This is a genomic window from Lelliottia sp. CFBP8978 (genome assembly GCF_034046055.2).
Lineage (GTDB): Bacteria > Pseudomonadota > Gammaproteobacteria > Enterobacterales > Enterobacteriaceae > Enterobacter.
This window is the reverse complement of the sequence record NZ_CM188253.1, coordinates 2,989,043-3,046,134: the sequence shown is the minus strand read 5'-3', so window position 1 is coordinate 3,046,134 and position 57,092 is coordinate 2,989,043. Positions and strand designations below refer to the sequence as shown.

Genomic DNA, 57,092 nt, shown 5'->3' with positions numbered 1-57,092 from the left:
GGATGGTTATCCCGAGTTTGCCAACTTCTGAAGCGGTGTTTCTTGCGGCTGGCGTATTAGGTGCGACGATTATGCCGCACGTGATTTATCTTCATTCATCGCTCACGCAACATGCCCATGACGGATCCCGACAGGAGCGTTATTCCGCAACGAAATGGGATGTCGGGATTGCAATGACTATCGCCGGGTTTGTCAATCTGGCCATGATGGCAACAGCGGCAGCGGCTTTCCATTTTAATGGTCACACCGGAATTGCCGATCTCGACCAGGCCTATCTGACGCTGGAACCCCTGCTGAGTCACGCGGCGGCGACCATCTTCGGATTAAGTCTGGTGGCGGCTGGGTTATCCTCGACGGTCGTCGGGACGCTGGCCGGTCAAGTGGTGATGCAAGGGTTTGTCCGTTTCCACATTCCGCTGTGGGTACGCCGGTCTGTCACCATGCTGCCTTCCTTTATCGTTATTTTGATGGGGCTGGATCCCACCCGCATCCTGGTGATGAGCCAGGTCCTGTTAAGCTTTGGTATCGCGCTGGCGCTGGTGCCGCTGCTGATCTTTACCAGCAATAAGACGCTGATGGGCGATCTGGTGAATACGACGCTGGTTAAACGAATTGGCTGGATTATCGTCGTGCTGGTAGTGGCGTTGAACCTGTGGTTATTAATTGGAACGGCGCTGGGTCTTTAAGACGGCCAGATTTCAGCCATTAAAAAAGGAGCCATCAGGCTCCTTTTTGTATTTAGTGGCGATGACCACCGCCGTGACCATGCCCGTGTCCGTGTCCCCGAGGCCCACGGCGATCGTCGCGATCGCTCCAGCCTTCACGGTAGCCGCGTTCATACGCTTTGCGATTATCCCAACCACGATGACGACCATTGTCATGTCTCCACCAGCGGTCTTTTCGCCATTCGTAGTTACGGTGCCAGTAATTGCGGTCGCGCCAGCCACCGCCATCCCAGTAGTTACCATAATTATCACGATCGCCAATTTGTAATTTTACGGATGGCAACAGGGTGATTTCGCCAGCATTGGCAACCAGCGGCGCTGAAGCCAGTAATACAGCAGCAAGAATCAGTGACCTGAACATGGTTATTCTCCTTCACGATCGGGGCCGAAGACGGCCTGTTAACGCAATATTACGGGGCCGTAAAGCCCCGTTTAATCGCCTCAACTCCTAATTCATGAAGGGGAGCACGTTTTGCTAAAAATGGTGTTAATTTGCGCTATTCAGGATCGATTCGATGGTCTGGAGTTCCTCAGCGCTAAAATGCAGATTATCCAGCATCCCGACGGCATCCTCAATTTGCGAGGTCTTACTGGCGCCAATCAGAACGGTGGTGACCGCATCGTGGCGCAGTACCCAGGCCAGCGCCATTTGTGAGAGTTTTTGGCCTCTGCTCTCGGCCAGCGCATTTAGCTTACGTACCTGGCTGATTTTCTCATCGGTGATCTGCTCAGGGTTCAGGAAGCGGCTGCCGCTGGCGGCGCGTGAATCAGGCGGAATGCCGTTCAGATAACGATCCGTCAGTTGACCACCCGCCAGCGGGGAAAAGGGAATACATCCGACGCCTTTCTCCTTCAGCACGGACAACAGTCCTTGCTCCGGCGCACGTTCAAACATGGAGTATTTTGGCTGATGGATAAGACAAGGCGTGCCCAGATCGTCGAGGATTTCAATTGCCTGTCGTGCCAGTTCTACCGGATAATTCGACAGCCCGACATACAGCGCTTTGCCCTGGCGAACAACGTGATCAAGCGCTTTCATGGTCTCGCGCAACGGCGTTTCCGGGTCCGGACGGTGATGATAAAAGATATCCACATACTCAAGTCCCATACGTTTGAGACTCTGGTCGAGGCTGGCAATCAGATACTTACGCGATCCCCAGTCGCCGTAAGGCCCGTCCCACATGGTATAGCCCGCTTTGGTGGAGATGATTAACTCGTCGCGGTATGGCTGAAAATCTTCCTGAAAAATGCGACCAAAGTTGCACTCAGCCGACCCGGGAGGCGGACCGTAATTATTGGCAAGATCAAAGTGAGTAATGCCAAGCTCGAATGCGCGCTGTAAAAGTTGGCGACTGTTGTTAATCAGAGTGGTGTCGCCAAAATTGTGCCACAACCCCAGTGAAACGGCGGGAAGCCTAAGTCCGCTCTGGCCGCAACGACGATACTGCATTGACTGATAACGCGTTTTATCCGCCTGAAAAACCATGCTTTTGCCCTCTGACCGGAAAGATACACCTCAGTGTATACGCTTACATTGATGCTCAGGAAATCAGATTACTACGCCATTATTCGTAAAGCATTCTTTCCATATCCTTCTTGCCGCCATTCCTGGACAGCCATCACGCTTCTTTAATACTCAAAGTGAGGTCAACGTCAGAAGGACAACTGTTATGCGAACCCCGTATTGCGTCGCCGATTATCTGCTGGACCGTCTTACTCAGTGTGGAGTTGAACATCTGTTTGGCGTGCCTGGCGACTATAACCTGCAGTTCCTCGATCATGTTATCGACAACCCGGATATTCGCTGGGTAGGCTGCGCAAACGAGTTGAACGCCTCTTACGCTGCGGATGGGTATGCGCGCTGTCAGGGTTTTGCCGCGCTGCTCACCACGTTTGGTGTGGGCGAGCTGAGCGCCATGAACGGCATCGCAGGCAGTTTTGCTGAGTATGTTCCGGTGCTGCATATTGTGGGCGCACCGGGGAGTGCGGCTCAACAAAAAGGAGAACTCCTTCACCACACGCTCGGCGACGGAGAGTTCAGACATTTTTATCATATGAGTGAGCCCATCACTGCCGCGCAGGCGATTCTCACTGAGCAGAATGCCTGTCACGAAATCGATCGCGTACTGTCGATCATGCAGCGTGAACGCCGTCCAGGTTATCTGATGTTGCCAGCCGATGTGGCAAAAAAACCTGCCACACCGCCTGTAAGCGCTTTCACACAGACAACTCCGCAGCCGGATAGCGCGTGTCTGAAAGCGTTTCACGATGCGGCAGAAAAGAGTCTTTCGTCCAGCACCCGTACGGCCTTACTGGCTGACTTTCTGGTGCTGCGCTATGGCCTAAAAAATCAGCTTCAGAAGTGGGTCACCGAGACCCCCATGGCGCATGCGACCCTGCTGATGGGCAAAGGGATTTTTGACGAGCGCCAGCCCGGCTTCTATGGCACCTATAACGGTGCGGCGAGCGCCGAGGCAGTGCGGGAGGCGATTGAAGAGGCTGACCGGGTTATCTGTGTGGGCACACGTTTTACCGATACGCTCACGGCTGGTTTTACCCATAAGCTTCGCCCTGAACAGACGATTGAAGTTCAGCCTCATGCGACGCGTATTGGTGAACGCTGGTTTACCGATATACCGATGGCCCGGGCGGTTGAGATTTTATCCGGGCTGTGCCGACAATACGCGGGGAGTTCCGTTGCGCCTGCTCGCGTCGCCGCGCTGACAGATGAGTATCACCAGGGAAGCCTCACCCAGGCTAATTTCTGGCAAACGTTGCAAACCTTTATTCGCCCTGGCGATATTATTCTCGCCGATCAGGGCACAGCAGCATTTGGTGCCAGCGCGTTGCGCCTGCCGGCCGATGTTAACTTTATCGTACAACCGTTGTGGGGATCGATTGGCTTCACTCTGGCGGCAGCCTTCGGCGCGCAGACGGCTTGCCCGGAGCGACGTGTCATTATTCTTACCGGTGATGGCGCAGCCCAGCTAACCATTCAGGAAATGGGCTCCATGCTGCGTGATCATCAGCGCCCGATAATGCTGGTGCTCAATAACGAAGGGTACACCGTCGAACGAGCGATTCATGGCGCGACCCAGCGCTATAACGATATTGCTCTGTGGAACTGGACACAGCTCCCGCAAGCACTCAGCCAGAATGGTCAGGCCCAGTGCTGGCGAGTGAGTGAAACGGCGGAGCTGGCAGATGTTCTTGAGAAAGTCGCCCACAGCGAAACATTTTCGCTGATAGAGGTGATATTGCCCAAAGAGGATGTTCCTCCGCTCCTGGGCGCCATCACCAAAGCGCTGGAAGCCCGTAACAACGCCTGACTATTTATTTTGCCGCCAGGCCATCATCATCGGTTTGCCCGCCAGCAGGAGCCAGGCGGGCAGCATCACAATACACAGCAATGGCAGCAGATTGATATCCGGCACCACGACCGCAGCCATAAACAGGCTCAACCACGCGTCACGCGTGACGACCAGCACCAGGCCCAGAATTGAACAAGAGATCGTGATGGCTGCCGGCACCGCTTCGACGTGCTGATGCAGCATTAATCCTAATGCCACGCCAATGAAGACGGCCGGGAAGATGCGCCCACCGCGGAAACCACACGCGGCAGCCACAACCACTGCTGCCAGCTTAATCAGCGCAAACAGCAGGTAATCCGACACGCTAAACACCTGGCTAAATGCCATCTGCTGCATCTCGTCCACGCCTTTAAATAAGGTTATCGTGCCCCCAATAGCGCCCAAAATACCGAGCATAAAGCCGCCCGCTCCCAGGATGAGAACCGGGTGTTTAAGCCTGTGCATCAGCTGGTGCAGACGCGGCAGACACCACACGGCCACCATCCCGAGCGCGATGGCGATAGCGGCGACAATGGCTCCGCTGAAAATGTCCGCCACCTGTATCTGACCGTACTGCGGAATCGGCAGCGAAAAGTGAGGGTGGAAAAACAGGCTGGTGGTCAGCGCTCCTGCGGCGGCGGCCATCAGCGGTGCGAACAGACGATCCCATAGCGGTACATCGTTATCACCACTTAGGGTCTGAGAAAAGATCAGTGCAGCGGCGACAGGCGTACCGAACAGCGCGCCGATGGTGCCCGCCGAGGCAAGAATGGTCCAGTCCAGCGCACCGACTCGCGGAAATACCCGCGCTCCCAGATACACCGCCAGGGCGATATTGACCGCCATAATCGGGTGTTCCGGACCGAGACTCACGCCGCCTGCCAGACCGAGGATCAGCGCAATCAGCAACCCAGGCAGTGCGGAAGGATTCACCGGCGCGCCAATCAGAGGCTCCAGCGCCGGGTCGGGGCCTGCATGCCCGGGACTGAAGCGAATCACCAGACCAACGGCGACGCCGGTTAATGTCAACATCAGGATTATCCACGTCGGCGAGGCATAATTAATGCCAAGCTGGCCCGGCAGCGAAGTCCATAACAGTGTCTGTAACACCGAGGCGACTTTCATTACAACAATTAATACCAGGCTTGATGCAATCCCAATAATCAGCGCGGGGGGGGCCAACAGGAGCATGGTTCTGGCTCGCGGATGGAGCATGATGATTTCCTTGTACACAAGTGTTTAGCGTAAATTTGCACATTCAGTGTGACGGCAATAGTGCAAAAGGTGCTGAAACGGTAAAGTTATTCTGTGACGAAGATCGATAATCCTGGGCCACCCGCATTCAGGTCGTTGTTGTTATCCCGCCTTGAATTTACAGTGTGCCAAAGATTTATTCTGACTTTAGCGGAGCAGTAGAAGAATGACAAAGTATGCTTTAGTAGGCGACGTAGGGGGCACCAATGCCCGGCTGGCGCTCTGTGATATCAATACCGGTGAAATCTCTCAGGCTAAAACCTATTCCGGGCTGGATTATCCTAGCCTGGAAGCGGTAGTGCGCGTCTATCTGGACGAGCATAAAGAAGTCAGCGTAGAAGACGGTTGTATCGCGATTGCCTGCCCGATTACCGGTGATTGGGTGGCGATGACCAACCACACCTGGGCATTTTCGATTGCCGAGATGAAAAAGAATCTGGGTTTCGCGCATCTGGAAATTATTAACGACTTTACGGCGGTCTCAATGGCTATCCCGATGCTCAAGCCGGAACATTTGATCCAGTTTGGCGGAGCGGAGCCGGTCGAAGGCAAGCCGATTGCCGTCTATGGCGCTGGCACCGGGCTTGGGGTTTCGCACCTGGTCCACGTCGATAAACGTTGGGTAAGCCTGCCCGGTGAAGGTGGACACGTTGATTTTGCGCCAAACAGCGAAGAAGAGGGCATTATTCTGCACGAGCTTCGCGCCGAGCTAGGCCATGTGTCGGCTGAGCGCGTGTTGTCGGGTCCTGGGCTGGTGTATCTGTATCGCGCGATTGTGAAATCAGACGGTCGCCTGCCAGAAAATCTGCAGCCGAAGGATGTCACCGAACGTGCGCTGGCGGATAGCTGTACTGACTGCCGCCGCGCGCTGTCGCTATTCTGCGTGATTATGGGACGTTTTGGCGGCAATCTGGCGCTGAATCTGGGAACGTTTGGCGGGGTGTATATCGCAGGCGGAATTGTGCCGCGTTTTCTGGAGTTCTTTAAAGCTTCTGGATTCCGCGGCGGTTTTGAAGACAAAGGTCGTTTCAAGGCCTATGTGCAGGATATCCCGGTTTATCTGATCGTCCACGATAATCCGGGCCTGCTGGGTTCAGGCGCACATCTGCGTCAGACTCTGGGATACTATCTCTGATTGACGTTGCCCTCTCTGCACGGGGAGGGCATTAAAAATGCATTAACAGCCGAAATTCCTTCACCTTGCTGCGGCTCACAGGCACCTGAAAATCCAAATCCTTCAGGCGTAAAATATAGGTGTTGTTAAACCACGGCTCGATCTCGCGGATTTTATTGAGATTGACGCAAAACGAGCGGTGGCAGCGGAAAAAGTGCGAGGCCGGTAATTTGCTGCAAAACTCGGTGATATTCATCGGCATCACGAATGACTCCCGGCGGGTATAAACGAACGTCATCTTTTCGTGGGCTTCGGCGTAGTAAATATCATCCATCGGCGTGACGATAATCCGCTCATCCTTGATCAGATTCAGGGTGTCGTTTTCGCGTGTGGTCACGGGGGCAGGGGTGACGCTTCCCTGGCTCTGCTGCTGCCATGCCAGCTCAAGTTTTTGCAACATGCTGACGATGCGGGACTCCTGATAGGGCTTCAGGATGTAGTCAAATGCTTCCAGTTCGAACGCCTCCACCGCATGCTCTTTCCAGGCGGTGACAAACACAATAAACGGTTTATGGGCGAACTGGTTGATATTTTGCGCCAGCAGAACTCCGTCGAGGGACGGAATATTAATATCCAGAAAAATGGCGTCGACCCGGTTGTGCTGTAAAAACTTCAGCACATCCAGACCGTCTTCAAAGGTGCCCACAATCTCCATCTGGCTGTGTTCTTTAATCAACCAGCTCAGCTCCTGTTGGGCCAGGATCTCATCTTCCACAATGATGACTTTCATGCGTAACTCCGGCCTCAGGGTAACAACAGCGTTTGTGTATGAACGGGCAAGTGTTCATTGGGGACATAAAAAGCGATTTCAGTGCCGGGCTCCAGGCGACGAATATGCAGCCCTTCGCCGTACAGCAACTTCACGCGGTGATGCACATTCAGCAGGCCAATTTTATTGCCCGGCATTTCGTTAGACTCGACGCGAGCGATCACGCCAGGATCGATGCCGTGGCCAGTATCCCGCACCGCCACGCGCACGCGGTTACCGCATTCCGCTACGCTGATAGTAACCACGCCCTTGCCCTTGCAGGGCTGGATGCCGTGGACAATCGCATTCTCAACCAGTGGCTGAATCAGCAGGCTGGGGATCACGCAATGCACCTCTTCATCAATATCGTAGATAACCGTCAGCTTATCGCCAAATCGCGCCTGCTCAATCGCGATATAGTCTTTTATCTGGTACAGCTCTTTTTTGATGTCGATCTGCTCATCGTCCTTCAGTTCGATGTTATAGCGCAGATAGCGCGACAGATTAAAAATCAGCTGGCGGGCGGTATCCGGATTCATGCGAATGGAGGATGAAATGGCATTCAGGGCGTTAAACAGGAAATGGGGATTAATCTTGCTTTGCAGCGCGCGCAGCTCTGCCTTATTTGCCATTTCCCGTAACTGCTCGGCGCGAGAGACCTCCAGCTGGGTGGAGATAATCTGCGATAAACCAATGGCCATCTCCTGAAGCGTGGAGGTGATCTGGTGCGCGTGGCAGTAATAGATTTTCAGCGTGCCGGTCACAATGCCTTTCTCCCACAGCGGGATCACCAGCATGGAGTGTATTTCCGGCGTGCGATGGGCTTCATCATTGTTTTTAATGATGATTTTACCGTAGTTAATTGCTTTACGCGTGGTGGGGCTCACGGTGTCGTCGTTGTCGCGATAGTTGTCTTCGCCCACGCCAACGTAGGCCAGCACATGGTCGATATTGGTGATGGCCACCGCATCGGCATGAATATCACGGCGAATAATATCGCAGACCTGGCGAAGCGACTCGGCATTGACGTGGCGGAACAGCGGCAGCGTTTTATTGGCAATATCCAGCGCCAGCTTCGCCTGCCGCGCGGCGCTGGCCTCTTTTTCACCCTCGACGCTCTGCACCAGCAGGACGATAAAACCGATACAGACGCTGCCGAGGATCATCGGAATACCGATCTTAGAGACAATATCCAGCCCGAGTGCGGTATTCGGTGTCCATGCGACCACGAGGATCATCGTTAGCGTTTCACACAGCATCCCCGCGGCAATACCTGCCCGCCAGTGCTGTTTTTTTGGGATCTTGCGGTTAATCCAGCCCGACAGTATCCCCGCGATGATGCTGGTGATAAAACAGGGAATGGCCGTTACTCCGCCAATATCAATTAAATAACGGTGCGTTCCGGCAATGATACCGGTGATAATTCCCACCCACGGGCCAAATAAAATTCCGCCAGACATCACCGCAATAATTCGCACGTTAACCAGCGAGCCTTCTACCGGCACGCCGGACCAGGTGCTGAAAAGCGCAAACATCGAGAAAATCAGAGTGACGGCCAGCAGCTCTTTTGGCGAGTGCGCGGATTTGTGCAGAAGCTCGCGAAAGAGCCGGATGCGGATCAGGAAGAAAAGACAAATCAGCATTAATGCCGCGCGGTCGAATACCGCCAGCAGCATAGTGAATATTTCGTGCACGAGTAAACCTGGAAAAGCGGGAAAAACCTATGATAGGAAACCTGACGCCTAATGACCAGCAATCGCGCGGTTTTATCAAATGAGGAAAAACCCTTTTCTTCAAAGGGGATTGAGTGGTAGTGGCTGACTCAGTTCATATTCAGCTTACAGTGGAACGTGAATGTAATTTTATTGATATCAATTGGTTAAATAAAATACGTCAGACCAGTCGTTCACTGCATTTCGCTTCCGCTTTTCTTCATGACGATGATCCCTTTTTAGCGTGAGAATTATTTTTTCATTCCCCTCTCGACAGCGCGTTTTTAATCAGGCTATTTTCTATGCATGCCACATGCGTGGCAGCGTCGCTCGGACGGTCCGGGCGCTAACGTGACTCTGAGGAATCTATGGCTGAATTCAGTCCTGAACGCCGTTTTACGCGTATCGATCGTCTCCCCCCTTATGTTTTTAATATCACTGCTGAACTGAAAATGGCTGCGCGTCGGCGCGGCGAAGACATTATCGACTTCAGCATGGGTAATCCTGATGGGGCCACGCCGCCCCACATTGTGGAAAAACTCTGCACCGTTGCTCAGCGCCCTGATACTCATGGCTACTCCACCTCTCGCGGGATCCCGCGTTTGCGTCGTGCAATCTGCCGCTGGTATCAGGATCGCTATCAGGTGGACTTCGACCCTGAAAGCGAAGCGATTGTGACCATTGGCTCCAAAGAGGGGCTGGCGCATTTGATGCTGGCAACGCTGGATCATGGCGATACGGTGCTGGTCCCCAATCCGAGCTATCCGATCCATATTTATGGCGCGGTGATCGCCGGGGCGCAGGTCCGTTCCGTCCCGCTGGTGGAAGGCGTCGACTTCTTCAACGAGCTGGAGCGCGCGATTCGCGAAAGCTATCCGAAGCCTAAAATGATGATTCTCGGCTTCCCGTCGAACCCAACGGCGCAATGCGTTGAGCTGGAGTTCTTCGAAAAAGTCGTGGCGCTGGCGAAGCAGTACGATGTGTTGGTGGTTCACGATCTGGCCTATGCCGATATTGTGTATGACGGCTGGAAAGCGCCTTCGATCATGCAAGTGCCCGGAGCTCGCGATGTTGCAGTTGAATTCTTTACGCTGTCAAAAAGTTACAACATGGCAGGGTGGCGCATCGGATTTATGGTTGGTAATAAAACGCTGGTCAACGCGCTGGCGCGAATTAAAAGTTATCACGATTACGGAACCTTCACTCCGCTTCAGGTGGCGGCGATCGCTGCGCTGGAAGGTGACCAGCAGTGTGTGCATGACATTGCGGCGCAGTATAAACGCCGCCGGGATGTGCTGGTGAAAGGGTTACATGAAGCGGGCTGGATGGTCGACATGCCGAAAGCCTCTATGTATGTCTGGGCAAAAATCCCGGAGCAGTATGCCGCGATGGGCTCGCTGGAGTTTGCCAAAAAACTTCTCCAGGATGCCAAAGTCTGCGTTTCACCAGGTATCGGTTTTGGTGATTACGGCGATACGCACGTACGATTTGCTCTCATTGAAAACAGCGATCGTATTCGCCAGGCGGTGAGAGGCATCAAAGCGATGTTCCGCGCTGACGGGCTTTTGCCAACGGATAAAAAAAGCACCACCGACGCTGATTAGGCTGAAAAGTGCATAAAAAAACAGGAGCCAACGGCTCCTGTTTTTTTAACTGTATTTTCTTCGCTCAGATCATCAGGGCAAACGTTCCGGCCCACACTAAAACAATCACCGAAATGCCCATAAAGAAATATTTCACGTTTCATCGCTCCGCGTATCAAGGATACGCCTTAAAAAATAGAGTCCAACTGAGTATAGAGAGTTGAAATCAGAGCAAAGCGGAAATAAGAATTATCCCGTTACGTCATTGACTCCAGCTCAGAATTCTGTGCGTTCCCGTTGCCAGACGGCGCTAATGTACGCCTAAAAATGAGGGGTGACAAGAGGCATTTTTTTAAATACTTTCCGGTACTTACGAGTGTCGTGGAACGGCGACAGTTTGATTTCAGCGCGAAATAAAAAGCATTGAGCGACGGTTTGAGAAAACGATAACAGAGAGAAATTACAGGTGATTGAAAAGGTTAGTTTCTTAACGAAACTAACCTCAGAAAGTGATTAAACGTAGAGAGAGGACTCACCGACAGGGCGGGTTTTAAAGCGGCGGTGAACCCAGAGATATTGCTCCGGCGCGCGCATGATTTCGCTCTCTATCACTTTGTTGATATAGGCGGCGGCGGCATGCTCATCCTGTGGATAATTATGCAATTCCTCAGAGATAAACAGGCGATAACCGGATTTGTCCGCTTTTCTGACCATCGTGACCGTTAACATCGGCGCACCGGAGAGACGCGAAATAACGAAGGTGCCGTTAGTGGTAGCGACATCTTTCACCGCGAAGAACGGGGCAAAACTGCTGCCTTTGCGACCGTAATCCTGATCGGGCGCGAACCACACCGCTTCGCCTTTTTTTAGCGCACTGACTAAACCGCGCAAATTATTGCGGCTAATCATCGCCTTGTTAGAGCGCATGCGCCCGCGCGTTTGCACCCATTCCATCAACGCATTGTTATGTGGGCGATAGGTTGCCATCATCGGCTGGCAGAGGCCCATTACCCGGCCGCCCAATTCCAGCGACATAAAGTGGACGCCGATAACCATCACGCCGCGGTTCTTTGCCTGCACGTGTTGCAGATTTTCCAGGCCTTCCACATCGAACCATTTGCGTACGCGTTCGTCAGGCCAAAACCAGGCCATACCGGTTTCCAGCAGCGCCATGCCGATGGATTTGAAATTTTCGGCGATCATTTTTTCGCGCTGTTCATCGCTGTAATCAGGAAAGCAAAGCTGCAGATTTTTGCGGGCGATGGATTCGCGACGTTTGAGGAATAAACGGGATGCACTGCCCAGGCGTGAACCAAGCACATGGATCGCGGGATAAGGCATCTGAACGAGTAACCAAAGAAGGCCAAGGCCAAACCAGGTGAGCCAGTAACGTGGGTGAAGAAATGCACGTTCGAATTTGCATTGAGACAAAGTAGTGAACCTATATAAAGCCTGATTAGATAACGCAAAGGCTGCGTTACAATATGCTGATTAGACCGTAGTTCAGGGCGATGGTTTCAGATCTTACCGAACTTTACGGCACTGCCCGGCCACTGCCAACATAGGGTGGGCTGCGTAGATTAGCATCCTTACACTCTCTGTGCCATGACTAGTTACAGTGTGAAACCAATCCCTTAGGCGGCAATCCGTAAGGTTTCATTTTGCACAAAAACATTTTCGGCCTGGGGGTAAATTATGAGGGGTATTAATCGAAAGGCCAATGCTATTTTCTTCTTCTCATGACGAGAGATAACCTGAGAATACCCGTTTATTCATCTCGTCGTTAAAACTGTCAATGTTGTCGTAAATATAAAACAATTATTGACTGAAATTAAATAAAAGCCTGCTGGTTATTCGCTTTCAGCAGGCCAAAACAGGTTACTATGAGGCTGAACTCAATTTGTGAAACCGCGGTAGTTCCGTCACGTCGTAGTCGTAAGACTCAATTAACTCACACCGATCCGGCGTGTCACTGTTGGCATAGACCAGAAAATATTTTTGAGAGTCCTCAAACACCACAAGTTTATCGCCGTTCCTGAAACGCGTCACCGCATACGGAATATTATTTTTGGTGCGCGCATGCTTAACGCCTGAGGCAATTTGAAAACGATTGTCCCATTTCATTGTACTGAGCTGATATTTGAACTGGGAGACCGTCACATTATCACGTATCGAACAGGAGAGTTTAACCGCCGTCGCGGCAAAAGCAGGTGAGATAAGGAGGGGGATGAGGCTTAGCAGCAGTAAAATTTTCAAGAAAATCTCCCTTGAGGATGGTAAGCGAGGAACAGCTGATTGGGCGGGCTATGCCAAAAAACAGCAATTTCTATGATGTGGTGTAATGCGAGGCAGATGCGCCAGATGGTGTCCCCTGCAGGAATCGAACCTGCAACTAGCCCTTAGGAGGGGCTCGTTATATCCATTTAACTAAGGGGACGAGGCGGCACGAGTATAACGTTATTTATACTTTGCGTTAAGCATGATGCCGCCTGACTGCTTAAAGAGTCACCGTTTAACCTGTTTTTTTCGACTTTTCATCATTGTTTTGCCGGGATTTTTCTTTTTCCTTCAGTTCTGCCTTACGCTTATTGGACATGTCATTACGAATTTGCGCATGACTGAGCAGGGCAAAGATAAAGGTCCCACCGCAGATATTCCCCGCGAGAGTGGGCAGGGCGAATGGCCAGAAAAAATCGCTCCAGTGCTGCGTACCGTTGAATACCAGATAGAGCACTTCCACCGTTCCCACCACGATATGAGTGGTATCGGCCAGCGCAATAAGCCACGTCATTAAGATAATCACCACAATTTTTGCCGCGCCCGCAGAGGGGAACATCCAGACCATAGTGGCAATAATCCAGCCGGAGATGATGGCATTGGAGAACATTTCGGCCGGCGTGTTCTTCATGACGTCCATCCCGATTTTAACGAAGGCATCGCGGGTGGGCTCATCAAATATCGGCATATACTCGAACGCCCATGCGGCAACGCCGGTACCAATAATATTACCCAGCAGCACCACGCCCCACAGCCGCATCAGAAGCCCGAAATTTCCCCACGTCGGGCTTTGCATGACCGGCAGGACCGCCGTGACGGTGTTTTCAGTAAAGAGCTGCTGTCGGGCCATGATCACAATGACAAAGCCAAAGGTGTACCCGAGATTTTCAATCAAAAATCCGCCGGGAACGCCCTCCAGCTGCACGTGAAAAATACCTTTCGCCAGCAGCGATGCACCCATTGACAGCCCTGCGGCGATGGCGGACCACAGCAGCGCCATCGCGTCACGCTCAAGCTCTTTTTCGCCGTCCTGGCGAATATGTTCGTGAATAGCCATCGCGCGGGAGGGGAGATGATCTTCGTCTATCTCGATTTTTTTCCCGTGCTGTTTTTCTTCACTTTCGACTTCCAGTTCGTCGGTATGTTTATCAATCTTCTCTTCTTTTAAGTCGTCCATATAGGCATCTCGCTGCGTTATCATCATTCTAATCGTAGCGGTTTTCCGGACATTGCCCTTGGGGAAGCTCTTATTTTCCCGGCAATGGCAATAAACGCGATACAACTTATGCTGGCACTGGATAATATGGCCGCCGAAATGAAACCATAAAGCCAGGCTATGCTGTGATTAGAGCGATGGCGGATGGCTGCCCGTCATTGTGTGCGTAGACATCCGGAAGCGTGCTGTTACAATCATTTGCATGTTTTCAGATGGAGCGTCATGCGCTCCGTTACGGATGGCAATCGACGATAGCCATACTTAACAGGGAGAAATAAATGAAACTTCGGCTGTCGGCGCTCGCGCTGGGCACCACCTTGCTTGTGGGCTGCGCCAGCTCAGGTGAGCAAACGGGGCGCTCCGATCCTTTAGAAGGGTTTAACCGTTCCATGTATAGCTTCAACTATAACGTGCTGGATCCGTATCTGGTTCGTCCGGTTGCTGTGGCATGGCGCGATTACGTTCCGCAACCGGCGCGTAACGGTATGAGTAACTTCACCAGCAACCTCGAAGAGCCTGCGGTTATGTTGAACTTCTTCCTGCAGGGTAATCCCTATCAGGGGATGGTGCACTTCACCCGCTTCTTCCTGAACAGCCTGTTAGGTATGGGTGGCTTTATTGATGTGGCGGGAATGGCCAATCCGAAACTGCAGCGTGAACAGCCGCACCGTTTCGGCAGTACGCTCGGCAGTTATGGTGTGGGTTATGGTCCTTATATGCACTTACCGTTCTACGGCAGCTTTACTGTTCGTGATGACGGTGGTGACATGGTGGATACCCTTTATCCGGTCCTGTCGTGGCTGACCTGGCCGCTGTCGATTGGTAAATGGACCGTTGAAGGTATTGAGACACGCGCGCAACTGCTGGATTCTGACGGCCTGCTGCGTCAGTCGTCCGATCCGTACATTATGGTGCGCGAAGCCTACTTCCAGAATCATGACTTTATCGCCAATGGTGGTAAGCTGAAGCCGGAAGATAATCCGAACGCCAAAGCCATCGAGAATGAACTTTCAGAGATAGATAAAGAATAAATAAAAAAGGTGAGCAAATGCTCACCTTTTTTAATCACGACGCGATTAGAACGCGTAGTTGAAGTTGGTACCGAACAGCCAGGCTTTACCTTCAGATTTGAAGGTGTAAGCAGCAGGGCCTTCACCTTCGGTAAAGCTCACGTTCTGACCATGCATATAAGAAGCACCCACGTCGACAGAAGCATCGTCGTTAAACGCGTAAGTCATACCGGCGCTCAGCCACAGACGGTCCTGATCCGGAATAGAAATGGAACGTTTGTCAGCCGGGACCGGGCTATCATCGAACGCGATACCGGTGCGGAAGGTCCAGTTCTTATCGTAATAGTAGGTCGTACCCAGCGCGATACGATAAGCATCTTTGAAGCTTTCATCTTTATAGAACAGCGTCTGGCCGTTATTGCCCGTTGCTTTCAGCTCCTGGAACTGACTCCAGCTGGTGTAGGTCAGGCTATAGTGGACGGCCCACTGCGGCGCAACGCGGTTATAACCCGACACTTCCCACATTTCAGGCAAGTTCAGGGTCAGAGCGCCATTCTGTGTTCTGCCGCCGGTACCAGCCGGAAGACCGGTCAGCCCCATGCTGGCGAAGATATTGCTCAGGTTCGGGTCAATGGAGCTTTTATAGTCACCGTCGAAGTCAATTTTCACTTCAGAACGGTAGGTCAGGCCCCAGCGGTTGTTTTTGTCCAGCTCATAAAGGATGCCTGCGTTCCAGCCGAATCCCCACTCGTCGCCTTTCAGATACGCGATCTGGTCATCAGGTGAATTAATACCATCAAGCATTGACGGTGGAACCATACCTTGTAACTGACCAGCCAGCAGTGGGCCGAGTGAGCCCGCATAGCGCTCAATTTTCGCTTTCGCGTACACCGCATCGAAGCCGACACCGAAGCTCCAGTTGCTGTCAAGACGATAAGCGCCGCTCAGATTCAGGTTAATGGTTTGCAGGTCAGTTTTACCGCCGTAAATACCCGCCGCGTAGCTGTCATTGAATTCTGTTGCCAGACCATAGTTGGACGTTACAGACGCGCCCCAACCAAACTGATCGTTAATTGGCATAACAAAGTGCATGTTAGGGACCCAGGCAACTGGCGCAATGTTGTCCTGGTTAGCACTTTGTCCGGTTAAATTGGATTTTCCGCTCACGTTGACATCAGGATCGATATAAACGGCACCCATTGAGAAGGTTGGGCGATCAAACATAGTGATCAGCGCCGGGTTACGGCTCACGTTGCCTGCGTCATCGGCAATTGCGCCTTCCCCGGAATATGCACGGCCAAGGCCAGAGGAAGAAAATTCGTTAAGCTGGAAGCCCGCTGACCAGGCGGACGTTGATACGATTGCCACTGCAACTGCCAGCGCAGTCTTTTTAAACAGGGTTTTCTGGCTCATGACCATAACCTCATTGAGTTATTTTTATGCAATATATGTTACATAGAGTAACAGGAGCGCGAAGTGTAGGGTCTGTGGTAACACTTAGAAATCAGACCAGTGGCGAGAGTATAGGTCTGACCAGATGGGATGTTGCAAGTTTGTTTCTGAGATTTTTCCAAGATGTTTTTTGAAACGAGATCCGTGTGGCAAAAATGTCACCACCCACACTCAGCAAAAAGGGTGATTTTTGCGTTAGATCATTTTTTGGTGTGATAACGGTCACTTATCGGCTTTTGCGCCATTAACGACTGGAGAGACCCCTGCTACGGGCGTAAAATATCAGCAACGTGTTTATCTCGCGCTGTGCGCGAATCCAGAGGAACTTGAGCTATGAGTAAATGCAGTGCTGATGAAACCCCGGTTTGCTGCTGTATGGATGTCGGTACCATCATGGATAACACCGATTGCACCGCGTCTTACAGCCGTGTATTCAGCAAACGTAGTGAAGCTGAAGAAACCTTAGCCGCGCTGACTCAACGCGCGCGTGATGTTGAATCCGATCCTTGTGAAATCAAATCCACCTTCACCGAAGTGAACGGCGGCGTACAGCTCGATATTGACTTCGTTTTTGCCTGCGAAGCAGAAACACTGATTTTCCAGCTCGGCTTGCGTTAATCCCTTCTTAAGCGCCTCTGTCTCTTCAGGGGCGTTTTCTTTTTCTTCTCTGTGTTTTAGCTCGCAATTTTTCGTTTCCCTGATTGGCTGAATGTAAAAAAATGGTTAAGACTGTTATCAGGTCAGACCACTTTGCGCTTATGTCATTTACAGGGGAGTGTTATGAGTCAGGCATTACCGCTTGTCACCCACCAGGGCGACCGCATTGCCATTGTCAGTGGATTGCGTACTCCGTTTGCACGTCAGGCGACGGCATATCATGGAATACCGGCTGTCGATCTGGGGAAAATGGTCGTCGGGGAGATGCTGGCTCGCAGCGAAATACCTCCCGATGTTATCGAACAGCTGGTTTTCGGCCAGGTTGTTCAGATGCCTGAAGCGCCAAATATCGCACGCGAAATTGTGCTCGGCACGGGCATGAGCGTTCATACCGATGCCTATAGCGTCAGCCGGGCCTGTGCAACCAGTTTCCAGGCCGTCGCGAACGTGGCAGAAAGCTTGATGACCGGAACCATCCGCGCAGGTATAGCCGGAGGGGCCGACTCGTCCTCTGTTTTGCCGATCGGCGTCAGTAAAAAGCTGGCGCGCGTGCTGGTTGACGTCAATAAAGCCCGCACCATGGGGCAACGCCTCAAGCTCTTTTCCCGCCTGCGTCTGCGCGATCTCGCGCCTGTACCGCCAGCGGTCGCCGAATATTCCACGGGCCTGCGTATGGGGGATACCGCCGAGCAGATGGCGAAAACCTACGGCATTACGCGTGAACAGCAAGATGCCCTGGCGCATCGTTCGCATCAGCGCGCGGCGCTGGCGTGGTCAGAGGGAAAACTCGCACAGGAAGTCATGACGGCCTATATCCCGCCGTTTCGTGAACCTCTCTGCGAAGATAACAACATTCGCGGAAGCTCGACGCTCGCGGATTATGCCAAATTACGCCCGGCGTTTGATCGCCAGCACGGCACCGTCACGGCGGCAAACAGCACGCCGCTGACCGACGGGGCGGCAGCAGTGATCCTGATGACTGAATCGCGGGCGAAAGAACTCGGCCTGGTTCCGCTGGGCTATTTACGCAGCTACGCCTTTACCGCCATTGATGTCTGGCAGGATATGCTGCTGGGGCCGGCCTGGTCCACGCCACTGGCGCTTGAGCGCGCAGGATTAACCCTTTCTGATTTAACCCTTATTGATATGCATGAGGCCTTCGCCGCACAGACGTTGGCTAATCTGCAGTTGCTGGCCAGCGAACGTTTTGCCCGCGATGTATTGGGCCGCGCGCATGCGACGGGGGAAGTGGATGAGAGCAAATTTAACGTGCTGGGCGGTTCTATTGCCTACGGTCACCCGTTTGCCGCCACCGGCGCACGCATGATTACGCAAACGCTGCATGAACTTCGCCGTCGCGGCGGAGGATTTGGTCTGGTCACCGCCTGTGCCGCAGGTGGTTTGGGCGCGGCGATGGTTCTGGAGGCTGAGTGATGGAGACAACGTCTGCTTTTACCCTGACGGTGCGTCTGGACAATATCGCGGTCGTTACGATCGATGTACCGGGCGAAAAAATGAATACCCTGAAGGCCGAATTTGGCGTTCAGGTGCGTGCCATTCTGAAACAAATTCGCGAAAACAAAGATATTCGTGGCCTGATTTTTATCTCTGCCAAGCCTGATAATTTTATCGCTGGTGCGGATATCAATATGATTGCCCGGGCTGGCAGTGCGCAAGAGGCTGAAGCGCTGGCTCGCCAGGGGCAACAAATTATGGCAGAGATCCACGGCCTGCCAGTCCCGGTTATTGCCGCAATCCACGGCGCCTGCCTGGGTGGGGGGCTTGAACTGGCTCTCGCGTGCCACAGCCGTATTTGTACGGATGACGCTAAGACGGTTCTCGGCTTGCCGGAAGTGCAACTCGGGCTATTACCGGGGTCGGGTGGGACTCAGCGCCTGCCGCGCCTGGTGGGAGTCAGTACCGCGCTGGAGATGATTCTTACGGGTAAGCAACTCCGCCCGCGTCAGGCGTTGAAGGCCGGACTGGTAGATGAAGTTGTTCCGCAGGCCATTCTTCTGGAAGCGGCCGTTGAGCTGGCCCTGAAGGGCAGGAAGAGCAGCCGCGATTTACCGGTACGCGAGCGTATCCTCGCCGGGCCGCTCGGGCGCACGCTGTTGTTTAAAATGGTCGGTAAGAAAACCGAGCAAAAAACCAAAGGTAATTATCCGGCGACAAAACGGATTCTTGAGGTCATTGAGACGGGGCTGGCGCAGGGCAGCAGCAGCGGCTATGCAGCTGAGGCCAACGCATTTGGCGAACTGGCAATGACGCCGCAGTCACAGGCTCTACGCAGCGTCTTTTTTGCCAGCACCGAAGTGAAAAAAGATCCCGGAAGCGATACCGCGCCCGCGCCTCTGCAAGCCGTTGGCGTGCTGGGCGGCGGACTGATGGGCGGCGGCATTGCATTTGTGACCGCGAGTAAAGGCAAACTGCCTGTCCGTATAAAGGACATCAATCCCAAAGGGATTAACCATGCGCTGCAATACAGCTGGCAGCTTCTCGATAAAAAGGTCAAACGCCGCCATATAAAAGCGGGTGAGCGGGACAGAGAGCTGGCGTTGATTTCAGGCACTACAGATTACAGCGGTTTTCAGCACCGCGATGTGGTGATCGAAGCAGTCTATGAAGATCTGGGGCTGAAACAGCAGATGGTGGCGGAAGTCGAGCAAAATTGTGCAGCGCACACCATTTTTGCTTCCAATACCTCGTCGCTGCCGATTGGCGATATCGCCGCTCGAGCCGCGCGCCCGGAGCAGGTTATCGGTTTGCACTTTTTCAGCCCGGTGGAAAAAATGCCGCTGGTGGAAGTCATCCCCCATGCGACAACCAGCCCGCAAACGATCGCCACGATCGTTAAACTCGCTAAGATGCAGGGTAAAACGCCGATTGTGGTGGCGGATAAAGCCGGATTTTACGTTAACCGAATCCTGGCTCCGTATATCAATGAGGCGATGCGGCTGCTGACGGAAGGCGAAAAAATCGAGCATATTGATGATGCGCTGGTCAAGTTTGGTTTTCCGGTTGGACCAATCCAACTTTTGGATGAGGTTGGAATTGATACAGGCACTAAAATTATACCTGTGCTTGAAGCCGCATATGGAGAACGTTTTGGTGCGCCTGCAAACATTGTTTCTGCGATCTTGAATGACGATCGCAAAGGCAGAAAAAATGGACGCGGTTTCTATCTTTACGCAGTAAAAGGGCGTAAAAGCAAGAAACAGGTTGACCCTTCAGTATATGGGCTTATTCAGGCCAGCGGCCAGGGAAAACTGTCAGCGCAGCAGTGCGCTGAGCGCTGCGTCATGATGATGCTCAACGAAGCGGCTCGTTGTTTTGATGAGCAGGTCGTTAAAAGTGCGCGCGACGGCGATATTGGCGCCGTATTTGGTATTGGTTTTCCACCTTTCCTGGGTGGCCCGTTCCGTTATATGGATAGCCTGGGTGCGGCTGAAGTTGTGGCAATTTTGCAGCGTCTGGCATCACTTTATGGTCCGCGATTCACACCGTGCGAACCTTTATTACGGATGGCAGAAAATAACCTGCGTTTTTGGTCCGCACAGGAAACTGACCTCGTAAACTAAGGTCAAAGAAGAGTATATTCCGGAGTGAATGAACCTGTTTTGGCGATTTTGTAAACAGATATTGACTATACTTACGCCATTAAGGTAAAAAACAGCGTTTCATTCACGGAATGGATCAGGCACAATGCCCGGCCATCGGGTTTTCTGCCTTTTGATGTTGTAGCGGGTAGTCAACGCCGGTGATTCTGGTTAACAAAAGCGGTGCAATATGCAAGTTTTTATCATGCGTCACGGCGACGCGGCACTCGATGCCGCCAGTGACTCTGTTCGTCCTTTGACAACCTGTGGCTGTGACGAATCCCGTCAAATGGCAACGTGGCTCAAGGGTCAAAAAGTGGACATTGAACGTATTCTGGTGAGCCCGTTCCTGCGAGCAGAACAGACGCTGGATGTGGTGGGGGAGTGTATGAACCTGCCAAAAAGCGTGGATGTTCTTCCGGAACTCACTCCTTGCGGCGATGTCGGCCTCGTCAGCGCATATCTTCAGGCGCTGTGCAACGAAGGCGTCGCGTCCGCGCTGGTGATTTCCCATCTGCCGCTGGTCGGCTACCTGGTCTCTGAACTCTGTCCTGGCGAAACGCCACCGATGTTCACCACCTCTGCCATTGCCAACGTCACGCTCGACGAAACCGGCAAAGGGACCTTTAACTGGCAAATGAGTCCGTGCAATTTGAAGATGGCTAAAGCTATCTGACGTGACGTACGAGTTGGCGGGTAGCACGTGCCACCCGCCAGTCAGTCAGGGCAGCTCCGGTGGTTGCCACTCTTCTACCTCAATCAACACCAGCAGCGCGGCATCTCCACCATACTCTTTTGGGGCCTGGTGAAACGCCATCACGTGTGGATGCTGAGCCAGCCACAGCGGTGTTTGCTGTTTGAGAATATGCTTTCCGTGACCGTGCATCACGCAGGTGCAAAACACATGCTCGCGACGACACGCGGCAATGAGTGCCCCCAGCTCCTGTTTAGCCTGCATCTGCGTCAAACCATGCAAATCAAGAAACAGTTCTGGCGAATAATCTCCCCGGCGTAACTTTTTCAGCTCAAAGTGGCTGACGTCTTCGCGGACATATTTCACAGCCCCTTGCGTGTTGAGCAGAGGCTGAAATTCGTCTGAAAAATAGTGACTGTTATCCGCCTGTTCCTGAAGCAGCCGTTTGACCGGCACCTGCGTCACTTTTTTGCGTACCGGACGATGGACAATAGTGTCCTGCGTGATTTGACGCGTCCCGCTCATAAGCTGGCGAAACAGCGACTGTTCCTCCTCGCTAAGCGATGTTTTCTTTTTCATTAGTCGGTCTCATCTCTTATTTCCCTTAGTTTACCTGAGGGAGGCGCAAGCAAAACGCATTTTTTCACCCATCCCACGCCGTCCCGGTGCTGATTTATCGCCGTCTTCATGGCAAACTAGCCGCCGAAAATTACGCAAGCATGCCCTGGAGAGAATAATGGATAAAATATTTGTCGATGAAGCAGTAAACGAACTGCATACCATTCAGGACATGTTGCGCTGGTCGGTTAGCCGCTTCAGCGCCGCCAACATCTGGTATGGCCACGGCACGGATAACCCCTGGGATGAAGCGGTTCAACTGGTTCTGCCATCGCTTTATTTGCCGCTGGACATTCCTGAAGACATGCGTACTGCGCGTCTGACCTCCAGCGAAAAGCACCGCATTGTCGAGCGCGTGATTCGCCGCGTCAATGAACGTATTCCGGTGGCTTATCTCACCAACAAGGCCTGGTTCTGCGGTCACGAATTTTTCGTTGATGAACGCGTACTGGTTCCGCGTTCACCGATTGGTGAGCTGATTAACAATCACTTTGCTGGTCTGATCGACCATCAGCCGCAGCACATTCTGGATATGTGTACCGGCAGCGGCTGTATCGCGATTGCCTGCGCGTATGCCTTCCCGGAAGCTGAAGTGGATGCGGTGGATATCTCCAGCGACGCGCTGGCGGTTACCGAGCACAATATTGAAGAGCACGGTCTGATTCATCACGTGACGCCGATCCGCTCCGATCTGTTCCGCGACCTGCCAAAACTGCAATACGATCTGATCGTCACCAATCCGCCGTACGTGGATGCGGAAGACATGTCCGATCTGCCGAATGAATATCGCCACGAGCCAGAGCTGGGTCTGGCATCCGGTTCTGACGGCCTGAAGCTGACGCGCCGCATTCTGGCCTGCGCGCCGGATTATCTGACCGATGACGGTATTCTGATTTGTGAAGTCGGAAACAGCATGGTACATCTGATGGAGCAGTACCCGGACGTGCCGTTCACCTGGCTTGAATTTGACAACGGTGGCGAAGGCGTCTTCATGCTGACCAAAGCGCAGCTCATCGCCGCGCGTGAACACTTCAGCATCTACAAAGATTAATCCAGCGGGCTTCGGCCCGTTTCACAACGCTCAAACACAGAACAACGACAACGGAGCCGTGATGGCAGGAAACAGTATTGGACAATTATTCCGTGTAACGACTTTCGGTGAATCACACGGTCTGGCATTGGGTTGTATCGTTGACGGCGTGCCGCCGGGTATCGAACTGACCGAGGCCGATTTGCAGCACGATCTCGATCGCCGCCGCCCTGGCACCTCGCGCTACACCACGCAGCGTCGCGAGCCGGACCAGGTCAAAATCCTCTCTGGCGTCTTTGAAGGCCGCACCACCGGCACCAGCATTGGCCTGCTGATTGAAAATACCGATCAGCGGTCGCAGGATTATGGTGCCATTAAAGATGTGTTCCGTCCGGGACATGCCGATTACACCTACGAGCAAAAATTTGGTTTTCGCGACTATCGCGGCGGTGGACGCTCTTCCGCGCGTGAAACCGCGATGCGCGTTGCGGCGGGAGCCATTGCCAAAAAATATCTGGCGCAGAAATTTGGCATCGTGATCCGCGGCTGCCTGACGCAAATGGGTGATATCCCCCTGGCAATTAAAGACTGGGATCTGGTTGAACAGAATCCGTTCTTCTGCGCTGATGCCGATAAAATTGACGCTCTGGATGAACTGATGCGTGGCCTGAAAAAAGAGGGCGACTCCATTGGTGCGAAAGTGACCGTTGTGGCTGACGGCGTTCCGCCAGGACTCGGCGAACCGGTATTTGATCGTCTGGATGCGGACATCGCGCATGCCATGATGAGTATCAACGCGGTGAAAGGCGTTGAAATTGGCGATGGTTTTGATGTGGTCGCCCTGCGCGGCAGCCAGAACCGCGATGAAATCACAAAAGACGGTTTCCAGAGCAATCACGCTGGCGGCATTCTTGGCGGGATCAGCAGCGGGCAGCAGATTATTGCTCATATCGCGTTGAAACCGACCTCCAGTATTACCGTTCCCGGGCGGACTATTAACCGCTTTGGCGAAGAAGTTGAGATGATCACGAAAGGGCGTCACGATCCTTGCGTAGGTATCCGTGCAGTCCCTATCGCTGAGGCGATGCTGGCAATCGTACTCATGGATCATTTCCTGCGCCAGCGCGCGCAGAACGCAGACGTGACGACCACTATCCCACGCTGGTAAACATGAAAAAAACCGCAATTGCTCTGCTGGCCCTGCTTGCCAGTGGGGCCTCTCTGGCAGCCACCCCGTGGCAGAAAATTACCCATCCGATTGCGGGCAGCGCGCAGTCGATTGGCGCGTTTGCCAATGGCTGTATCGTCGGCGCGCAGGAACTGCCGTTGCAGTCCACGACTTATCAGGTGATGCGTACCGACCAGCGCCGTTACTTTGGTCATCCGGATCTGGTGCTGTTTATCCAGCGTCTGGGTAACCAGGTACACAATCTCGGCATGGGTACGATGCTGATTGGTGATATGGGGATGCCAGCAGGCGGTCGCTTTAATGGTGGGCACGCCAGCCATCAGTCGGGCCTGGATGTCGATATCTTCCTGCAACTGCCGAAAACGCGCTGGACTTCGGCGCAACTGCTTAAACCGCAGGCGCTGGATTTAGTCGCTCGTGACGGTAAAAATATTGTCCCTTCGCTATGGTCGCAGCAGGTTTCCAGCATGATCAAGCTGGCGGCAAAAGATAATGATGTGACGCGCATCTTCGTCAATCCGGCGATTAAACAGCAGCTGTGTCTGGATGCCGGAACCGATCGCGACTGGCTGCGCAAAGTGCGCCCGTGGTTCCAGCATCGGGCGCATATGCACGTCCGTTTGCGTTGCCCGGCCAACAGCCTCGAATGTGAAGATCAGCCGTTACCCCCGCCGGGTGATGGCTGTGGTGCCGAGTTGCAAAGCTGGTTTGAACCGGCAAAACCTGGAACAACTAAGCCTGAGAAGAAGACACCGCCTCCGTTGCCGCCTTCCTGCCAGGCGCTACTGGATGAGCATGTACTTTAATGGATAACTTCGTCGATCTGTTTATGGTGTCTCCGCTGTTGCTCGGGGTGCTATTTTTCGTTGCTATGCTGGCAGGCTTTATTGATGCACTGGCGGGGGGCGGCGGTCTGTTGACGGTTCCCGCGCTGCTGGCGGCAGGGATGACTCCGGCTCAGGCGCTGGCGACAAATAAACTGCAGGCGTGCGGCGGTTCGCTCTCTGCATCGATCTATTTTATTCGCCGTAAGGTCGTCAGTATCGCCGATCAGAAGCTCAACATTTTGATGACTTTCATCGGTTCAACCTCCGGCGCGCTGCTGGTGCAGCATGTTCAGTCCGACATCCTGCGGCAGATCTTACCGATCCTGGTGATCTGCATTGGCCTCTACTTTTTACTGATGCCTAAACTTGGCGAAGAAGACCGTCAGCGCCGTCTTTATGGATTGCCATTTGCATTGGTGGCGGGCGGGTGCGTCGGTTTTTACGACGGATTCTTCGGGCCGGGAGCCGGATCGTTTTACGCTCTGGCGTTTGTGACGCTGGCTGGTTTTAATCTTGCCAAATCCACCGCGCACGCCAAAGTGTTGAATGCCACCTCCAATCTGGGCGGTTTGCTGCTGTTTATTATTGGCGGCAAAGTGATCTGGGCGACCGGTTTTGTGATGCTGGTGGGACAGTTTTTGGGCGCGCGCGTCGGTTCGCGTCTGGTATTGAGCAAAGGGCAGAAGCTTATCCGTCCGATGATTGTGATCGTCTCGGCGGTAATGAGTGCCAAACTTCTTTATGACAGCCATGGACAGGAGATCCTCCACTGGTTGGGGATGAACTAATGAACAGTACGCATAAATATGAGCAGCTGGTTGAAATTTTCGACGGCTGTTTTGCTGATGATTTTAATACCCGTCTGATTAAAGGCGACGACGAACCGATCTATCTTCCTGCTGATGCCGACGTGCCCTATAACCGAATTGTTTTTGCGCACGGTTTTTACGCCAGCGCACTGCATGAGATTTCCCACTGGTGCATAGCCGGGAAAGCCCGTCGCGAGCTGGTCGATTTTGGATACTGGTATTGTCCGGATGGCCGCGATGCCGCCACGCAGGGGCAGTTTGAAGATGTGGAAGTGAAGCCACAGGCTTTCGACTGGTTATTTTGCGTGGCTGCGGGCTTTCCGTTCAACGTGAGTTGCGACAACCTGGAAGGGGATTGCGAGCCGGACCGCATTACGTTCCAGCGCCGCGTCCACGCCCAGGTGATGGAATATCTTGAGAAAGGCATCCCGGAACGTCCGGCGCGTTTCATCAAGGCATTACAGAATTATTACCACACGCCGGAATTAAAGGCGGAACACTTCCCGTGGCCGGAAGATCTTAACTGAGGAAAGAAGATGATCGCAGAATTTGAATCACGCATTCTGGCGTTAATTGATGACATGGTGGAACACGCCAGTGACGATGAACTGTTTGCCAGCGGTTATCTGCGTGGTCACCTGACGCTTGCAGTAGCGGAACTGGAAGCAGGCGACGATCACTCGCCGGAAGCGGTTCACGCTGAAGTGAGCCGGGGTCTGGAAAAGGCTATTCAGGCGGGCGAGCTCTCCCCGCGTGACCAGTCATTAGTGCTGGGGATGTGGGACAATTTGTTCCAGCAGGCGAATCTGAAGTAATCGTTTTTGCCCGGTGGCGCTGCGAGGTAAAAGCAAAACGACAACCTTTGGTTGTCGTTTTTAGTGTTTTCTCCCTCTCCTGTGGGAGAGGGGCGGGGTGAGAGCTTCAGTCCGCACCCGACTTCACCGGTTTCCCCTTCAACAACTTCCTTACCCACAACCGATTTGGATTCAACCCAGCCAGCGTCGTTCTATCAAGCGGGATCGGCTCATCGCTCATCTGCGATGCCAGAATTTCTGCCGCCAGCGGGGCGGAACATAATCCTCGCGAACCCAGCGCGCCAATCATGAAAAGGTTGGGATAAACCGGTGCATCCACGGCGGACTCTTTGTGTTCCGCGAGATCCTGATAGGCGGCGAGCGTTGCGTCGTAATCCGGCACGTTGCCGATTGCAGGAAGATGATCGCGGGTGGCGCAGCGCACGCCGCAACGCGCCTGGCCGCTGCTTACATCCACCTCTTTTGCCCAGTCGGCCTGCGGGAAGCAGTCAATCAAACGCTGGCGATTCTGCTGCTGATCCTCTTCGCTGTAGCGCGCTTCTGTCTCGCCGCGATGATAGCTGGCCCCCACGCAGTGATGACCGTTAGCCGGATTTTGCGGCGTCAAATAACCGTCGTAACACAGCACCTGGCGAAGATGGCTCAAGGCCGGCGTGGTGGGAACATGGCTCACCTGACCGCTAACCGGATAGACCGGAAGATTCTCTGTTTGCGGAAAATCACCCATGCGGTAGCCGTTTGCCAGAACCACGCTGGCGTGCTGCGCCTGCATCCCATTGCTGAAGCCCAGCTGCCAATTTTTTTCGTCGTATGCCAGCGATACCAGCTCCGCATCGTAGTGCACGTTCAGCCCACGAGACTGCGCAAGTTCAATCACCGCGGCGGTGAGCTCAGCCGGATACAGCCATCCTCCAGCCGGATAGTGAATACCGCCGCAGTCGGTTTGCAGCCCGGTATTCTCATGGACCTGTCGGGCATCGACGGCCTCGGCGATTTGCGAAGGTAGACCCAGACTCAGCATCTGCTCGATTTTGCGCTGGCTTTTTTCGTCCCAGCCGAGCTGCGTGACCCCACACCAGTCATGATCAAATTTGACAGGAAGGGCGTCGTAAAGCCGACGGGCAAAGGTAAACGCCGTCGGGAAAAACTGGCTTAGCGCCGGATCGTGGGCGCTCAGAAGCGGGTACAGCGCCCCCTGACGATTACCGGACGCGCCGCCCGCAGCAGCCTTATCGGCGCAATATAATGTCACCTGCCAGCCGCGCTGGAGTAGGGCGAGCGAAAGCAGGGCGCTGGCGATACCGCCGCCGATAATCGCCGTTTCACGCGTTTCAGCACGCCAACGGGAGAACCAGGGCGTGCGGCCGGGAAACGTTAATTCCTGCTCCATGACGCCGGTCAGCATTTCTCGTTTACGTCCAAAACCTTTGCATTTTTGCAGGGTAAAACCGGCGGCCTGTAAACCGCGACGCACGAATCCGGCGGAGGTGAACGTCGCCAGCGTTGCGCCGGGACGTGCCAGTCGCGCCATCGCTGTGAATAAATGTTCGCTCCACATGTCCGGGTTTTTCGCAGGAGCAAAACCATCTAAAAACCAGGCGTCCACTTTTTGATTCAGAGAATCGTCGAGTTTGTCCGTGAGCTCATTGATATCCCCTAACCATAAATCCAGCGTCACGCGTCCACCGTCGAGCAGCAAACGATGGCATCCGCCGATCGGCAACGGCCACTGCACCTGTAACTGCTCTGCCCAGTGAGCGAGCTCGGGCCAGTGTTGATGGGCAAGGTTAAGGTCATGAGCGGTGAGCGGAAATTTTTCGAAACTGATGAAATGTAATCTTTGTAGCGTAGCGTCAGGGTGTGCGGCAGTGAACTGGTCAAACGCCTGCCAGAGGGTGAGGAAGTTTAACCCGGTGCCAAATCCGCTCTCTGCTACCACGAACTGGCTGCGGGGATGGACAGGAAATCGGGTGCCGAGATGATTTCCGTCGAGGAAAACATAACGCGTTTCTTCCAGTCCGTTATCATTAGAGAAATAGACATCGTCAAAATCTCGGGAAACAGGTGTACCCTCAGCGTTGAACTCAAGGTTGGCGGGTTGTATGGCGTTTTGTTTCACGTAAGTTACTCGTCTGACAGGCAGTGGCACGATCTTAACGATGTCAGCCCGATGGTGCAAATTTCCACAGAATTTGTCTGATCGGACTTGTTCAGCGTACAAGTGTACGCTATTGTGCGACTCGAAACTTAAAATAGTATGACTTACAGAGGTATTGAATGAAACGTGCAGTGATTACTGGCCTGGGCATCGTTTCCAGCATCGGTAACAACCAGCAGGAAGTCCTGGAATCTCTGCGTGAAGGACGCTCGGGGATCACTTTCTCTCAAGAATTCAAAGATTCTGGTATGCGTAGCCACGTGTGGGGTAACGTCAAACTGGACACCACCGGTCTGATTGACCGCAAAGTGGTCCGTTTCATGAACGATGCCTCTATCTACGCTTACCTCTCAATGCAGCAGGCTGTCGAAGATGCTGGGTTGAAAGAAGAGGTTTATCAGAACAACCCACGCGTGGGCCTGATTGCAGGTTCCGGTGGCTCTTCTAAATCTCAGGTGTTCGGCGCAGACGCAATGCGTAGCCCGCGCGGCCTGAAAGCGGTCGGTCCTTACGTTGTGACCAAAGCGATGGCGTCTGCGGTTTCCGCTTGCCTCGCCACCCCGTTCAAAATTCACGGTGTGAATTATTCTATCAGCTCCGCATGTGCAACTTCTGCACACTGTATCGGTAGCGCGGTTGAGCAGATTCAGCTCGGCAAACAGGATATCGTTTTTGCTGGCGGCGGCGAAGAGCTGTGCTGGGAAATGGCCTGCGAGTTTGACGCGATGGGCGCACTGTCCACCAAATATAACGAAACGCCGGACAAAGCGTCCCGTACCTATGATGCGAGCCGCGATGGTTTCGTTATCGCTGGCGGCGGCGGTATGGTCGTGGTTGAAGAGCTGGAACACGCCCTGGCGCGTGGCGCGCACATCTACGCTGAAGTGGTGGGCTACGGTGCGACCTCCGATGGCGCAGATATGGTTGCTCCATCAGGCGAAGGCGCAGTGCGCTGTATGAAGCTGGCGATGGGCGGCGTTGATACCCCAATCGACTACCTGAACTCCCACGGTACTTCTACTCCGGTAGGCGACGTGAAAGAGCTGGGTGCTATCCGCGAAGTGTTTGGCAATAACACCCCGGCGATCTCTGCGACCAAAGCGATGACCGGTCACTCACTGGGTGCTGCTGGCGTGCAGGAAGCTATCTACTCTCTGCTGATGCTGGAACACGGCTTTGTCGCGCCAAGCATCAACATTGATGAGATGGATGAACAGGCTGCCGGTCTGAACATCGTGACCAAACCTACTGAACAAGCGCTGACGACGGTGATGTCCAACAGCTTCGGCTTTGGCGGTACCAACGCCACGCTGGTGATGCGTAAGCTGCCGGCTTAAGACTCCGGTTTGCTGGAAAAAGGGAGCCTCAGGCTCCCTTTTTTGCATTGACAACGCCCTGATATGACAGGCAAACTCCAGCTTCAACATTATCTTCCTGATAATGCGTAAGCGTTTAACGTCAACCAACGCACCTTAATCCTGATAGTCAGGTAGAGGGGGCGTGGCATTTCCCCGCCTTACTCTTCATTTCGGAGTAATGCATGACTGTAGTCACTCAAACAGAAAAATCCTCTTCAGCGAATGTCTCGCTGTTTCGCATCGCTTTCGCCGTATTTCTGACTTACATGACCGTCGGCCTGCCGCTGCCCGTGATTCCGTTGTTTGTTCACCAGGAGTTGGGCTATGGCAATACGCTGGTCGGTGTCGCGGTGGGAATTCAATTTTTAGCGACCGTATTGACCCGCGGCTATGCCGGTCGGCTTGCCGATCAGCATGGTGCTAAACGTTCAGCGCTGCAGGGAATGTTTGCCTGCGGGCTGGCGGGTGGGGCATGGCTGCTGGCGGCGCTGCTGCCGATAGATGCCATCTATAAATTCGCATTATTGATTGTCGGACGCCTGATCCTGGGCTTTGGTGAAAGTCAGCTTCTGACCGGGACGCTCACCTGGGGCATGGGGCTGGTGGGCCCGGCGCGCTCAGGCAAAGTGATGTCGTGGAACGGGATGGCGATTTACGGGGCGCTGGCCGCGGGCGCACCGCTGGGGTTGCTGATCCACAGCCATTTTGGCTTTGCCGCGCTGGCGGGAACCACCATGGTGTTACCACTCCTGGCGTGGGCGTTTAACGGTACCGTTTGCAAAGTGCCTGCTCATCAGGGGGAGCGCCCATCGCTGTGGAGCGTGGTGGGCCAAATCTGGAAACCGGGTCTGGGCCTGGCGTTACAGGGCGTAGGGTTTGCCGTGATTGGCACCTTCGTATCGCTCTACTTTATGAGTCGTGGCTGGGCGATGGCGGGCTTCACCTTAACCGCATTCGGCGGAGCCTTTGTAATGATGCGCGTGCTGTTTGGCTGGATGCCGGACCGCTTTGGTGGGGTCAGAGTCGCCGTGATTTCGCTGGTTATCGAAACGCTCGGTCTGGTATTACTTTGGCAGGCACCTGATGCGTGGATCGCGTTGCTGGGCGCGGCCTTAACCGGCTGCGGCTGCTCGTTGATCTTCCCGGCGCTCGGCGTTGAGGTTGTTAAACGCGTCGCGCCGCAAATCCGTGGCACGGCTCTCGGTGGCTATGCGGCATTTCAGGATATCTCGTATGGCATAACCGGTCCGCTGGCAGGGCTGCTGGCGACATCATTGGGTTATCCGTCTGTGTTCCTGGCGGGAGCCGTCTCGGCGGTGGTGGGGATTGTGGTCACGCTGGTGGCGTTCAGGAAAGCATAACGACGATCTCACCCCTCTCCATGCGGGAGAGGGGTGAGAGGATCAGGCAACCAGCCAGAACAACGCCAGAGCGACCATCAGCGCAATGAACATCAGTCCCGGGCGCGCAGAGAGTGATTTCATCGTATCCATGACCGGGGCGAACAATGGACTATAAATTGGCTGAATATTTCGGGCTTCGGGAACGCCGCTGTCGCGCTCGGCACGACGGATAAAGATCTGATTCAGTAAATCCTGCACCTGCGCGGTAGTCAGCACCGTTTGCGGCGTGACCTGCCAGTTCTGCTGCGCGTATTCGCGTACGGCTTCAAATTCTCGTGGTTCAAGCGGCTGTTTCAGCGCGGCCTGAAGCGTATGCAGCGTAGGTGCCGTCTGAGTACTCAGCGTCTGGCGAGCCTGAAGCCAGGTCACCAGATGGGTAAATTGTTTTGCCGGGATCAGCTCACCCGCTTTTACGCCAGAAAGCTCCAGCATTGATTGCCAGATTAGCTTGTTCGATTCGCCCGTTGCTGCGGCAAGCCGGGTGACCATCTGCTTGAGAGTATTATGTTCTGCTGGCAACAGCGGACGTTCAGTCGCAGGCCGTTGCTGCGGCTGAGGGATAGAAAGCTGGTTGCTTTGCAAAAGGGTTAAGACGGTTTTCAACTGGTCCGGCGTCAGCTGACTCAGGGCCGTTTGACCAAACTGCTGACGGATAAAGTCGCTCACCGCCTGGCGGTTATTCCCCTGGCTTAACAGCTCGGAGAGTTGCGACACCATCTGGCGAGTGGTGTGATTTTGCTGCGCGGTATTCATGCGCAGATTCAGATTTTGCTCGGCCGCAGGGAAGTGACGCGACAACAATGGCGTGTCACTTTTCAGTCCCAAATCGTGTTTTACCCCGGCCCACACTTCCGCATTCTGCTGCGAGGTGAGCGCCACCAGGCGAGTGATCAGCCGCTCCAGCACGGTGCGCTGCTGCGTAGACAGAGGCTGCTCTCCGGCGGGGGAGGGCGTAACGGGACCTTCACCCGGAGGGCGCGGCGGCGTACCTGAAATGGGCTGCATCGTTATAAATCCTTAAAGTCATGACTCACCGTAAACCAGCTGACCCGTACGAGTATGCCTGGCGGCGAGATTATGGCACACTTGCCCGGTTAACTTCCTCTCAAACAGGTACTCAGACGTGAAAATCCTCGTTGATGAAAATATGCCTTACGCTCGTGAGCTCTTTAGCCGCCTGGGTGACGTCAAGGCTGTTCCCGGTCGTCCCATTCCACTTGCAGAACTTGACGATGCCGACGCACTGATGGTGCGTTCTGTCACCAAAGTGAATGAGACGCTGCTGTCAGGGAAGAGCGTCAAATTTGTCGGAACGGCCACGGCGGGAACCGATCATGTGGATGATGTCTGGCTGGCTCAGGCCGGTATCGGATTTTCGGCAGCCCCCGGCTGTAACGCCATTGCCGTGGTGGAATACGTTTTTTCTTCCCTGCTCATGCTGGGCGAGCGCGATGGTTTTGCGCTGAAAGACCGCACTGTAGGGATTGTCGGGGTCGGTAATGTGGGTGGACGTCTGCAAAAACGGCTTGAGGCGTTAGGGATCCGCACGTTGCTCTGCGATCCGCCGCGTGCCGATCGCGGTGATGAAGGCGAATTTCACACGCTGGACGAACTGGTTGAGCAGGCGGATGTCATTACGTTCCATACACCATTGTTTAAGGATGGCCCGTACAAGTCGCTGCATCTGGCCGACGAGGCGCTCATCCGCCGTCTTAAGCCCGGCACTATTCTGATAAATGCCTGCCGTGGGCCGGTGGTGGACAACGCTGCGCTGCTGACGTGTCTGGAAGCGGGACAGGATCTTAGCGTGGTGCTGGATGTCTGGGAGCCTGAGCCGGATCTGGACGTCGCGCTACTCAGACATGTTGATGTTGCCACCGCACATATTGCGGGCTATACGCTGGAAGGCAAAGCGCGCGGGACCACTCAGGTCTTTGAAGCCTATAGCGCTTTTATCGGGAATCCGCAGCAGGTTGCACTCGATACGCTGCTGCCTGCACCGGAATTTGGCCGTATCTCACTGCACGGTCCGCTCGATGAGTCTTCGCTAAAAAGGCTGGTGCATTTAGTGTATGATGTGCGCCGCGATGATGCGCTGCTGCGAAAAGTGGCAGGAATTCCAGGGGAGTTTGACACGTTGCGCAAGAATTATCTCGAACGCCGCGAATGGTCATCCCTGTATGTGATCTGTGACGATGCCGATGCGGCAGCGTTGCTGAACAAACTGGGTTTCAACGCTACGCATAACCCGGCGCGTTAATGTCTTCTTAATGCTCCCGGCCGGAGACTCCGGCGGGGACGCTGTTTCATTTCTGGAGTAAACCACCATGTCTGAAGGCTGGAATATTGCCGTACTGGGTGCCACTGGCGCTGTGGGCGAAGCCCTGCTCGAAACACTTGCGGAGCGTCAGTTCCCGGTGGGCGAAGTGTATGCACTGGCGCGTGCTGAAAGCGCAGGCGTTGCGCTGCGCTATGAAGGGAAAACGGTTCGCGTGCAGGATGTCGCGGAGTTTGACTGGACACAGGCGCAGTTAGCGTTCTTTGCTGCGGGTGTGGAAGCATCGGCGGCGTGGGCTGAAGAGGCGGCCAACGCGGGTTGTCTGGTGATCGATCTGAGCGGGTTATTTGCCCTGGAGCCTGATGTTCCGCTGGTGGTGCCGGATGTGAACCCGTTTGTCCTGGCTGACTACCGTAACCGCAATATTATTGCGGTGCCGGACAGCCTGACCAGCCAACTGCTGACCGCGCTGAAGCCGCTGATTGACGATGGCGGTTTATCGCGTATTACCGTGACCAGCCTGCTTTCAGTGTCCGGGCGCGGTAAAAAAGCGGTAGATGCGCTGGCAGGGCAGAGCGCAAAATTGCTGAACGGTATCCCGGTTGATGATGACGACTTCTTTGGCCGCCAACTGGCGTTCAACATGATGCCGATTCTGCCGGATCGTGAAGGTAACGTCAGCGAAGAGCGACGCATTGTCGATGAAACTCGCAAAATTATGCAGGACGAAGGTCTGATGATCTCCGCCAGCTGCGTTCACACGCCTGTTTTTTACGGCCACGCGCAGATGGTGAACTTTGAAGCGCTGCGTCCGTTGGCGGCAGAAGAGGCGCGTGACGCCTTTGAGCGCGGCGAAGATATCTCGCTCAGTGAAGCGTCTGAATTCCCGACTCAGGTGGGCGATGCGACCGGCAATGCGCGTCTGTCCATCGGCTGTGTGCGCAACGATTACGGAATGCCGGAGCAGGTCCAGTTCTGGTCTGTGGCCGACAACGTTCGCTTCGGCGGCGCGCTGATGGCGGTGAAAATTGCTGAGAAACTGGTGCAGGAGTATCTGTACTGATGTCAGAAGTGGAACAAAAGCCAGTCCATAAAATTGCCCTCGGGATTGAATACGACGGCAGCAAATATTATGGCTGGCAGCGTCAGAATGAAGTGCGCAGCGTTCAGGAAAAGCTGGAAAAAGCGCTCTCTCAGGTGGCGAACGAACCGATCAACGTGCTGTGCGCCGGTCGTACCGATGCGGGTGTTCACGGCACGGGCCAGGTCGTGCATTTTGAAACCACGGCAGTGCGCAAAGATGCGGCGTGGACGTTAGGCGTAAATGCGAATTTGCCTGGTGACATCGCCGTACGTTGGGTCAAAGATGTGCCGCATGATTTTCATGCGCGGTTTAGCGCAACGGCTCGTCGCTATCGCTACGTTATCTATAATCAGCGGCTGCGCCCGGCGGTACTCAGCCAGGGGGTGACTCATTTTTATGAGCCGCTGGATGCAGAACGTATGCATCGCGCCGCGCAGCTGTTGCTCGGCGAAAATGACTTTACCTCGTTTCGCGCTGTGCAGTGTCAATCGCGCACGCCGTGGCGAAACGTGATGCACATTAACGTCAGTCGTTATGGTGCATATGTGGTGGTCGATATCAAAGCAAATGCCTTTGTACATCATATGGTGCGGAATATCGTTGGCAGCCTGATGGAAGTAGGCGCCGGACACCAGCCGGAGAGCTGGATTGCAGAACTGCTGGCGGCGAAGGACAGAACGCTTGCGGCAGCAACGGCGAAAGCGGAAGGGCTGTATCTGGTTTCTGTTGATTACCCGGATCGTTTTGACCTTCCAAAACCGCCAATGGGCCCGCTGTTTTTAGCGGACTAACGCAGTTGCAATTAAGGTTTTGATAATATGGACTTAATACGATTTATTATTGATTTCATCCTGCATATTGATGTTCACCTGGCGGAGCTGGTCGCGCAATACGGCGTCTGGGTGTATGCCATTCTGTTCCTGATTTTGTTCTGTGAAACCGGGCTGGTGGTGACTCCGTTCCTCCCGGGCGACTCGCTGCTGTTTGTGGCCGGAGCGCTGTCAGCGTTGCCCACTAACGATCTGAATGTGCATTTGATGGTGGCATTGATGATTGTTGCGGCTATCGTCGGCGATGCGGTGAACTACACTATTGGGCGGTTGTTCGGAGAGAAGTTGTTCAGCAATCCGAACTCAAAGATTTTCCGTCGCAGCTATCTGGACAAAACGCACGCGTTCTATGAACGCCACGGTGGCAAGACCATCATTCTGGCGCGTTTTGTGCCTATCGTTCGCACATTTGCACCGTTTGTCGCCGGAATGGGGCATATGTCTTATCGTCATTTTGCGGCGTATAACGTCATTGGCGCACTGCTTTGGGTATTGCTGTTTACCTATGCAGGATACCTCTTCGGGGATCTGCCCATTGTGCAGGAAAATCTTAAGTTACTGATCGTTGCCATTATTGTGCTCTCAATACTGCCGGGCGTGATTGAAATTGTTCGACACAAACGCGCGGCGGCAAAGCAAGCGAAGTAAGGACGCATTTGCGGTTCGACCACTTTTTTATCCAAAGTTTCGGGCTGTTATGTTTTAATGTGCAACATTCATGGTCTGTTTGTGGCAAAAATGGCATTATGCGCCGCTTACAGCAAAACTGGCATACGACCAGGTTCAGGCAGAAAGGTTATCAATGAGCTGGATTGAACGAATTAAAAGCAACATAGCCCCCACCCGTAAGGCGAGTATTCCTGAAGGGGTGTGGACCAAGTGTGACAGCTGCGGCCAGGTCCTGTACCGCGCGGAGCTGGAACGCAATCTTGAGGTTTGCCCGAAGTGCGACCACCACATGCGTATGTCGGCGCGTAATCGCCTGCATAGCCTGCTGGACGAGGGTTCACTGGTAGAACTGGGTAGCGAACTTGAGCCAAAAGATGTGCTGAAGTTCCGTGACTCCAAGAAATACAAAGATCGCCTTGCCTCTGCTCAAAAAGAGACCGGCGAGAAAGACGCGTTGATCGTGATGAAAGGTACTCTGCATGAGATGCCGGTTGTCGCTGCTGCTTTTGAGTTCTCCTTTATGGGTGGCTCAATGGGCTCTGTCGTGGGCGCGCGTTTCATCCGCGCCGTTGAGCAGGCGCTGGAAGATAACTGTCCGCTGATCTGCTTCTCCGCCTCCGGTGGCGCACGTATGCAGGAAGCGCTGATGTCTCTGATGCAGATGGCGAAAACCTCTGCTGCGCTGGGCAAAATGCAGGAACGTGGTCTGCCGTACATCTCTGTACTGACTGACCCGACCATGGGCGGCGTCTCCGCGAGCTTTGCGATGCTGGGCGATCTCAACATCGCTGAGCCAAAAGCGCTGATCGGCTTTGCTGGCCCGCGCGTTATCGAGCAGACCGTTCGCGAGAAACTGCCGCCGGGCTTCCAGCGCAGTGAGTTCCTCATCGAAAAAGGCGCTATCGACATGATCGTTCGCCGTCCGGAAATGCGCCTGAAGCTGGCGAGTGTCCTGGCGAAGCTGATGAATCTGCCGGCGCCGAGTCCGGACGAGCCGCGTGAAGGCGTGGTTGTGCCGCATCAGGAACCAGAAGCCTGATAACTCCAAAAGGGCAGGGCTGATCGGCGCTGCCCTTTTCAATTATTTGATACACAAGTCATTCAGGTTGTATCAAGGCGTAGCCAACGCAGAGACAGCTTGAAGGGCGAAGCGTATACATAACTGAAAGTGCGTATCATGGAAAATCACAGCATTCCCCAAGCCACGTCACCCCTGGTCACGTGGCTTTCTTATCTGGAAAATCTGCACAGCAAAACCATTGATATGGGACTGGATCGCGTGAGCCAGGTGGCGGCGCGTCTTGATGTGCTGAAGCCCGCTCCATTCGTCTTTACCGTCGCGGGAACCAACGGCAAAGGCACCACCTGCCGCACGCTGGAAGCGATGCTGATGGCGGCGGGTTATACGGTGGGCGTTTACAGCTCACCGCATCTGGTGCGCTATACCGAGCGTGTACGCGTTCAGAATAGTGAGTTGCCGGAGTCTGCGCATACGGCTTCCTTTGCTGAAATCGAAGCGGCGCGGGGCGATATTTCGCTGTCTTATTTTGAGTACGGTACGCTCTCCGCGCTGTGGCTGTTTAAGCAAGCACAGCTGGACGTTGTGATCCTGGAAGTAGGGTTAGGCGGACGCCTGGATGCGACCAATATGGTGGACGCGGATGTCTCTGTCGTAACCAGTATCGCACTGGATCATATCGACTGGCTCGGCCCGGATCGCGAAAGTATTGGCCGTGAAAAGGCCGGTATATTCCGCGCTCACAAACCCGCTGTGGTGGGTGAACCCGATATGCCGCACACCATTGCCGATGTGGCTCAGGAAAAGGGCGCGCATTTACGCCGTCGCGGCGTGGACTGGCAGTATGAGGTTCTGGATAACAGCTGGCGTTTTTGCGATGCGCAGGGCGAGCTTGACGATCTGCCGCTCCCGCAGGTGCCGCAACCCAATGCGGCAACCGCGCTTGCGGCTATCCGTGCCAGCAGGCTGAAAGTGAGCGAGCAGGCAATCCGTGAAGGTATTCAGCATGCCATTCTTCCCGGTCGTTTTCAGATTGTGAGTGAGTCACCGCGTCTGATTCTGGATGTAGCGCATAACCCCCACGCCGCGGCCTACCTCGCAGAACGCCTCAAATCCCTGCCAAAAACCGGGCGCGTTTTGGCGGTTATCGGTATGCTTCATGATAAAGATATTGGAGGCACGCTGGCCTGCATGGAGAGTGTGGTCGATTGCTGGTATTGTGCTCCACTGGAAGGGCCACGCGGCGCGACGGCGGAGCAACTGATGGAACATCTCGGTCAGGGCAAAGTCTATGACAGCGTAGTGCTGGCGTGGCAGGCGGCAATGGCCGATGCTAAACCTGAAGATACCGTGCTGGTGTGTGGTTCATTCCATACGGTGGCACATGTCATGGAAGTAATGGACGCGGGGAGAACCGGTGGCGAGTAAGTTTCAGAACCGTTTAACAGGAACCATTGTGCTGGTTGCGCTGGGAGTGATCCTGCTCCCGGGGCTGCTCGACGGGCAAAAAAAGCATTATCAGGATGAATTTGCGGCAATCCCGCTGGTGCCAAAACCCGGCGATCGCGATGAGCCAGACATGCTACCTGCGGCAACGCAGGCGCTGCCGGCTCAGCCGCCAGAAGGCGCTGCGGAAGAGGTGCGTGCCGGTGATGCGGCGGCGCCGTCTCTCGATCCCTCTCGTTTTGCGGTAAACAACAATACCGATCTGGACCCTGTTCCGGAGCCAGTCGTGCAGCCTAAGCCTGTCGAAAAAGCCAAACCCGTAGAGAAACCTAAACCACAGCGCGATAAAGCCAGCGAGCAGATTGCAGCCGCGGCGGAAGCACCGCCGGAAAAACCGGCTCAGGAAGAGAAGCCTGCGCCAGCCGGTAAAGCATATGTTGTCCAGCTTGGCGCGTTGAAAAATGCCGATAAAGTCAACGAGGTTGTCGGTAAACTGCGCGGTGCGGGTTATCGCGTTTACACTTCACCTTCGACGCCAGTGCAGGGTAAAATCACGCGCATTCTCGTCGGCCCGGATGCATCCAAAGATAAGCTGAAAGGATCGCTGGGTGAGCTGAAGCAGATCTCCGGTCTGAGTGGCGTGGTGATGAATTACAGCGCGAATTAAGTGCGCGTTGCCTCCTCTGCCCTGAGGGCGGAGGAGCGGGAATTCGTCCGAAGAGGCGCAATAACCCGACGGCGTTGATTATTTTTTCAGCGCCTTTTTTATTTACGCGCGGGAAGGAAATCCCTACGCAAACGTTTTCTTTTTCTGTTAGAATTCGCCCCGAACTGGATGACAGGGCGTTTAATCGTGGGACATATATGGTCTGGATTGATTACGCCATCATTGCGGTGATAGGTTTTTCCTGTCTGGTTAGCCTGATCCGTGGCTTTGTTCGTGAAGCGTTATCGCTGGTGACATGGGGTTGTGCTTTCTTTGTTGCCAGTCATTACTACACTTACCTGTCTGTTTGGTTCACGGGCTTTGAAGATGAACTGGTCCGAAATGGAATCGCCATCGCGGTGCTGTTTATCGCGACGCTACTCGTCGGCGCTATCGTGAATTACGTGATAGGTCAGCTGGTCGAGAAAACCGGTCTGTCAGGAACGGACAGGGTGCTGGGGATCTGTTTTGGTGCGCTGCGAGGCGCGCTGATCGTAGCTGCGATACTGTTCTTCCTTGATACCTTTACCGGGTTTTCAAAAAGTGAAGACTGGAGCAAGTCCCAGCTGATTCCACAGTTCAGCTTCATCATCAGATGGTTCTTTGACTATCTGCAAAGCTCGTCAAGTTTCTTGCCCAAAGTGTAAAACGCTTTGAGATGTGGCTTAACGAGGAAAAGACGAATGTGCGGTATTGTCGGTATCGCCGGTTTCATGCCGGTAAACCAGTCTATTTATGACGCGTTGTCGGTGCTTCAGCACCGTGGTCAGGATGCAGCAGGCATCATCACCATTGATGCAAACAACTGCTTCCGTTTACGCAAAGCGAATGGCCTGGTCAACGATGTATTTGAAGCCCGCCATATGCAGCGCTTGCAAGGCAATATGGGGATTGGCCACGTTCGTTATCCTACTGCTGGCAGTTCCAGCGCCTCCGAAGCTCAGCCTTTCTACGTTAACTCCCCGTATGGCATCACGCTTGCCCACAATGGCAACCTGACGAATGCTCACGAGCTACGTAAAAAGTTGTTTGAAGAGAAACGTCGCCACATTAACACGACGTCTGATTCTGAAATCCTGCTCAATATCTTTGCCAGTGAGCTGGATAACTTCCGCCATTATCCGCTGGAAGCCGATAACATCTTTGCTGCCATTGCGGCAACGAACCGACTGATCCGTGGCGCATATGCTTGCGTGGCGATGATTATCGGTCACGGTATGGTGGCGTTCCGCGATCCCAACGGTATTCGTCCGCTGGTGCTGGGTAAACGTGATATCGGTGACGGTCGTACTGAGTATATGGTGGCCTCCGAGAGTGTGGCACTGGATACTCTGGGCTTCGAATTCCTGCGCGATGTCGCCCCAGGCGAAGCCGTCTACATCACCGAAAAGGGCCAGCTATTTACCCGCCAGTGCGCGGAAAATCCGGTGAGCAACCCGTGCCTGTTCGAATACGTATATTTTGCGCGTCCGGATTCCTTCATTGATAAGATTTCGGTGTACAGCGCTCGCGTAAACATGGGCACCAAACTCGGTGAGAAGATTGCCCGCGAGTGGGACGATCTGGATATCGACGTGGTTATTCCGATTCCGGAAACCTCCTGCGATATCGCCCTGGAAATGGCCCGTATTCTGGGCAAACCGTATCGCCAGGGGTTTGTGAAGAACCGCTACGTTGGGCGTACCTTTATCATGCCGGGTCAGCAACTGCGTCGTAAGTCCGTGCGCCGTAAACTGAACGCCAACCGCGCTGAATTCCGCGATAAAAACGTGCTGCTGGTCGATGATTCCATCGTGCGTGGCACCACCTCCGAGCAGATTATCGAGATGGCGCGTGAAGCCGGGGCGAAGAAAGTTTATCTCGCGTCCGCTGCACCGGAAATTCGTTTCCCGAACGTCTACGGTATTGATATGCCAACCGCCAATGAGCTGATTGCTCATGGTCGCGAAGTGGATGAGATCCGCCAGATTATCGGCGCAGATGGCCTGATTTTCCAGGATCTGGACGACCTGATCGACGCGGTACGTGCCGAAAATCCGGATATTCAGCAGTTTGAGTGTTCCGTTTTTAACGGCATTTATGTGACCAAAGACGTTGATCAGCAGTATCTCGACTATCTCGATTCACTGCGCAACGACGATGCGAAAGCCGTGCAGATGCAAAATGATCTCGAAAGCTTAGAGATGCACAACGAAGGTTGATCTCAGAGCAGGTGAGGGTGCATGCCCTCACTTGCAACTCCCCGCAAAATCCTGCAAAGTCTGCCCTGACGCAAGAAAGGGCGAAATCATGAAAAGACTCATTGTAGGGATCTCCGGTGCCAGTGGCGCAATTTACGGCGTACGTTTGCTGCAGGTTTTGCGCGACGTTGCGGAGGTTGAAACCCATCTGGTGATGAGCCAGGCGGCGCGTCAGACCCTTTCCCTCGAAACCGATTTTTCCCTGCGCGATGTCCAGGCGCTTGCGGATGTGGTACATGATGCGCGCGATATCGCTGCCAGCATCTCTTCTGGCTCGTTTAAAACAGCCGGGATGGTTATCCTGCCCTGCTCAATGAAAACCCTCTCCGGCATTGTTCACAGTTATACCGATACGCTGGTAACGCGTGCGGCTGACGTGGTGCTAAAAGAGCGTCGTCCGCTGGTGTTGTGCGTGCGGGAAACGCCGCTGCATCTGGGACACCTACGCCTGATGACGCAGGCGGCAGAGCTGGGTGCGGTTATCATGCCGCCTGTGCCTGCGTTCTATCATCGTCCGCAAACCCTCGACGATGTGATTAATCAGACCGTCAATCGTGTAGTCGATCAGTTTGATATTGAGCTTCCTGACGATCTCTTCACGCGCTGGCAGGGCGCTTAGCGGTTCGCACAATTCTGGTGCATGATAATCCACGTCGCCCTGTTTCAGGGCAAATATGCAACCGCGATCATATCCTCAACATTTAATCCGTTTTTTCCCTTTTTCCCTCTCCGGTTCGTTCGGTAGACCTGCTATCTTTCACCATTAAGGCAATGTCGCAACGTTTTATTAACATATTTAACGTCGATTTTTTGACCAGACGACAATATGGCATAAGACCTGCAAGAGATCGCCTGCAATACAACACACAACACAAACCATAATAAAATCACGACACTTGAGGGTAAATGTATGAAGAAGACGGTTCTGGCTCTGTCTCTGCTGGTGGGATTAAGTGCGGCAGCGAGCAGCTATGCAGCACTTCCTCAGACAGTGCGCATCGGTACAGACGCCACTTACGCGCCATTCTCGTCCAAGGATGCGAAAGGCGACTTTGTCGGCTTTGATATTGATTTGGGAAATGAAATGTGCAAGCGTATGCAGGTGAAATGCACATGGGTGGGCAGCGATTTTGACGCGCTGATCCCGTCGCTGAAAGCCAAGAAAATCGATGCCATCATCTCCTCACTTTCCATTACTGAGAAGCGCCAGCAGGAAATCGCTTTCTCCGACAAACTCTACGCAGCGGACTCTCGTCTGATAGCCGCCAAAGGCTCTCCGATTCAGCCGACCATTGAGTCGCTGAAAGGCAAGCACGTGGGCGTATTGCAGGGCTCCACGCAGGAAGGCTTTGCTAATGCGGACTGGCGCGAAAAAGGCGTCGATGTTGTCGCGTACCAGAACCAGGATCTGATCTATTCCGATCTGGCGGCTGGTCGTCTGGATGCGGCATTCCAGGACGAAGTGGCCGCCAGCGAAGGCTTCCTGAAACAACCAGCAGGTAAAGAATTTGCCTTTGCTGGCCCTTCAGTGAAAGACAAAAAGTACTTCGGTGATGGCACCGGCATTGGCTTACGCAAAGATGACGCCGAGCTGAAAGCGGCATTCGACAAAGCCTTTGCCGAGCTGCGTAAAGACGGAACCTACGACAAACTGGCGAAGAAATATTTCGACTTCAACGTTTATGGCGATTAATCGTCATTGACGGGAGCGACGCCATGGCGAATCGCTGACATGGTGCGTGACGACTGTGAGTGACCCAATATGGTGCAAAGCCTGCACCATATTGGGTAGGCGGGTGCATAGTTAAGCACTTTTGATGCAAAAAATTCCATCTGTCGGCCATTATACTTTGCCATGCCAGGGGAATTAATGGCACATTAGCGACACCCCGTCGTCGTAAAATCCCGTAAGAAGACAGTCTGTTGAGGATAGATATGAAAAAACTGGTGTTGTCCCTTTCTCTGGTGCTGGCGTTTTCCAGCGCTACCGCAGCATTTGCAGCCATTCCGCAAAAGATTCGTATTGGTACAGATCCCACTTATGCCCCGTTCGAATCGAAGAATTCGAAAGGTGAGCTGGTGGGTTTTGATATTGATTTGGCAAATGAGCTCTGCAAACGCATTAAAACGCAATGTACCTACGTTGAGAACCCGCTGGATGCGCTGATCCCTTCGCTGAAAGCCAAAAAAATCGACGTCATCATGTCTTCTCTTTCCATCACCGAAAAACGCCAGCAGGAGATTGCATTCACCGACAAACTCTATGCGGCTGATTCGCGTCTGGTGGTAGCAAAATCTTCTGATATCCAGCCGACGCTGGAATCCCTTAAAGGCAAGCGCGTGGGCGTACTGCAGGGTACAACGCAGGAAACCTATGGCAACGAACACTGGGCGCCAAAAGGGATTGAAATTGTCTCCTATCAGGGCCAGGAAAATATCTACGCTGACCTGACCGCAGGGCGTATTGACGCCGCATTCCAGGATGAAGTGGCTGCCAGCGAAGGCTTCCTGAAGCAGCCTGTGGGCAAAGATTACAAGTTCGGTGGCCCGTCTATTAAAGACGAAAAACTGTTTGGCGTGGGCACCGGTATGGGTCTGCGTAAAGAAGATAACGAACTGCGCGAAGCGTTAAATAAAGCCTTTGTCGAGATGCGAGCTGACGGCACTTACGAAAAGCTGGCGAAGAAATACTTCGACTTTGATGTCTACGGTGGCTAATTGCCCCGTTAAATAACGTGCGCCCCCTCCCGTGACGGGAGGGGAAAAGACACGGTGTGACCACTCACGACAGGGCAGGCGTTATGCTGTACGGATTTTCTGGCGTTATTTTACAAGGCGCGCTTGTCACCCTCGAACTGGCGCTCAGTTCGGTGGTGCTGGCCGTGCTGATTGGCCTGGCGGGTGCGGGAGCGAAGCTCTCCAGTAATCGGGTGCTGGCACTGGTTTTTGAGGCCTATACCACTCTGATTCGCGGTGTTCCTGACCTGGTGCTGATGCTGTTGATTTTTTACGGTCTGCAAATTGCGCTCAATGGCGTGACGGATGCTATCGGTATGTCGCAAATTGATATCGATCCGATGGTGGCCGGTATCATTACTTTAGGTTTTATCTACGGCGCATACTTTACCGAAACCTTTCGTGGCGCCTATATGGCCGTCCCGAAGGGGCACATTGAGGCGGCGACCGCTTTCGGTTTTACCTCTTCGCAAATCTTTCGCCGAATCATGTTTCCGGCCATGATGCGCTTTGCCTTACCCGGCATCGGCAACAACTGGCAGGTGATCCTCAAGGCCACGGCGTTGGTGTCTCTGCTCGGTCTGGAAGATGTGGTGAAAGCCACGCAGCTTGCCGGAAAGAGCACCTGGGAACCGTTCTATTTTGCCGTGGTGTGTGGCGTTATTTATCTGGTGTTTACCACGGTCTCCAATGGTGTGCTTCTTCTGCTCGAACGTCGCTACTCCGTGGGTGTGAAGAGGGCTGACCTGTGATTGAGATTATTCAGGAGTACTGGAAATCACTGCTGTGGACAGATGGCTATCGCTTTACCGGCGTGGCGATCACCCTGTGGCTGCTGATTTCATCTGTGGTGATGGGCGGGATTCTGGCGGTGTTTTTATCCATTGGCCGCGTGTCGGAAAACAAATACATTCGCTTTCCAATTTGGCTGTTCACCTATGTCTTTCGCGGCACGCCTTTGTATGTTCAGCTGCTGGTGTTTTACTCCGGGATGTACACGCTGGAGATAGTCAAAGGCACCGAAATGCTGAACGCGTTCTTCCGCAGCGGCCTGAACTGTACCGTGCTGGCGCTGACGCTGAACACCTGCGCTTATACCACCGAGATCTTCGCCGGTGCCATTCGCTCTGTGCCTTACGGTGAGATTGAAGCGGCGCGCGCGTACGGCTTCTCATCGGTTAAGCTCTATCGCTGCATTATTATGCCTTCGGCGCTGCGTATCGCGTTGCCGGCGTACAGCAACGAAGTGATTTTAATGCTGCACTCCACCGCGCTGGCGTTTACCGCCACTGTGCCGGATCTGCTGAAAATCGCGCGGGATATCAACTCGGCGACCTATCAGCCATTTACCGCCTTCGGTATCGCCGCGGTGCTGTATTTGATTATTTCATATGTCCTGATTAGCCTGTTCCGTAAGGCAGAAAAACGCTGGTTGCAGCACATGAAACCTTCTTCGACGCACTGAGAAAACGATGTCTGAAAATAAATTAAACGTTATCGATCTGCACAAGCGCTACGGCGAACATGAAGTGCTGAAAGGGGTGTCGCTGCAGGCAAATGCGGGCGATGTGATCAGTATTATTGGCTCATCCGGCTCGGGGAAAAGTACGTTCCTGCGCTGTATCAACTTCCTCGAAAAGCCGAGTGAAGGGTCAATCATCGTCAGCGGGCAGAATATCAATCTGGTGCGCGATAAAGACGGTCAACTGAAAGTGGCGGATAAGAATCAGCTGCGTCTGCTGCGCACGCGTCTCACGATGGTTTTCCAGCACTTCAATCTCTGGAGCCACATGACGGTGATTGAGAATGTGATGGAAGCGCCGATCCAGGTATTAGGGTTGAGCAAACAGGAAGCCCGTGCCCGTGCGGAAAAGTATTTAGCGAAAGTGGGTATCGACGCGCGTCAGCAGATCAAATATCCGGTGCATTTATCCGGTGGTCAGCAGCAGCGTGTTTCGATTGCCCGGGCGCTGGCGATGGAGCCCGAAGTGCTGCTGTTTGATGAGCCGACCTCTGCACTCGATCCTGAGCTGGTGGGTGAAGTGCTGCGCATTATGCAGAAGTTGGCCGAAGAAGGCAAAACGATGGTAGTGGTGACGCATGAGATGGGCTTCGCCCGCAACGTCTCTAACCACGTTATCTTCCTGCATCAGGGCATCATCGAAGAGCAGGGGCATCCTGATGAGGTACTGGCTAATCCCAAAAGCCCGCGCCTGCAGCAGTTCCTGAAGGGATCTTTGAAGTAAGTTTTGCCCTTCTCCCTCTCCCCGTGGCAGAGGGCGGGGTGAGGGCATCAAGCCGCAGTGCAGCCCAATCGCCCGGTGGCGCTTCGCTTACCGGGCCTACGGACTGGGTGTTCTCCCTCTCCCCGTGGGAGAGGGTTGGGGTGAGGGCATCAGACCGCACCATACTCCAGCCGATACACCCAATCGTCATACCGCACCCCATTAATTTCATACGCCTTTTCCAGCACCTGTGTGCGCACAAATCCGATCTTTTCCAGAACGCGCACCGAGCCGGAGTTGTCGGCCAGAACATAGGCGTTGATTGCCCTGACGGTTGTCTGAGTAAACGCATAATCGCAAATGGCGTTCAGCGCTTCGCTGGCGATGCCTTTGCCCTGCGCCCGGGGAATAACGGTATAACCGATATCGGCCTCTTCGCGGTTCTGGGTGCTGATTTGCAACCCAATGTCACCCAGCGGGGTCTCATCATCGTGGGCGCGAATCACAAAGGTGTGCGGCGCAGTCAGCCGCGCGGCGAAAAGGCGTCGGGTCTCTTTTTCGGGCGCAATTGCGGCCATATAGCGCATGATGGCGCGGTCTTCACGAAGCGTGCGGAAAAAAGCCCAGTCAGAGGGTTCAAGCGGGGAGAGCTGAAGCCGGGGAGTTGTGATTATCGCCATAATGTCACCATACCTGTAAGTCTGGTAAATGACTGTAACATAATCAATGCGATAGTTTTATTTAACCCACCACATCTGCCAACGCCTCTTCTAAATCGTACCAGCGGAATCCAAAGCCTGAGGCTTCAAGCCGTTTCGGCAAGGCCCGCTGTCCGCCCAATACCAGCACCGACGATTCCCCCATCATCAGGCGAATCGCAGTGGCTGGCGCACGAAGCACCGCAGGGCGTTTCAGCGCGTGACCCAGGGCATGTGCAAACTGTTCATTGCGCACCGGATACGGCGACACCATATTGAACGGGCCGCGCAGGTCGTTATCCAGTAGCCAAAGAATGCCATTAACCATATCGTCGATATGGATCCACGCCAGATACTGACGGCCATTGCCCATCGGGCCACCCAGGCCGAGTCTGAAGACCGGGAGCATCTTCGCCAGGATCCCGCCCTTAGGCGCCAGCACCACTCCGGTTCTGAGCAGGCAGACGCGGGTGCGATCGCTTTGCGCTCCGCAGGCGATCTGCTCCCAGCGTGCGCAAAGTTTATGGGTGAATTCGTTATGCGGAGGCTCTTCTTCGGTGACGACCACTTCGCCGAGATCGCCATAGTAACCCGCCGCCGATCCAGAAATGAGCACTGACGGCGGCGTGGTGCTGGCGTGGAACAGATCAACCAGCTTCTGCGTTGTGTTCCAGCGGCTATCGCAGAGACGCTGTTTTTGTTCTGCCGTCCAGCGCTTATCAGCGATGGGTTCGCCCGCGAGATTGATGACGGCGTCGAAGCCATCCAGATTCTGCTGATCCGCCAGCCCTTTCCAGAAACTGACGTTGCCGCCGAGCACCTGACGCGCTTTTTCAGGACTGCGGGTCACCACGGTGACGTCGTGATTCATCGCCTGTAAACGCGAAATGAGGTGGCGACCAATCAGGCCCGTACCGCCGGTTATCAGAATCTTCATACAACCTCCAGGGTTGCGCTTAGCGTTGCCAGCTGAGTGTCATGGAGACGGAGTCGGCGTAACGCAGCGCGTGAAGTTTATCGATCTCAACCTCAGCATAAGTGACCCAGTGATGTTCGCGTGCGATATCGAGCACATCCTGAGTTAATTTTTCAAGTAAAGAGAAACGGTTATTCTCAACGTACTTAATAATGTTTTTAGTGATAGTGCGATAGTTCAGCGCGTCATTGATGTCTTCACTGGCGCGAGCCTTATCTGCCGGGTAGTGGATAACCACATTTATCACGATATCCTGACGATTCTCGATCTCTTCATTTTTGATACCAATGAAGGTGCGTAAGCGTAAGTTTTTTATACGAATAATAGCATCATGCTGTGACATTGCAGGCTTCCTCTGTTTTATTATTCGCACCATAATACATGAGGAAATATGGCGCGCCCAACCGGGCGCACGCTTATATTTGCTGCACTTTTTGCATTGCGCGTTCTGTCGCCGGACGGCTGCGGATCCGTTCGAACCAATTCTTCACCGCCGGGTAGTTCACCAGATCAATTCGCTGACGCTGATGGGCGTTTATCCACGGCCAGCAGGCAATATCGGCAATGCTGTAATGCTCTCCGCCAAGCCAGGGTGATTTTTCCAGCCGCTTATTAATGACGCTATAAAGACGTTGGGTTTCCACCTGATAGCGTTCAATGGCATAGGGAATGCTTTGCGGCGCAAAGTGATTGAAGTGATGATTTTGTCCCAGCATGGGACCGAGCCCGCTGGCCTGCCAGAACAACCACTGCAAAGTATGGTGGCGCTCGCGCAGTTCACCGCTCAGCAGTTTTCCCGTTTTTTCTGCCAGATAGAGCAGGATTTCTCCCGACTCAAATAAGCTTAACGGTCTGCCGCCATCTGCCGGAGCGTGGTCCACTATCGCCGGAATTTTATTGTTAGGCGAGATGGCCAGGAAATCAGGCCGAAACTGATCTCCCTTACTGATATCCACCTTGATGATGCGGTATTCCAGCTGAGTTTCTTCCAGAAATAGCGTGATCTTATGACCATTTGGGGTAGGGGCATAATAGAGGTCTATCATCTCAACTCCTGTCGTCGCAATTCTTCTCATCAAAGCGAGTATAGGTGCTGATGGCAAATCGTGAGTTTTCATCAAGTGACAGGGAAGCAAAGAGATTATATGTTGGATGAAAACCGATCAATCAATGAGGATGCCATGAGTCAACCTGCCATTACCCTGTGGTCCGATGCTAATTTTTACTCACCTTACGTCATGAGCGTCTATGTCGCGTTGGCGGAAAAGGGGCTGGCATTTAGCCTCAAAACCGTCGATCTCGATCGGGGCGAGCATCTTCAACCGCAGTGGCAGGGTTATTCATTGACCCGTCGTGTGCCGGTGCTGGAAATAGACAGCTTTGAGCTGAGTGAATCCTCGGCCATTACCGAATACCTGGAAGATCGCTTTTCTCCCCCGGAATGGGAGCGGATCTATCCTCACGATCTGCAAAAGCGCGCCCGTGCGCGTCAGATTCAGGCGTGGCTGCGCAGCGATTTGGGACCGATTCGCGAAGAACGCTCCACCGACGTCATTTTTGGTGGGGTGAAAAAACCGGCGTTAAGTGAAGCCGCTACGGTGAGTGCGAATAAGCTCTTCGATACGGCGACCAAATTGCTGGAACACGGGAACCCTAATTTGTTTGGTGAATGGTGCATCGCGGATGCCGATCTGGCATTAATGCTCAATCGTCTGGTCCTGAATGGCGACGATGTACCGCAGGCTCTGGCAGATTATGCTTCCTTCCAGTGGCAACGTGCTTCCGTGCAGCGTTATGTGGCGCTTTCAGCCAGGCGTGTGGGCTGATAAACCTGTTGGGTTGAGGTATGATAGGGCAATGATGAGTTGAAAGGAGTCGCTGATGAAACTTATGTTTGCATCGGATATTCACGGATCGTTGCCCGCCACGGAGCGTGTGCTGTCGCGCTTTGACGAAAGCGGTGCGCGGTGGCTGGTTATCCTGGGGGATGTACTTAATCATGGGCCGCGTAACGCGCTGCCTGAGGGCTACGCTCCCGCGCAGGTGGCAGAGAGACTTAATCAGTACGCCGCTAACATTATTGCCGTTCGCGGTAATTGCGACAGCGAAGTGGATCAGATGCTGCTTGATTTCCCGATAACCGCACCCTGGCAACAGGTATTGCTGGAAAATCGCCGACTTTTTTTGACCCATGGACATCTTTTTGGCCCGGATAATTTGCCCGCGCTGGCCACTGGCGATGTGCTGGTTTACGGCCATACTCATATTCCGGTGGCGGAAACGCGCGGGGATATTGTGCATTTCAACCCGGGTTCCGTCAGTATTCCTAAAGGGGGATACCTCCCCAGCTATGGCTTGCTTGAGGATAATCAACTGCGTGTTATCGCACTTAATGATCAGCAAGTTATTGCGCATGTAAGCATTAATCCGTAAGTTACATCTCAACTGTAAACGCGCCGAAAGAGCGCTTAACGAGAAGGGTTCCCGATGGTGGAGCAGAGTCATTTGGCAAGTACAGAGTGGGTTGACGTTGTCAGCGAAGACAATGAAGTCATTGCGCAGGCAAGCCGTGAGCAAATGCGCGCGCAGCGTCTGCGTCATCGCGCAACCTACATCGTTGTTCACGATGGAATGGGTAAGATCCTGGTACAGCGACGTACTGAAACGAAAGATTTTCTCCCCGGCATGCTGGATGCCACTGCGGGCGGCGTTGTTCAGGCAGATGAAATTCTGCTGGATTCCGCGCGCCGTGAAGCAGAAGAAGAGTTAGGCATTGCTGGCGTACCTTTCGCCGAACACGGTCAGTTCTATTTCGAAGATGAACACTGCCGCGTATGGGGAGGCCTGTTTAGCTGCGTTTCCCACGGCCCGTTTGCACTTCAGGAAGAAGAAGTGAGCGAAGTGAGCTGGATGACGCCTGAAGAAATTACGGCGCGTTGCGATGAGTTCACACCGGATTCACTCAAAGCCCTGGCACTGTGGATGACCCGCAACGCCAAGAATGAATCGGCAAAACCAGAAAAACAGGAAGCGGCCGAGTAAGCCTCAGCAGCTTTCACGCAAGCACAGACTGGAGGCGATCGGTTTTTGGTCGCACCAGTCGCCACCGTTCATCCGCTCTAACAATGCGCGTCCGGCTTCAACCCCAATCTTACGATGCGGCACCGCCATGGTGGTCAGCGGCGGCTGACAAACCCGGCTAACATCGCTATCGCCAAAGCCCACTACGGCAAGATCGTCAGGCACTTTAATCCGTCGGCGCTGACATTCATACAGTACGCCGCACGCCAGTTCATCCGAAACGCAGACCAGCGCATCCAGTTCAGGCCACGCGAGTAAAAATTCCGGGAGTTGAGACGCACCTGTCGAAAAGCAGGGCGGCAGCGCAGCGTTTATCACCCTGTTAGGCGACATATGGTGGCGTAACATGGCTTTATACCAGCCCTGCAGATGCTGCTGAAAAATCCACTGCTCCTGATTGGCACACAGCAGGCCGATGTTCTGATAGCCCCGCTGAATCACCAGCTCCGTCAGTTCGTACATCGCCGCGACGTTGTCGATACCGATATTCATATCGAGAGGGTCTGCCCGCATCGCACCCATTTCCATCACTGGAATGGAGGCGTTTTTGAGCCAGTGGCGGACCGTATCGCTATGTTCAGCGCTGAGTAAAATCGCCCCGGCGATGTTAGACGCCAACAGCGTTTCCAGCAGTTTCTCCTCCTGTTCGGGCCGATGCTGTGATTCTGCCAGTATGATCTGGTAACCGGCGGGTTGCAGGATCTGCTGCAGTCCGGCAAACATCTCAGAACAGCCGTCTTCGGCAAGATTGGGGACAACCATCGCAATCGTCCATGACGAGGCGGACGCAAGCGCGCTGGCCGCAAGATTGGGCATATATCCCAGCTCCTGCACCGCGGCTTCAATTTTTTCTCGCAGTTTATCGGAAACTTGCTCAGGCGTGCGCAATGCGCGGGACACCGTCATAGTACCCACTCCGGCAAGCTGTGCGACGTCGGAGATCGTCACTTTGCCGGTACTACGTCGTTTTCGGGTTAGAGACATACAAATTCCTGGTGACCAGTCGCGTTTTGTTATCTTCCTTCGCTTCACGTAAAAATGAGTATACGCCTTAACTCCCTTTTTTTACTGTGATTTAAGATGCGGTTTGCAATTTGATAGCGCTATCACAATTTTGAACGTTAGAAATTGGTAGCGCTATCTTTGTGATCTTGATCGCAGCTATCCGCGATGGCCTTGCATAAAGTTTGCTCATTGTTGGCGTAAAGGTGGGAGGACAAAGTGCTCAAAAAGTGGATATATGATGCAACCATTACGCTTGAAGAGAGCGTGGAAAACTGGCCGCAGGCACTGGAACTTTGCGCCAGGCCACTGCTGGCGATGAACGTCATTGATCCTGATTACGTGACGGCAATCGTCCAGCAGCATCAAAAATTAGGACCGTACTATGTGCTGGCACCAGGGCTGGCGATGCCGCATGCGCGGCCAGAAGAAGGGGCTAAGGGATTAGGTCTCTCATTATTAAAACTCAACCAGGGCGTTTCATTTGGTGCCGGAGAGTTCGATCCGGTGGATATTATCATCATGCTTGCTGCACCTGATAAACATAGCCATATCGAGATGATCTCAGCCCTTGCGGAATTATTTTCCAGCGATGACGACCTGGCTGAATTACATCAAGCAAAAACGCGGGAGGAAATTAAAGCCATAATCGAACGCTTCTGATTTAACCACATTCCGATTAATTAGCACATTACGCTAACGCGTGATGCGGATGCACTCTACTCAAAAAGGGCATAACGATGAAAATTATGGCGATTTGCGGCTCCGGCCTGGGAAGTAGTTTCATGGTCGAAATGAATATTAAAAAAGTCCTCAAAAAATTAAATATTGAAGCTGAAGTTGAACACTCCGATCTGTCATCAGCAACACCGGGCGCAGCCGATGTGTTCGTGATGGCAAAAGATATCGCCGCCAGCGCGAGCGTGCCGGAAAGCCAGCTGGTAGTGATTAATAACATTATTGATATCAATGAACTGGAAGCGCAGCTTAGCGCCTGGTTCGCAAAACAATCATCCTGATAACCCCCTGTAAATGGTGAGGTGGATATGTTTATCCTCGAAACGCTGAATTTCGTTGTTGATATTCTTAAAGTGCCTTCAGTTCTGGTGGGGTTAATTGCGCTGATCGGACTGGTCGCTCAAAAGAAACCCTTTTCCGATGTGGTAAAAGGAACAATTAAAACGATTCTCGGATTTATTGTGCTCGGCGGCGGGGCAACCGTGCTCGTCGGCTCACTAAATCCGCTCGGAGGTATGTTTGAACATGCCTTTAATATCCAGGGAATTATCCCTAATAATGAGGCGATAGTTTCGATAGCGCTTGAGAAATATGGCGCATCCACCGCACTGATTATGGCATTTGGTATGGTGGCCAATATTATTGTCGCCCGCTTTACGCGTCTGAAGTATATCTTCCTGACGGGGCATCACACCTTTTATATGGCCTGTATGATCGGCGTGATCCTGACGGTTGCCGGTTTTGAAGGTGTCGGTCTGGTCTTTACTGGCTCGCTGATCCTCGGTCTGGTGATGGCATTCTTCCCGGCGCTGGCGCAACGCTATATGAAGCGCATTACCGGCAATGATGATATTGCATTTGGCCACTTTGGTACGTTGGGCTATGTGCTCTCCGGCTGGATTGGCAGCAAATGTGGGAAAGGCTCGCGTTCAACCGAAGAGATGAACCTGCCCAAGAACTTAAGTTTCCTGCGCGACAGCTCGATTTCCATCTCGCTGACCATGATGATTATCTACCTGATTATGGCGGTCAGCGCCGGACGCGAGTACGTCGAAAGCACCTACAGCGGCGGCCAAAACTATCTGGTGTACGCCATCATCATGGCCATCACGTTTGCGGCAGGGGTGTTCATTATCCTGCAGGGTGTGCGTCTGATTCTGGCGGAGATCGTTCCCGCCTTTACAGGCTTCTCGGAGAAACTGGTGCCCAATGCTCGCCCGGCACTCGACTGCCCGGTGGTCTATCCGTATGCACCTAACGCCGTGCTGATTGGATTTCTGTTCAGCTTCCTGGGCGGTTTGGTCGGGTTGTTCCTGCTCGGCCAGATGAAACTGGTCCTGATCCTGCCCGGCGTTGTACCGCACTTCTTCACCGGCGCTACCGCAGGCGTATTCGGTAACGCCACCGGAGGACGCCGCGGCGCAATGATAGGCGCATTTGCGAATGGCCTGTTGATCACCTTCCTTCCGGTTCTGCTGCTACCGGTGCTTGGGGCAATCGGTTTTGCCAATACGACTTTCTCGGATGCGGACTTCGGTGCGATCGGGATTGTGTTGGGTAACCTTGCGCGCTATCTGTCACCGCTCGCGATTACCGGCCTTGTGGTTGCGTTGTTCGCGTTGCTGGTGGCGTACAACGTGTTTGCGAAAAACAAATCTGCGGGTGATAACGCGCAGGAAAATACCGGAGCTAAATCATGAATGTGAACGAAGTTACGCGACTGGCGCGCGAGATCCGCGTTGAGACCCTCAAATCACTGACGCAGCTTGGGTTCGGACACTATGGCGGCAGCATGTCCGTGGTAGAGACATTGGCGGTGCTGTACGGCGCGGTGATGAAAATCGACCCCGCCGATCCTGACTGGCCGGAGCGCGATTACTTCGTGCTTTCGAAAGGGCATGCCGGCCCGGCGCTCTACAGCACGCTGGCGATAAAAGGCTATTTCCCGGTGGAGGAGCTGAGTACGCTCAATCAGAACGGCACGCGTTTACCAAGCCACCCGGATCGGTTGAAAACGCGCGGCGTCGATGCCACAACCGGCTCGCTGGGACAGGGGATTTCCATCGCAGGGGGGATGGCGTTGTCGCACAAACTGGCAGGACGCCCAAATCGTGTGTTTAGCATTGTCGGTGATGGCGAGCTGAATGAGGGACAGTGCTGGGAAGCCTTCCAGTTTATTGCCCATCATCGCCTGAATAACCTGACGATTTTTGTCGACTGGAATAAGCAGCAGCTCGACGGTGAACTGGACGAGATCATCTGTGCATTTGACCTCGAAGGAAAATTCCGGGCATTCGGATTTGATGTGGTCACGGTCAAAGGGGACGACATTCCGGCACTGCTTGAGGTCGTTTCACCGGTCCCGGCCGCAGATGCCCGGCCACGGGTGGTGATCCTCGACAGCATCAAAGGGCAGGGCGTGCCGTATCTGGAGCAATTGAGTAATTCCCACCACCTGCGCCTGACGGACGAGGCCAAAGCCGCGCTTAACGAGACGATTCGCCAACTGGAGGCCGAAAATGATTAAGGTTGCACCCGCAGGACAAAAAGATGCTATCGAAATGCGTAAGGTCTACGCTGGCTTTGTGGCAAATCAGATTGAAGCCGGAAGCGACATCATTGCGCTTGAGGCGGATCTTATGAGTTCCATGGCGATGGACGGCGTGGCGCGAGATTATCCGCAACACGTGATTAACTGCGGCATCATGGAGGCCAACGTCATTGGCACTGCCGCCGGATTGTCATTAACCGGGCGCAAGCCTTTTGTGCATACCTTTACCGCATTTGCCAGCCGTCGCTGCTTCGACCAGCTATTTATGTCGCTCGATTACCAGCGCAATAACGTCAAAGTGATCGCCTCGGATGCCGGTGTCACGGCCTGTCATAACGGCGGTACGCATATGTCGTTTGAGGATATGGGGATTGTGCGTGGACTGGCGCACTCGGTGGTGCTGGAAGTGACCGATGCGGTGATGTTTGATGACATATTGCGCCAGCTAATCGATCTCGAAGGGTTTTACTGGGTGCGCACCATTCGTAAACAGGCACCGAGTGTTTATGCGCCGGGTTCAACCTTTACCATCGGTAAAGGCAACGTACTGCGTGAAGGGGATGATATCACCCTGATTGCTAATGGCATTATGGTTGCAGAAGCCCTGGAAGCGGCGCGTCAGCTTGAGCAGGAAGGCGTCAGTGCGGCAGTTATCGACATGTTTACCCTGAAGCCCATCGACCGGATGCTGGTGAAAAACTACGCCGAGAAAACCGGGCGGATCGTGACCTGTGAAAACCACAGCATCCACAACGGCCTGGGATCAGCGGTGGCGGAAGTGCTGGCTGAAACCTGTCCGGTACCAATGCGTCGCGTGGGCGTGAAGGAGCGTTATGGCCAGGTGGGAACGCAGGATTTTCTGCAGAAGGAGTATGGCCTGACGGCGCACGATATTGTGTCAGCGGCGCGAGAACTGCTGTGAATAAAAAAGGCGACCTGATGGTCGCCTTTTTGTTGCCTGATGGCAGTCTTAAGTCTTACTGCTGCTGAGACGACTGGATCGCGGTCAGAGCGATGGTGTAGACAATATCGTCTACCAGCGCGCCACGAGACAGGTCGTTGACCGGCTTGCGCATACCCTGCAGCATTGGCCCGATGGAGATCAGGTCGGCAGAACGCTGTACCGCTTTATAGGTGGTGTTACCGGTGTTCAGAT

59 protein-coding genes and 1 tRNA gene (2 of these 60 running past the window's edge) are annotated in these 57,092 nt (G+C 53.8%); 40 read left to right on the top strand and 20 right to left on the bottom strand.

All coding sequences use genetic code 11. From position 1 onward, the window contains the following. On the top strand, positions 1–686 hold the 3' portion of the coding sequence (locus SOM82_RS14330) for an Nramp family divalent metal transporter (RefSeq protein WP_320459694.1). It extends 553 nt beyond the left edge of the window; the window shows 686 of its 1,239 coding nt (coding positions 554–1,239); the start codon falls outside the window, past its left edge; it ends in the stop codon at positions 684–686. Positions 687–738: 52 nt separating this feature from the next. Here the strand turns inward: SOM82_RS14330 and ypeC are convergent, their stop codons facing one another. Then, positions 739–1,086: a DUF2502 domain-containing protein YpeC gene (gene ypeC, locus SOM82_RS14325; RefSeq protein ID WP_320459695.1), complete on the bottom strand. Its 348-nt coding sequence runs from the start codon at positions 1,084–1,086 to the stop codon at positions 739–741. Between the two features lie 126 nt (positions 1,087–1,212). Continuing rightward, positions 1,213–2,211, bottom strand: a complete 999-nt coding sequence (gene mgrA / locus SOM82_RS14320; protein WP_320459696.1) for an L-glyceraldehyde 3-phosphate reductase — start codon at positions 2,209–2,211, stop codon at positions 1,213–1,215. A gap of 184 nt (positions 2,212–2,395) precedes the next feature. On the opposite strand from mgrA, the gene ipdC reads away from it, so the two are divergent. Then, positions 2,396–4,054 (top strand): indolepyruvate decarboxylase, encoded by a 1,659-nt coding sequence (gene ipdC / locus SOM82_RS14315; protein ID WP_320459697.1) that lies wholly within the window; start codon positions 2,396–2,398, stop codon positions 4,052–4,054. Here the strand turns inward: ipdC and SOM82_RS14310 are convergent, their stop codons facing one another. Beyond that, on the bottom strand, positions 4,055–5,290 hold the full coding sequence (locus SOM82_RS14310; protein ID WP_320459698.1) for an ion channel protein: 1,236 nt from the start codon (positions 5,288–5,290) through the stop codon (positions 4,055–4,057). 205 nt (positions 5,291–5,495) lie between these two features. Between SOM82_RS14310 and glk the strand changes: the two genes are divergently transcribed. Beyond that, a complete protein-coding gene (gene glk, locus SOM82_RS14305) occupies positions 5,496–6,464 on the top strand; it encodes a glucokinase (RefSeq protein ID WP_154127494.1) in 969 nt (322 codons plus the stop codon). 31 nt (positions 6,465–6,495) lie between these two features. Here glk and SOM82_RS14300 read toward each other — a convergent pair whose 3' ends face one another. Next, entirely contained in the window at positions 6,496–7,233 is a 738-nt protein-coding gene (locus SOM82_RS14300; protein ID WP_154127493.1) for a LytR/AlgR family response regulator transcription factor, read from the bottom strand. A gap of 14 nt (positions 7,234–7,247) precedes the next feature. Beyond that, entirely contained in the window at positions 7,248–8,945 is a 1,698-nt protein-coding gene (locus SOM82_RS14295; protein ID WP_320459699.1) for a LytS/YhcK type 5TM receptor domain-containing protein, read from the bottom strand. 386 nt (positions 8,946–9,331) lie between these two features. On the opposite strand from SOM82_RS14295, the gene alaC reads away from it, so the two are divergent. Next, positions 9,332–10,567, top strand: a complete 1,236-nt coding sequence (gene alaC / locus SOM82_RS14290) for an alanine transaminase (protein ID WP_154127492.1) — start codon at positions 9,332–9,334, stop codon at positions 10,565–10,567. Between the two features lie 64 nt (positions 10,568–10,631). Here the strand turns inward: alaC and ypdK are convergent, their stop codons facing one another. From ypdK to SOM82_RS14265, 5 genes are all read right to left on the bottom strand, one after another. Further along, complete coding sequence (gene ypdK, locus SOM82_RS14285) at positions 10,632–10,703, bottom strand: membrane protein YpdK (RefSeq protein WP_099458937.1); 72 nt, start codon at positions 10,701–10,703, stop codon at positions 10,632–10,634. A gap of 356 nt (positions 10,704–11,059) precedes the next feature. Further along, positions 11,060–11,977 carry a kdo(2)-lipid IV(A) palmitoleoyltransferase gene (gene lpxP / locus SOM82_RS14280; protein ID WP_320459700.1) on the bottom strand — a complete coding sequence of 306 codons (918 nt, stop codon included), beginning with the start codon at positions 11,975–11,977 and terminating at the stop codon, positions 11,060–11,062. Positions 11,978–12,427: 450 nt separating this feature from the next. After that, entirely contained in the window at positions 12,428–12,802 is a 375-nt protein-coding gene (locus SOM82_RS14275) for a hypothetical protein (RefSeq protein ID WP_320459701.1), read from the bottom strand. 106 nt (positions 12,803–12,908) lie between these two features. Continuing rightward, positions 12,909–12,983: transfer RNA gene (locus SOM82_RS14270), tRNA-Arg, on the bottom strand. 75 nt (positions 12,984–13,058) lie between these two features. After that, a complete protein-coding gene (locus SOM82_RS14265; RefSeq protein WP_320459702.1) occupies positions 13,059–14,000 on the bottom strand; it encodes a formate/nitrite transporter family protein in 942 nt (313 codons plus the stop codon). Positions 14,001–14,317: 317 nt separating this feature from the next. Here SOM82_RS14265 and mlaA point away from each other — a divergent pair, with 317 nt between their 5' ends. After that, positions 14,318–15,070 (top strand): phospholipid-binding lipoprotein MlaA, encoded by a 753-nt coding sequence (gene mlaA / locus SOM82_RS14260; protein WP_320459703.1) that lies wholly within the window; start codon positions 14,318–14,320, stop codon positions 15,068–15,070. A 45-nt stretch (positions 15,071–15,115) separates the two neighbouring features. On the opposite strand, the gene fadL is transcribed toward mlaA, so the two are convergent. Then, positions 15,116–16,462, bottom strand: a complete 1,347-nt coding sequence (fadL, locus tag SOM82_RS14255) for a long-chain fatty acid transporter FadL (protein ID WP_154127488.1) — start codon at positions 16,460–16,462, stop codon at positions 15,116–15,118. Between the two features lie 372 nt (positions 16,463–16,834). Between fadL and SOM82_RS14250 the strand changes: the two genes are divergently transcribed. The 4 genes from SOM82_RS14250 to sixA all read left to right on the top strand — a co-directional run bounded on the left by SOM82_RS14250 (position 16,835) and on the right by sixA (position 21,433). Further along, positions 16,835–17,119, top strand: a complete 285-nt coding sequence (locus tag SOM82_RS14250; RefSeq protein ID WP_154127487.1) for a YfcZ/YiiS family protein — start codon at positions 16,835–16,837, stop codon at positions 17,117–17,119. 162 nt (positions 17,120–17,281) lie between these two features. Beyond that, positions 17,282–18,592 (top strand): acetyl-CoA C-acyltransferase FadI, encoded by a 1,311-nt coding sequence (gene fadI, locus SOM82_RS14245; protein ID WP_320459704.1) that lies wholly within the window; start codon positions 17,282–17,284, stop codon positions 18,590–18,592. Continuing rightward, positions 18,592–20,739, top strand: coding sequence for a fatty acid oxidation complex subunit alpha FadJ (gene fadJ, locus SOM82_RS14240; RefSeq protein ID WP_320459705.1), 2,148 nt, complete (start codon positions 18,592–18,594; stop codon positions 20,737–20,739). The genes fadI and fadJ overlap by 1 nt, the downstream gene beginning before the upstream one ends. A 208-nt stretch (positions 20,740–20,947) precedes the next feature. Then, a complete protein-coding gene (gene sixA, locus SOM82_RS14235; RefSeq protein ID WP_154127485.1) occupies positions 20,948–21,433 on the top strand; it encodes a phosphohistidine phosphatase SixA in 486 nt (161 codons plus the stop codon). A gap of 45 nt (positions 21,434–21,478) precedes the next feature. On the opposite strand, the gene smrB is transcribed toward sixA, so the two are convergent. After that, positions 21,479–22,030: an endonuclease SmrB gene (smrB, locus tag SOM82_RS14230; protein WP_154127484.1), complete on the bottom strand. Its 552-nt coding sequence runs from the start codon at positions 22,028–22,030 to the stop codon at positions 21,479–21,481. A 157-nt stretch (positions 22,031–22,187) separates the two neighbouring features. Between smrB and prmB the strand changes: the two genes are divergently transcribed. The 6 genes from prmB to SOM82_RS14200 all read left to right on the top strand — a co-directional run bounded on the left by prmB (position 22,188) and on the right by SOM82_RS14200 (position 26,739). Next, positions 22,188–23,120 carry a 50S ribosomal protein L3 N(5)-glutamine methyltransferase gene (gene prmB, locus SOM82_RS14225; RefSeq protein WP_154127483.1) on the top strand — a complete coding sequence of 311 codons (933 nt, stop codon included), beginning with the start codon at positions 22,188–22,190 and terminating at the stop codon, positions 23,118–23,120. Between the two features lie 61 nt (positions 23,121–23,181). After that, positions 23,182–24,267, top strand: a complete 1,086-nt coding sequence (gene aroC, locus SOM82_RS14220; protein ID WP_320459706.1) for a chorismate synthase — start codon at positions 23,182–23,184, stop codon at positions 24,265–24,267. Positions 24,268–24,269: 2 nt separating this feature from the next. Further along, positions 24,270–25,094: a penicillin-insensitive murein endopeptidase gene (gene mepA / locus SOM82_RS14215; protein WP_154127481.1), complete on the top strand. Its 825-nt coding sequence runs from the start codon at positions 24,270–24,272 to the stop codon at positions 25,092–25,094. Beyond that, the gene (locus tag SOM82_RS14210) at positions 25,094–25,903 is read left to right on the top strand and encodes a sulfite exporter TauE/SafE family protein (protein WP_154127480.1); all 810 of its coding nucleotides are present in this window, start codon (positions 25,094–25,096) and stop codon (positions 25,901–25,903) included. The genes mepA and SOM82_RS14210 overlap by 1 nt, the downstream gene beginning before the upstream one ends. Next, positions 25,903–26,451, top strand: a complete 549-nt coding sequence (locus SOM82_RS14205; protein ID WP_154127479.1) for an elongation factor P hydroxylase — start codon at positions 25,903–25,905, stop codon at positions 26,449–26,451. The genes SOM82_RS14210 and SOM82_RS14205 overlap by 1 nt, the downstream gene beginning before the upstream one ends. 9 nt (positions 26,452–26,460) lie before the next feature. Further along, entirely contained in the window at positions 26,461–26,739 is a 279-nt protein-coding gene (locus tag SOM82_RS14200) for a YfcL family protein (protein ID WP_100779413.1), read from the top strand. 106 nt (positions 26,740–26,845) lie between these two features. Here the strand turns inward: SOM82_RS14200 and mnmC are convergent, their stop codons facing one another. Beyond that, positions 26,846–28,858, bottom strand: a complete 2,013-nt coding sequence (gene mnmC / locus SOM82_RS14195; RefSeq protein ID WP_320459707.1) for a bifunctional tRNA (5-methylaminomethyl-2-thiouridine)(34)-methyltransferase MnmC2/FAD-dependent 5-carboxymethylaminomethyl-2-thiouridine(34) oxidoreductase MnmC1 — start codon at positions 28,856–28,858, stop codon at positions 26,846–26,848. Positions 28,859–29,016: 158 nt separating this feature from the next. On the opposite strand from mnmC, the gene fabB reads away from it, so the two are divergent. After that, entirely contained in the window at positions 29,017–30,234 is a 1,218-nt protein-coding gene (fabB, locus tag SOM82_RS14190; protein WP_320459708.1) for a beta-ketoacyl-ACP synthase I, read from the top strand. Between the two features lie 203 nt (positions 30,235–30,437). After that, a complete protein-coding gene (locus tag SOM82_RS14185; protein WP_320459709.1) occupies positions 30,438–31,616 on the top strand; it encodes an MFS transporter in 1,179 nt (392 codons plus the stop codon). 42 nt (positions 31,617–31,658) lie between these two features. On the opposite strand, the gene flk is transcribed toward SOM82_RS14185, so the two are convergent. Next, positions 31,659–32,663, bottom strand: a complete 1,005-nt coding sequence (flk, locus tag SOM82_RS14180; protein WP_320459710.1) for a flagella biosynthesis regulator Flk — start codon at positions 32,661–32,663, stop codon at positions 31,659–31,661. Between the two features lie 118 nt (positions 32,664–32,781). Between flk and pdxB the strand changes: the two genes are divergently transcribed. The 15 genes from pdxB to hisP all read left to right on the top strand — a co-directional run bounded on the left by pdxB (position 32,782) and on the right by hisP (position 46,911). Then, a complete protein-coding gene (pdxB, locus tag SOM82_RS14175) occupies positions 32,782–33,918 on the top strand; it encodes a 4-phosphoerythronate dehydrogenase PdxB (protein ID WP_320459711.1) in 1,137 nt (378 codons plus the stop codon). 67 nt (positions 33,919–33,985) lie between these two features. Then, positions 33,986–34,999, top strand: coding sequence for an aspartate-semialdehyde dehydrogenase (locus SOM82_RS14170; protein ID WP_320459712.1), 1,014 nt, complete (start codon positions 33,986–33,988; stop codon positions 34,997–34,999). After that, the gene (gene truA / locus SOM82_RS14165; protein ID WP_320459713.1) at positions 34,999–35,811 is read left to right on the top strand and encodes a tRNA pseudouridine(38-40) synthase TruA; all 813 of its coding nucleotides are present in this window, start codon (positions 34,999–35,001) and stop codon (positions 35,809–35,811) included. Before SOM82_RS14170 ends, truA begins: the two co-directional genes overlap by 1 nt. Positions 35,812–35,838: 27 nt before the next feature. Continuing rightward, a complete protein-coding gene (locus SOM82_RS14160) occupies positions 35,839–36,498 on the top strand; it encodes a DedA family protein (RefSeq protein WP_154127471.1) in 660 nt (219 codons plus the stop codon). A 154-nt stretch (positions 36,499–36,652) separates the two neighbouring features. Then, positions 36,653–37,558: an acetyl-CoA carboxylase, carboxyltransferase subunit beta gene (gene accD / locus SOM82_RS14155; RefSeq protein WP_154127470.1), complete on the top strand. Its 906-nt coding sequence runs from the start codon at positions 36,653–36,655 to the stop codon at positions 37,556–37,558. 138 nt (positions 37,559–37,696) lie between these two features. Beyond that, the gene (gene folC / locus SOM82_RS14150) at positions 37,697–38,965 is read left to right on the top strand and encodes a bifunctional tetrahydrofolate synthase/dihydrofolate synthase (RefSeq protein WP_320459714.1); all 1,269 of its coding nucleotides are present in this window, start codon (positions 37,697–37,699) and stop codon (positions 38,963–38,965) included. Further along, positions 38,955–39,650, top strand: coding sequence for a cell division protein DedD (gene dedD / locus SOM82_RS14145; protein ID WP_320459715.1), 696 nt, complete (start codon positions 38,955–38,957; stop codon positions 39,648–39,650). Before folC ends, dedD begins: the two co-directional genes overlap by 11 nt. 197 nt (positions 39,651–39,847) lie before the next feature. After that, entirely contained in the window at positions 39,848–40,336 is a 489-nt protein-coding gene (gene cvpA, locus SOM82_RS14140) for a colicin V production protein (protein WP_154127468.1), read from the top strand. A gap of 36 nt (positions 40,337–40,372) precedes the next feature. Continuing rightward, positions 40,373–41,890 carry an amidophosphoribosyltransferase gene (gene purF, locus SOM82_RS14135; RefSeq protein WP_320459716.1) on the top strand — a complete coding sequence of 506 codons (1,518 nt, stop codon included), beginning with the start codon at positions 40,373–40,375 and terminating at the stop codon, positions 41,888–41,890. Between the two features lie 88 nt (positions 41,891–41,978). After that, on the top strand, positions 41,979–42,548 hold the full coding sequence (locus tag SOM82_RS14130; protein ID WP_154127466.1) for a UbiX family flavin prenyltransferase: 570 nt from the start codon (positions 41,979–41,981) through the stop codon (positions 42,546–42,548). Positions 42,549–42,839: 291 nt separating this feature from the next. After that, positions 42,840–43,622: a lysine/arginine/ornithine ABC transporter substrate-binding protein ArgT gene (gene argT / locus SOM82_RS14125; protein ID WP_154127465.1), complete on the top strand. Its 783-nt coding sequence runs from the start codon at positions 42,840–42,842 to the stop codon at positions 43,620–43,622. A gap of 242 nt (positions 43,623–43,864) precedes the next feature. Further along, positions 43,865–44,647 (top strand): histidine ABC transporter substrate-binding protein HisJ, encoded by a 783-nt coding sequence (gene hisJ / locus SOM82_RS14120; RefSeq protein WP_320459717.1) that lies wholly within the window; start codon positions 43,865–43,867, stop codon positions 44,645–44,647. Positions 44,648–44,730: 83 nt separating this feature from the next. Then, positions 44,731–45,417 carry a histidine ABC transporter permease HisQ gene (locus SOM82_RS14115; RefSeq protein ID WP_154127463.1) on the top strand — a complete coding sequence of 229 codons (687 nt, stop codon included), beginning with the start codon at positions 44,731–44,733 and terminating at the stop codon, positions 45,415–45,417. After that, positions 45,414–46,130 (top strand): ABC transporter permease, encoded by a 717-nt coding sequence (locus tag SOM82_RS14110; protein WP_320459718.1) that lies wholly within the window; start codon positions 45,414–45,416, stop codon positions 46,128–46,130. The genes SOM82_RS14115 and SOM82_RS14110 overlap by 4 nt, the downstream gene beginning before the upstream one ends. A 7-nt stretch (positions 46,131–46,137) precedes the next feature. Beyond that, positions 46,138–46,911 (top strand): histidine ABC transporter ATP-binding protein HisP, encoded by a 774-nt coding sequence (gene hisP / locus SOM82_RS14105; protein ID WP_154127462.1) that lies wholly within the window; start codon positions 46,138–46,140, stop codon positions 46,909–46,911. Between the two features lie 149 nt (positions 46,912–47,060). Here the strand turns inward: hisP and SOM82_RS14100 are convergent, their stop codons facing one another. From SOM82_RS14100 to yfcG, 4 genes are all read right to left on the bottom strand, one after another. Further along, a complete protein-coding gene (locus SOM82_RS14100) occupies positions 47,061–47,570 on the bottom strand; it encodes a GNAT family N-acetyltransferase (RefSeq protein WP_320459719.1) in 510 nt (169 codons plus the stop codon). Between the two features lie 61 nt (positions 47,571–47,631). Further along, complete coding sequence (locus SOM82_RS14095) at positions 47,632–48,525, bottom strand: TIGR01777 family oxidoreductase (protein WP_154127460.1); 894 nt, start codon at positions 48,523–48,525, stop codon at positions 47,632–47,634. Positions 48,526–48,544: 19 nt separating this feature from the next. Next, positions 48,545–48,907, bottom strand: a complete 363-nt coding sequence (folX, locus tag SOM82_RS14090; protein WP_154127459.1) for a dihydroneopterin triphosphate 2'-epimerase — start codon at positions 48,905–48,907, stop codon at positions 48,545–48,547. Between the two features lie 73 nt (positions 48,908–48,980). Next, the gene (gene yfcG, locus SOM82_RS14085; protein ID WP_154127458.1) at positions 48,981–49,610 is read right to left on the bottom strand and encodes a GSH-dependent disulfide bond oxidoreductase; all 630 of its coding nucleotides are present in this window, start codon (positions 49,608–49,610) and stop codon (positions 48,981–48,983) included. A gap of 135 nt (positions 49,611–49,745) precedes the next feature. Here yfcG and yfcF point away from each other — a divergent pair, with 135 nt between their 5' ends. From yfcF to yfcD, 3 genes are read left to right on the top strand one after another with little or no spacing between them, the layout of a single operon-like run. Then, complete coding sequence (yfcF, locus tag SOM82_RS14080) at positions 49,746–50,390, top strand: glutathione transferase (RefSeq protein WP_320459720.1); 645 nt, start codon at positions 49,746–49,748, stop codon at positions 50,388–50,390. A 55-nt stretch (positions 50,391–50,445) separates the two neighbouring features. Next, the gene (gene yfcE, locus SOM82_RS14075; RefSeq protein ID WP_320459721.1) at positions 50,446–50,997 is read left to right on the top strand and encodes a phosphodiesterase; all 552 of its coding nucleotides are present in this window, start codon (positions 50,446–50,448) and stop codon (positions 50,995–50,997) included. A gap of 54 nt (positions 50,998–51,051) precedes the next feature. Beyond that, the gene (gene yfcD, locus SOM82_RS14070; RefSeq protein WP_154127455.1) at positions 51,052–51,606 is read left to right on the top strand and encodes an NUDIX hydrolase YfcD; all 555 of its coding nucleotides are present in this window, start codon (positions 51,052–51,054) and stop codon (positions 51,604–51,606) included. A 3-nt stretch (positions 51,607–51,609) separates the two neighbouring features. Here yfcD and SOM82_RS14065 read toward each other — a convergent pair whose 3' ends face one another. Next, complete coding sequence (locus tag SOM82_RS14065; protein WP_320459722.1) at positions 51,610–52,629, bottom strand: LacI family DNA-binding transcriptional regulator; 1,020 nt, start codon at positions 52,627–52,629, stop codon at positions 51,610–51,612. 237 nt (positions 52,630–52,866) lie between these two features. Between SOM82_RS14065 and SOM82_RS14060 the strand changes: the two genes are divergently transcribed. The 5 genes from SOM82_RS14060 (at position 52,867) to SOM82_RS14040 (ending at position 56,858) form a co-directional block, all read left to right on the top strand. After that, complete coding sequence (locus SOM82_RS14060; RefSeq protein WP_320459723.1) at positions 52,867–53,310, top strand: PTS sugar transporter subunit IIA; 444 nt, start codon at positions 52,867–52,869, stop codon at positions 53,308–53,310. 77 nt (positions 53,311–53,387) lie between these two features. Continuing rightward, complete coding sequence (locus tag SOM82_RS14055; RefSeq protein WP_320459724.1) at positions 53,388–53,666, top strand: PTS sugar transporter subunit IIB; 279 nt, start codon at positions 53,388–53,390, stop codon at positions 53,664–53,666. Between the two features lie 27 nt (positions 53,667–53,693). Next, positions 53,694–55,085 (top strand): PTS ascorbate transporter subunit IIC, encoded by a 1,392-nt coding sequence (locus tag SOM82_RS14050; protein ID WP_320459725.1) that lies wholly within the window; start codon positions 53,694–53,696, stop codon positions 55,083–55,085. After that, a complete protein-coding gene (locus tag SOM82_RS14045; protein WP_320459726.1) occupies positions 55,082–55,912 on the top strand; it encodes a transketolase in 831 nt (276 codons plus the stop codon). Before SOM82_RS14050 ends, SOM82_RS14045 begins: the two co-directional genes overlap by 4 nt. Continuing rightward, positions 55,905–56,858, top strand: a complete 954-nt coding sequence (locus tag SOM82_RS14040) for a transketolase family protein (protein WP_320459727.1) — start codon at positions 55,905–55,907, stop codon at positions 56,856–56,858. Before SOM82_RS14045 ends, SOM82_RS14040 begins: the two co-directional genes overlap by 8 nt. A gap of 55 nt (positions 56,859–56,913) precedes the next feature. On the opposite strand, the gene pta is transcribed toward SOM82_RS14040, so the two are convergent. Beyond that, positions 56,914–57,092, bottom strand: partial view of a phosphate acetyltransferase gene (pta, locus tag SOM82_RS14035; protein WP_320459728.1) — the end only. 1,963 nt of this gene lie beyond the right edge of the window; only the last 179 of its 2,142 coding nucleotides appear in the window; its start codon lies beyond the right edge, outside the window; its stop codon occupies positions 56,914–56,916.

Bases quoted from the DNA above. Each gene is read 5' to 3' on its own strand.
- folC (WP_320459714.1), top strand. From the start codon at position 37,697: ATGGAAAATCACAGCATTCCCCAAGCCACGTCACCCCTGGTCACGTGG.
- cvpA (WP_154127468.1), top strand. From the start codon at position 39,848: ATGGTCTGGATTGATTACGCCATCATTGCGGTGATAGGTTTTTCCTGT.
- alaC (WP_154127492.1), top strand. From the start codon at position 9,332: ATGGCTGAATTCAGTCCTGAACGCCGTTTTACGCGTATCGATCGTCTC.
- SOM82_RS14115 (WP_154127463.1), top strand. From the start codon at position 44,731: ATGCTGTACGGATTTTCTGGCGTTATTTTACAAGGCGCGCTTGTCACC.
- yfcD (WP_154127455.1), top strand. From the start codon at position 51,052: ATGGTGGAGCAGAGTCATTTGGCAAGTACAGAGTGGGTTGACGTTGTC.
- ipdC (WP_320459697.1), top strand. From the start codon at position 2,396: ATGCGAACCCCGTATTGCGTCGCCGATTATCTGCTGGACCGTCTTACT.
- yfcF (WP_320459720.1), top strand. From the start codon at position 49,746: ATGAGTCAACCTGCCATTACCCTGTGGTCCGATGCTAATTTTTACTCA.
- glk (WP_154127494.1), top strand. From the start codon at position 5,496: ATGACAAAGTATGCTTTAGTAGGCGACGTAGGGGGCACCAATGCCCGG.
- SOM82_RS14185 (WP_320459709.1), top strand. From the start codon at position 30,438: ATGACTGTAGTCACTCAAACAGAAAAATCCTCTTCAGCGAATGTCTCG.
- SOM82_RS14250 (WP_154127487.1), top strand. From the start codon at position 16,835: ATGAGTAAATGCAGTGCTGATGAAACCCCGGTTTGCTGCTGTATGGAT.
- purF (WP_320459716.1), top strand. From the start codon at position 40,373: ATGTGCGGTATTGTCGGTATCGCCGGTTTCATGCCGGTAAACCAGTCT.
- sixA (WP_154127485.1), top strand. From the start codon at position 20,948: ATGCAAGTTTTTATCATGCGTCACGGCGACGCGGCACTCGATGCCGCC.
- mgrA (WP_320459696.1), bottom strand. From the start codon at position 2,211: ATGGTTTTTCAGGCGGATAAAACGCGTTATCAGTCAATGCAGTATCGT.
- SOM82_RS14130 (WP_154127466.1), top strand. From the start codon at position 41,979: ATGAAAAGACTCATTGTAGGGATCTCCGGTGCCAGTGGCGCAATTTAC.
- SOM82_RS14045 (WP_320459726.1), top strand. From the start codon at position 55,082: ATGAATGTGAACGAAGTTACGCGACTGGCGCGCGAGATCCGCGTTGAG.
- SOM82_RS14310 (WP_320459698.1), bottom strand. From the start codon at position 5,290: ATGCTCCATCCGCGAGCCAGAACCATGCTCCTGTTGGCCCCCCCCGCG.
- SOM82_RS14205 (WP_154127479.1), top strand. From the start codon at position 25,903: ATGAACAGTACGCATAAATATGAGCAGCTGGTTGAAATTTTCGACGGC.
- prmB (WP_154127483.1), top strand. From the start codon at position 22,188: ATGGATAAAATATTTGTCGATGAAGCAGTAAACGAACTGCATACCATT.
- smrB (WP_154127484.1), bottom strand. From the start codon at position 22,030: ATGAAAAAGAAAACATCGCTTAGCGAGGAGGAACAGTCGCTGTTTCGC.
- mepA (WP_154127481.1), top strand. From the start codon at position 24,270: ATGAAAAAAACCGCAATTGCTCTGCTGGCCCTGCTTGCCAGTGGGGCC.
- SOM82_RS14095 (WP_154127460.1), bottom strand. From the start codon at position 48,525: ATGAAGATTCTGATAACCGGCGGTACGGGCCTGATTGGTCGCCACCTC.
- fabB (WP_320459708.1), top strand. From the start codon at position 29,017: ATGAAACGTGCAGTGATTACTGGCCTGGGCATCGTTTCCAGCATCGGT.
- truA (WP_320459713.1), top strand. From the start codon at position 34,999: ATGTCAGAAGTGGAACAAAAGCCAGTCCATAAAATTGCCCTCGGGATT.
- SOM82_RS14300 (WP_154127493.1), bottom strand. From the start codon at position 7,233: ATGAAAGTCATCATTGTGGAAGATGAGATCCTGGCCCAACAGGAGCTG.
- flk (WP_320459710.1), bottom strand. From the start codon at position 32,663: ATGCAGCCCATTTCAGGTACGCCGCCGCGCCCTCCGGGTGAAGGTCCC.
- SOM82_RS14265 (WP_320459702.1), bottom strand. From the start codon at position 14,000: ATGGACGACTTAAAAGAAGAGAAGATTGATAAACATACCGACGAACTG.
- SOM82_RS14040 (WP_320459727.1), top strand. From the start codon at position 55,905: ATGATTAAGGTTGCACCCGCAGGACAAAAAGATGCTATCGAAATGCGT.
- hisJ (WP_320459717.1), top strand. From the start codon at position 43,865: ATGAAAAAACTGGTGTTGTCCCTTTCTCTGGTGCTGGCGTTTTCCAGC.
- SOM82_RS14050 (WP_320459725.1), top strand. From the start codon at position 53,694: ATGTTTATCCTCGAAACGCTGAATTTCGTTGTTGATATTCTTAAAGTG.
- folX (WP_154127459.1), bottom strand. From the start codon at position 48,907: ATGTCACAGCATGATGCTATTATTCGTATAAAAAACTTACGCTTACGC.
- SOM82_RS14100 (WP_320459719.1), bottom strand. From the start codon at position 47,570: ATGGCGATAATCACAACTCCCCGGCTTCAGCTCTCCCCGCTTGAACCC.
- SOM82_RS14160 (WP_154127471.1), top strand. From the start codon at position 35,839: ATGGACTTAATACGATTTATTATTGATTTCATCCTGCATATTGATGTT.
- SOM82_RS14200 (WP_100779413.1), top strand. From the start codon at position 26,461: ATGATCGCAGAATTTGAATCACGCATTCTGGCGTTAATTGATGACATG.
- SOM82_RS14055 (WP_320459724.1), top strand. From the start codon at position 53,388: ATGAAAATTATGGCGATTTGCGGCTCCGGCCTGGGAAGTAGTTTCATG.
- fadI (WP_320459704.1), top strand. From the start codon at position 17,282: ATGAGTCAGGCATTACCGCTTGTCACCCACCAGGGCGACCGCATTGCC.
- SOM82_RS14065 (WP_320459722.1), bottom strand. From the start codon at position 52,629: ATGTCTCTAACCCGAAAACGACGTAGTACCGGCAAAGTGACGATCTCC.
- yfcG (WP_154127458.1), bottom strand. From the start codon at position 49,610: ATGATAGACCTCTATTATGCCCCTACCCCAAATGGTCATAAGATCACG.
- hisP (WP_154127462.1), top strand. From the start codon at position 46,138: ATGTCTGAAAATAAATTAAACGTTATCGATCTGCACAAGCGCTACGGC.
- yfcE (WP_320459721.1), top strand. From the start codon at position 50,446: ATGAAACTTATGTTTGCATCGGATATTCACGGATCGTTGCCCGCCACG.
- accD (WP_154127470.1), top strand. From the start codon at position 36,653: ATGAGCTGGATTGAACGAATTAAAAGCAACATAGCCCCCACCCGTAAG.
- mlaA (WP_320459703.1), top strand. From the start codon at position 14,318: ATGAAACTTCGGCTGTCGGCGCTCGCGCTGGGCACCACCTTGCTTGTG.
- ypeC (WP_320459695.1), bottom strand. From the start codon at position 1,086: ATGTTCAGGTCACTGATTCTTGCTGCTGTATTACTGGCTTCAGCGCCG.
- fadL (WP_154127488.1), bottom strand. From the start codon at position 16,462: ATGAGCCAGAAAACCCTGTTTAAAAAGACTGCGCTGGCAGTTGCAGTG.
- aroC (WP_320459706.1), top strand. From the start codon at position 23,182: ATGGCAGGAAACAGTATTGGACAATTATTCCGTGTAACGACTTTCGGT.
- SOM82_RS14170 (WP_320459712.1), top strand. From the start codon at position 33,986: ATGTCTGAAGGCTGGAATATTGCCGTACTGGGTGCCACTGGCGCTGTG.
- fadJ (WP_320459705.1), top strand. From the start codon at position 18,592: ATGGAGACAACGTCTGCTTTTACCCTGACGGTGCGTCTGGACAATATC.
- argT (WP_154127465.1), top strand. From the start codon at position 42,840: ATGAAGAAGACGGTTCTGGCTCTGTCTCTGCTGGTGGGATTAAGTGCG.
- SOM82_RS14210 (WP_154127480.1), top strand. From the start codon at position 25,094: ATGGATAACTTCGTCGATCTGTTTATGGTGTCTCCGCTGTTGCTCGGG.